Annotated in this window: 44 protein-coding genes and 1 pseudogene; 26 read left to right on the top strand and 19 right to left on the bottom strand. The window is 34.8% G+C overall.

Features of this window, described 5'->3' with window-relative positions; all coding sequences use genetic code 11:
* Window positions 1-14: 14 nt before the first annotated feature.
* From RMO83_RS04550 to RMO83_RS04530, 5 genes are all read right to left on the bottom strand, one after another.
* Entirely contained in the window at window positions 15-752 is a 738-nt protein-coding gene (locus RMO83_RS04550; protein ID WP_310558493.1) for a hypothetical protein, read from the bottom strand.
* An 87-nt stretch (window positions 753-839) separates the two neighbouring features.
* Window positions 840-2,393 carry an aldehyde dehydrogenase family protein gene (locus RMO83_RS04545; RefSeq protein WP_310558492.1) on the bottom strand — a complete coding sequence of 518 codons (1,554 nt, stop codon included), beginning with the start codon at window positions 2,391-2,393 and terminating at the stop codon, window positions 840-842.
* 289 nt (window positions 2,394-2,682) lie between these two features.
* Window positions 2,683-3,609 (bottom strand): magnesium transporter CorA family protein, encoded by a 927-nt coding sequence (locus tag RMO83_RS04540; protein ID WP_310558491.1) that lies wholly within the window; start codon window positions 3,607-3,609, stop codon window positions 2,683-2,685.
* Window positions 3,610-3,842: 233 nt separating this feature from the next.
* A complete protein-coding gene (locus tag RMO83_RS04535) occupies window positions 3,843-4,208 on the bottom strand; it encodes a hypothetical protein (RefSeq protein ID WP_310558490.1) in 366 nt (121 codons plus the stop codon).
* Between the two features lie 140 nt (window positions 4,209-4,348).
* On the bottom strand, window positions 4,349-5,452 hold the full coding sequence (locus RMO83_RS04530; protein WP_310558489.1) for an endonuclease/exonuclease/phosphatase family protein: 1,104 nt from the start codon (window positions 5,450-5,452) through the stop codon (window positions 4,349-4,351).
* A gap of 135 nt (window positions 5,453-5,587) precedes the next feature.
* Between RMO83_RS04530 and RMO83_RS04525 the strand changes: the two genes are divergently transcribed.
* The 8 genes from RMO83_RS04525 (at window position 5,588) to RMO83_RS04490 (ending at window position 15,497) form a co-directional block, all read left to right on the top strand.
* Window positions 5,588-8,404 carry a TonB-dependent receptor gene (locus RMO83_RS04525; protein WP_310558488.1) on the top strand — a complete coding sequence of 939 codons (2,817 nt, stop codon included), beginning with the start codon at window positions 5,588-5,590 and terminating at the stop codon, window positions 8,402-8,404.
* Window positions 8,405-8,414: 10 nt separating this feature from the next.
* Window positions 8,415-9,032: a DUF5017 domain-containing protein gene (locus tag RMO83_RS04520; protein WP_310558487.1), complete on the top strand. Its 618-nt coding sequence runs from the start codon at window positions 8,415-8,417 to the stop codon at window positions 9,030-9,032.
* 12 nt (window positions 9,033-9,044) lie between these two features.
* The gene (locus tag RMO83_RS04515) at window positions 9,045-10,451 is read left to right on the top strand and encodes a DUF5689 domain-containing protein (protein WP_310558486.1); all 1,407 of its coding nucleotides are present in this window, start codon (window positions 9,045-9,047) and stop codon (window positions 10,449-10,451) included.
* Between the two features lie 69 nt (window positions 10,452-10,520).
* Window positions 10,521-12,485, top strand: coding sequence for an endonuclease (locus RMO83_RS04510; RefSeq protein WP_310558485.1), 1,965 nt, complete (start codon window positions 10,521-10,523; stop codon window positions 12,483-12,485).
* 184 nt (window positions 12,486-12,669) lie between these two features.
* On the top strand, window positions 12,670-13,566 hold the full coding sequence (locus RMO83_RS04505) for an LD-carboxypeptidase (protein WP_310558484.1): 897 nt from the start codon (window positions 12,670-12,672) through the stop codon (window positions 13,564-13,566).
* 60 nt (window positions 13,567-13,626) lie between these two features.
* Entirely contained in the window at window positions 13,627-13,986 is a 360-nt protein-coding gene (locus RMO83_RS04500; protein WP_310558483.1) for a YraN family protein, read from the top strand.
* A gap of 153 nt (window positions 13,987-14,139) precedes the next feature.
* On the top strand, window positions 14,140-14,796 hold the full coding sequence (locus RMO83_RS04495) for an aspartate kinase (RefSeq protein WP_310558482.1): 657 nt from the start codon (window positions 14,140-14,142) through the stop codon (window positions 14,794-14,796).
* A gap of 92 nt (window positions 14,797-14,888) precedes the next feature.
* A complete protein-coding gene (locus RMO83_RS04490; protein WP_310558481.1) occupies window positions 14,889-15,497 on the top strand; it encodes a hypothetical protein in 609 nt (202 codons plus the stop codon).
* Between the two features lie 55 nt (window positions 15,498-15,552).
* Here the strand turns inward: RMO83_RS04490 and mfd are convergent, their stop codons facing one another.
* Together mfd and RMO83_RS04480 are read right to left on the bottom strand one after the other, a co-directional pair.
* Entirely contained in the window at window positions 15,553-18,915 is a 3,363-nt protein-coding gene (gene mfd, locus RMO83_RS04485; RefSeq protein ID WP_310558480.1) for a transcription-repair coupling factor, read from the bottom strand.
* Window positions 18,908-19,519: a hypothetical protein gene (locus tag RMO83_RS04480; protein WP_310558479.1), complete on the bottom strand. Its 612-nt coding sequence runs from the start codon at window positions 19,517-19,519 to the stop codon at window positions 18,908-18,910. The genes mfd and RMO83_RS04480 overlap by 8 nt, the downstream gene beginning before the upstream one ends.
* Before the next feature lie 222 nt (window positions 19,520-19,741).
* On the opposite strand from RMO83_RS04480, the gene RMO83_RS04475 reads away from it, so the two are divergent.
* Window positions 19,742-20,680: an L-threonine 3-dehydrogenase gene (locus tag RMO83_RS04475; protein ID WP_310558478.1), complete on the top strand. Its 939-nt coding sequence runs from the start codon at window positions 19,742-19,744 to the stop codon at window positions 20,678-20,680.
* Between the two features lie 63 nt (window positions 20,681-20,743).
* On the opposite strand, the gene RMO83_RS04470 is transcribed toward RMO83_RS04475, so the two are convergent.
* The 3 genes from RMO83_RS04470 to RMO83_RS04460 form a co-directional block, all read right to left on the bottom strand.
* On the bottom strand, window positions 20,744-22,624 hold the full coding sequence (locus RMO83_RS04470) for a M1 family metallopeptidase (protein WP_310558477.1): 1,881 nt from the start codon (window positions 22,622-22,624) through the stop codon (window positions 20,744-20,746).
* Between the two features lie 234 nt (window positions 22,625-22,858).
* Window positions 22,859-24,478 carry a S8 family peptidase gene (locus tag RMO83_RS04465; protein ID WP_310558476.1) on the bottom strand — a complete coding sequence of 540 codons (1,620 nt, stop codon included), beginning with the start codon at window positions 24,476-24,478 and terminating at the stop codon, window positions 22,859-22,861.
* 72 nt (window positions 24,479-24,550) lie between these two features.
* Window positions 24,551-25,411 carry an MBL fold metallo-hydrolase gene (locus tag RMO83_RS04460; RefSeq protein ID WP_310558475.1) on the bottom strand — a complete coding sequence of 287 codons (861 nt, stop codon included), beginning with the start codon at window positions 25,409-25,411 and terminating at the stop codon, window positions 24,551-24,553.
* A gap of 172 nt (window positions 25,412-25,583) precedes the next feature.
* Between RMO83_RS04460 and RMO83_RS04455 the strand changes: the two genes are divergently transcribed.
* The 8 genes and pseudogenes from RMO83_RS04455 to RMO83_RS04420 form a co-directional block, all read left to right on the top strand.
* The gene (locus RMO83_RS04455; protein WP_310558474.1) at window positions 25,584-25,913 is read left to right on the top strand and encodes an iron-sulfur cluster assembly accessory protein; all 330 of its coding nucleotides are present in this window, start codon (window positions 25,584-25,586) and stop codon (window positions 25,911-25,913) included.
* A gap of 45 nt (window positions 25,914-25,958) precedes the next feature.
* Entirely contained in the window at window positions 25,959-26,327 is a 369-nt protein-coding gene (locus tag RMO83_RS04450; RefSeq protein WP_310558473.1) for a four helix bundle protein, read from the top strand.
* Between the two features lie 43 nt (window positions 26,328-26,370).
* Window positions 26,371-27,819, top strand: a complete 1,449-nt coding sequence (sufB, locus tag RMO83_RS04445) for a Fe-S cluster assembly protein SufB (protein ID WP_310558472.1) — start codon at window positions 26,371-26,373, stop codon at window positions 27,817-27,819.
* Between the two features lie 41 nt (window positions 27,820-27,860).
* On the top strand, window positions 27,861-28,055 hold the full coding sequence (locus RMO83_RS04440) for a DUF2683 family protein (protein ID WP_310558471.1): 195 nt from the start codon (window positions 27,861-27,863) through the stop codon (window positions 28,053-28,055).
* The gene (locus RMO83_RS04435) at window positions 28,046-28,318 is read left to right on the top strand and encodes a Txe/YoeB family addiction module toxin (protein ID WP_310558470.1); all 273 of its coding nucleotides are present in this window, start codon (window positions 28,046-28,048) and stop codon (window positions 28,316-28,318) included. Before RMO83_RS04440 ends, RMO83_RS04435 begins: the two co-directional genes overlap by 10 nt.
* Window positions 28,319-28,330: 12 nt before the next feature.
* Window positions 28,331-29,083, top strand: a complete 753-nt coding sequence (sufC, locus tag RMO83_RS04430; RefSeq protein ID WP_310558469.1) for a Fe-S cluster assembly ATPase SufC — start codon at window positions 28,331-28,333, stop codon at window positions 29,081-29,083.
* 75 nt (window positions 29,084-29,158) lie between these two features.
* Window positions 29,159-30,475 (top strand): Fe-S cluster assembly protein SufD, encoded by a 1,317-nt coding sequence (sufD, locus tag RMO83_RS04425; protein WP_310558468.1) that lies wholly within the window; start codon window positions 29,159-29,161, stop codon window positions 30,473-30,475.
* A gap of 267 nt (window positions 30,476-30,742) precedes the next feature.
* A pseudogene (locus RMO83_RS04420) lies at window positions 30,743-31,063 on the top strand (c-type cytochrome); the annotation flags it as partial.
* A 5-nt stretch (window positions 31,064-31,068) separates the two neighbouring features.
* On the opposite strand, the gene RMO83_RS04415 reads toward RMO83_RS04420, so the two are convergent.
* The 6 genes from RMO83_RS04415 to RMO83_RS04390 all read right to left on the bottom strand — a co-directional run bounded on the left by RMO83_RS04415 (window position 31,069) and on the right by RMO83_RS04390 (window position 36,108).
* Complete coding sequence (locus tag RMO83_RS04415; RefSeq protein ID WP_310558467.1) at window positions 31,069-31,701, bottom strand: NTP transferase domain-containing protein; 633 nt, start codon at window positions 31,699-31,701, stop codon at window positions 31,069-31,071.
* Window positions 31,691-31,831, bottom strand: coding sequence for a hypothetical protein (locus tag RMO83_RS04410; RefSeq protein WP_310558466.1), 141 nt, complete (start codon window positions 31,829-31,831; stop codon window positions 31,691-31,693). The genes RMO83_RS04415 and RMO83_RS04410 overlap by 11 nt, the downstream gene beginning before the upstream one ends.
* Window positions 31,831-31,986, bottom strand: coding sequence for a hypothetical protein (locus RMO83_RS04405; RefSeq protein ID WP_310558465.1), 156 nt, complete (start codon window positions 31,984-31,986; stop codon window positions 31,831-31,833). Before RMO83_RS04405 ends, RMO83_RS04410 begins: the two co-directional genes overlap by 1 nt.
* A gap of 41 nt (window positions 31,987-32,027) precedes the next feature.
* Window positions 32,028-34,211 (bottom strand): molybdopterin cofactor-binding domain-containing protein, encoded by a 2,184-nt coding sequence (locus RMO83_RS04400; RefSeq protein ID WP_310558464.1) that lies wholly within the window; start codon window positions 34,209-34,211, stop codon window positions 32,028-32,030.
* 3 nt (window positions 34,212-34,214) lie between these two features.
* On the bottom strand, window positions 34,215-34,673 hold the full coding sequence (locus RMO83_RS04395) for a 2Fe-2S iron-sulfur cluster-binding protein (RefSeq protein ID WP_310558463.1): 459 nt from the start codon (window positions 34,671-34,673) through the stop codon (window positions 34,215-34,217).
* A 91-nt stretch (window positions 34,674-34,764) separates the two neighbouring features.
* Window positions 34,765-36,108: a serine hydrolase gene (locus tag RMO83_RS04390; RefSeq protein WP_310558462.1), complete on the bottom strand. Its 1,344-nt coding sequence runs from the start codon at window positions 36,106-36,108 to the stop codon at window positions 34,765-34,767.
* A 182-nt stretch (window positions 36,109-36,290) separates the two neighbouring features.
* Here RMO83_RS04390 and RMO83_RS04385 point away from each other — a divergent pair, with 182 nt between their 5' ends.
* The 7 genes from RMO83_RS04385 (at window position 36,291) to RMO83_RS04355 (ending at window position 40,999) form a co-directional block, all read left to right on the top strand.
* Window positions 36,291-37,505 (top strand): cysteine desulfurase, encoded by a 1,215-nt coding sequence (locus tag RMO83_RS04385; RefSeq protein WP_310558461.1) that lies wholly within the window; start codon window positions 36,291-36,293, stop codon window positions 37,503-37,505.
* 12 nt (window positions 37,506-37,517) lie between these two features.
* Complete coding sequence (locus RMO83_RS04380) at window positions 37,518-37,952, top strand: hypothetical protein (RefSeq protein ID WP_310558460.1); 435 nt, start codon at window positions 37,518-37,520, stop codon at window positions 37,950-37,952.
* A 23-nt stretch (window positions 37,953-37,975) separates the two neighbouring features.
* Entirely contained in the window at window positions 37,976-38,395 is a 420-nt protein-coding gene (locus tag RMO83_RS04375; RefSeq protein ID WP_310558459.1) for a SufE family protein, read from the top strand.
* A 68-nt stretch (window positions 38,396-38,463) separates the two neighbouring features.
* Window positions 38,464-38,871, top strand: coding sequence for a GxxExxY protein (locus RMO83_RS04370; protein WP_310558458.1), 408 nt, complete (start codon window positions 38,464-38,466; stop codon window positions 38,869-38,871).
* Between the two features lie 200 nt (window positions 38,872-39,071).
* Window positions 39,072-39,395 (top strand): DUF59 domain-containing protein, encoded by a 324-nt coding sequence (locus tag RMO83_RS04365; RefSeq protein WP_310558457.1) that lies wholly within the window; start codon window positions 39,072-39,074, stop codon window positions 39,393-39,395.
* 77 nt (window positions 39,396-39,472) lie between these two features.
* Window positions 39,473-39,982 carry a DUF2480 family protein gene (locus RMO83_RS04360; RefSeq protein WP_310558456.1) on the top strand — a complete coding sequence of 170 codons (510 nt, stop codon included), beginning with the start codon at window positions 39,473-39,475 and terminating at the stop codon, window positions 39,980-39,982.
* Window positions 39,983-40,069: 87 nt separating this feature from the next.
* A complete protein-coding gene (locus RMO83_RS04355; protein ID WP_310558455.1) occupies window positions 40,070-40,999 on the top strand; it encodes a DUF3078 domain-containing protein in 930 nt (309 codons plus the stop codon).
* 298 nt (window positions 41,000-41,297) lie between these two features.
* Here RMO83_RS04355 and RMO83_RS04350 read toward each other — a convergent pair whose 3' ends face one another.
* The 3 genes from RMO83_RS04350 to RMO83_RS04340 form a co-directional block, all read right to left on the bottom strand.
* A complete protein-coding gene (locus tag RMO83_RS04350) occupies window positions 41,298-42,767 on the bottom strand; it encodes a hypothetical protein (RefSeq protein WP_310558454.1) in 1,470 nt (489 codons plus the stop codon).
* Window positions 42,768-42,985: 218 nt separating this feature from the next.
* Window positions 42,986-43,735: a carbonic anhydrase family protein gene (locus tag RMO83_RS04345; protein WP_310558453.1), complete on the bottom strand. Its 750-nt coding sequence runs from the start codon at window positions 43,733-43,735 to the stop codon at window positions 42,986-42,988.
* A gap of 250 nt (window positions 43,736-43,985) precedes the next feature.
* Window positions 43,986-45,038 (bottom strand): ferredoxin--NADP reductase, encoded by a 1,053-nt coding sequence (locus tag RMO83_RS04340; protein WP_310558452.1) that lies wholly within the window; start codon window positions 45,036-45,038, stop codon window positions 43,986-43,988.
* Between the two features lie 122 nt (window positions 45,039-45,160).
* Here RMO83_RS04340 and RMO83_RS04335 point away from each other — a divergent pair, with 122 nt between their 5' ends.
* Both RMO83_RS04335 and RMO83_RS04330 read left to right on the top strand, forming a co-directional pair.
* Window positions 45,161-46,624, top strand: coding sequence for a DUF5687 family protein (locus tag RMO83_RS04335; RefSeq protein WP_310558451.1), 1,464 nt, complete (start codon window positions 45,161-45,163; stop codon window positions 46,622-46,624).
* Window positions 46,625-46,668: 44 nt separating this feature from the next.
* Complete coding sequence (locus RMO83_RS04330; RefSeq protein WP_310558450.1) at window positions 46,669-47,364, top strand: ABC transporter ATP-binding protein; 696 nt, start codon at window positions 46,669-46,671, stop codon at window positions 47,362-47,364.
* Window positions 47,365-47,547: the final 183 nt, after the last annotated feature.

Below are 47,547 nucleotides of genomic sequence, written 5' to 3'. Positions count from 1 at the left end.
TGGAATAAAAGAAATCAACTGTCCGAAAACAGATTTTGTCGAAAAATAGCTATTTTTGTCCATCGTAATTTATGTTTTGCAATACAAAAATACGATTCTTTGAAAGAAGCCATTAATTTGGCTTCTTTTTTATCGGACAATAATGTTTTTAATTTTTTAAAATAACCTAATAAACCTTTGTCTTTCTTATAAAGAGCACTATCAAATACCTCTTTTATATAAGAATAATCAATAATAATACCCCAATTTTCTTGATGTCTATCTGAATTTCCAACAATTGAATCAAAAATTATAATTTCAATGATATTATTGATATAATTCTCAAAATGAGCTTTAATTAATGCTTCTTTAATGAACTGAAAAGTATATAGCTTTTTATCTTTTTCAGCATTATATTTTTCATCAAAACTCGTTAAATAACGCTTTCCTTCTATCAATTGATTCATAGAATTATTTATCATCGATTTTGAAAAACAGCCAATCCTTTGTTTATGCTTATTATTATACGCTATGTTATAATCTAACATTGGAAAACCTAAAAACTGTCCAATTTTAGAAGAAACAATTTCTGACCAAAATTCTGTTGGGTATCGAATTTCTCCTTGTGGAGTTTCTTTAGATCCTTTAAAAAAATACTCTTCATTCGTATCAGGGTGCAACGCAATATATTTACTTCGAGTACCACCAGTACTGTAATGAACATTTTTATGCCAACCCGAAATATCTGTAAATGTTGTTTCCAAATTGGACATTAATTATTTTTTTGTCTAATTTATAAAAAAACGCCATTCCTCTAAAAAGATAAAGAGTTTTTTATAGAATTATTTTTCATCAACAATTTACAAATCAAATTTTATTCCTTGTGCTAAGGGTAAACTCGTGGTGTAATTAATCGTATTGGTTTGACGACGCATATAGATTTTCCAAGCATCGGAACCGGATTCTCGACCACCACCCGTTTCTTTTTCTCCACCAAAAGCACCTCCAATTTCTGCTCCAGAAGTCCCAATGTTGACATTGGCAATACCACAATCGGATCCCGTAACCGATAGGAAAAGTTCGGCTTCACGCAAATTGTTGGTCATAATGGCTGAAGACAATCCTTGCGCAACTCCGTTTTGAATTTCAATAGCATTTTCTACTGAACCTGAGTATTTCAATAAATATAAAACAGGAGCAAAAGTTTCGTGTTGCACGATTTCGAATGAATTGTTGGCTTCAGCAATGGCTGGTTTTACGTAGCAACCGCTTTCATAACCTTCACCCGAAAGTATTCCGCCTTGAACGATCAGTTTTCCTCCTTCGGCAACAACTTTTGATAAGGCATTGGCATACATTTCGACAGCGTGCAGGTCAATAAGTGGCCCAACGTGATTGTTTTCGTCTAGTGGATTCCCTATTTTTAATTGGCCGTAAGCCGAAACTAGCGCCTCTTTTACTTTATCATAAATACTTTCATGAATGATTAAACGACGTGTCGAAGTACAGCGTTGTCCCGCAGTTCCCACCGCTCCAAAAACAGCTCCGATTACGGTCATTTTTATGTCGGCATCTGGCGTTACTATTATCGCATTGTTGCCTCCTAATTCGAGCAATGATTTTCCTAATCTAGCGGCAACTGCTTGCGCCACGATTTTCCCCATTCGGGTGGAACCTGTAGCCGAAATTAAAGGAACTCGTTTATCATTTGTCATTAGTTCTCCCACTTTATAATCTCCGTTTATCAAACAAGAAATTCCTTCTGGGAGATTATTTTCTCTAATTACTTCGGCGATGATGTTTTGACAGGCAATGCCGCAAAGAGGTGTTTTCTCTGATGGTTTCCAGACGCAAACATCGCCGCAAATCCAGGCCAAAGCGGTGTTCCAAGCCCAAACCGCAACCGGAAAATTAAAAGCCGAAATGATGCCGACAATTCCCATTGGGTGATATTGTTCGTACATCCTATGTCCCGGACGTTCCGAGTGCATGGTGAGTCCGTGCAATTGACGCGAAAGTCCCACGGCAAAATCACAGATGTCTATCATTTCCTGAACTTCGCCATAGCCTTCCTGCAAAGATTTCCCCATTTCGTAGGAAACCAATTTGCCTAAAGCTTCTTTATTTTTTCGTAATTTTTCACCAAACTGGCGCACGATTTCCCCCCGTTGTGGTGCTGGCATTAATCGGAACGTTTTGAAAGCTTCGGTGGCAGTTTGCAGTACTTGTTCGTAATCAGTGGCGGAGGTAGTTTTTACAGATGCAATTAATTGTCCGTCTACTGGTGAGTAGCTTTCAAGGATTTCTCCGTTTGAAAAATGTTGAATTCCTGTTGAAGTTCCTTCGTTTATGGCTTTGATGCCCAATTGTTCCAAAGCTTCTTTCATTCCGAATTGATTGGCTATTGTTATCATTGTAACTTTATTGGTTAGAATTGTTATATTATTTACAAATATATTGTATTCAGGTGAGATTGTAAAGAAAACCTAAAATTTCATAAAGTTTTGGAATATAGCTAAGTTTTTTAGCCCCGATTGAAGTGGAAATCCTTGTGAAAAGAAAGGCTAATTTTTTCTTGCCAAAAAAGAGCTACTCCCGACGCTTCGGGAGAAGCTCCTTTTTTTGCTTAGAAAAATAGCCTTTATGGAATAAAGTTGTAACGTCCCGATAGCTATCGGGAAGCGGGATTAGCTCCTGCAAAATCTAAAACATATTCTTTTTCTTGAATAAAAAGACGCTTGAAACGGAAATTAACAGCGATATGGACAACACAATCCAAAATCCGAATGGATTTTCTTGGAAATTATTGGGAACATTCATACCATACAAACTGGCGACTAAAGTAGGTATCATCAAAATTATGGATATCGAAGTTAGCCTTTTCATTATTACGTTCAAATTATTCGAAATTACAGACGCATACGCATCCATCATTCCAGTTAAGATGTTGCTGTAAATATTGGACGTTTCTTCGGCTTGGCGCAATTCGATTTCGACATCTTCGAGCAATTCTAAGTCGTAAGTGTCTTTGTGGGCTTTCAAATTTTTTATTCTACGAAATAAAACGTCGTTGCCTTTTAAGGAAGTCACGAAAAAAACCAAACATTTTTCTATTTGCCATAAGGCTTGAAGTTCTTCGTTTTTGATAGATTCTTCGAGGTTGTCTTCGGCGAGTTTGATTCGTTGATTGATTTGCTTTAGGTATTTCAAAAACCAAATGCTGGAAGAAAGCAATAGTTTTAAAACTAAATCGAAGTCATTTTCAATTGAAATATTTTTGCGTTTGGTATATAAAACAAAATCAGAAAGGATGTCTGTTTTATAAAAACAAAGCGAAACAAAAACATCGTCTTTGAACATTAATCCCAATGGAGCTGTGTTGAACGGCAATTTTGGATCGCTACTTTTGAAAGGGATTCGCAAAATGATGAGTGTCCAATCATTTTCGATTTCAATACGAGGTCGTTCGTCAATATCTTCAATATCGCTATAAAAATCTTCGGGAATCTGGAGTTCTTTGAGTAGAAATTTGGTTTCCTCTATTGTTGGACAAACTACATTAATCCAGCAGTTTTCTTCACGGTCTTTGGTTTGAGTTAAACCATTATTGTTTTTGTAATACGTGATCATAATGCCATGCTATGTTTAGGAATATCGCATACATTAGGCAACGACTATTCCTGTTTATATTGTTTTTCCTTCGAATAATAATCGTCCATTGTGGATGCTACAATTTAATTTTTGGCAAAAGTACCGCTTTGCATCTGAAAAGAATCTTAATTCTTTCTTAATTTAAAAGGCCTAATTTGTTTTGAAGTTTATATAGGAATGAAGATGGAATATTAATTTTAAAAGTCGAAAAATCACTCTTTTTTCACAGCAATACTTACCGGATTGTAAATTTGTGGAATTTGCTTTGGGTCGTTTTTATAGGTAGTAATTTTTCCTTTTATTAAAATGTTTTTGTTTTTTAAATCTTCAATTTTGATGTTCAATTTTTCAAGATGGTTGTTTGAAATTACCACAGTAAAAATATTCTCGGGATAAGGTTTGTCGATATTGATGTAATTGGTGTTTTTGCCTTCGGATGCGATTTTGAATGATGCTACTTTGCCTATTACGCAAACTTCTTTGTCCATATAGTCCCTGACTTTGAGGGTTGTTATGGTATCTTGCGAAAAACAATGGATTGAAAATACGAGAAGAAAAACAGTTAAAATATTCTTCATTACTTGAGATTTTAAATTAATAGGCTACTAGACGCTTAATTTATAGGGTTTAGATTTTAAAAAGAAGACCTCAAAGTTTTAAAAAACTTTGAGGTCTAATTTAATAATAGTTAGGTATTCCGTTCACTTGGTAATTTAAATTATTTAACTTCCTTGACTAGGTAAATATAAGCCGGAAAGTGATCGCTATAGCCAATTTCATTTTCCGAATGTCGTAATGGATACCCCGCATAACGACCAAATTTCTGAATCATAAATGGCTTGTTGTAAATTCCTGATTTCCAATATTGATAGGTAGAATGGTCTTCTTGGATCATGGTTTCTGACACCATGATTTGGTCGAAGATATCTCCTGAATCTCTATAAAACAAGGTCGCATTCCCGTCTTTAGCCATTTGTTCGAAAGGATTATATACACCAAATTTTTGCACTTCGGCTTTTTTCAGTTTGGCTCCAATTCCTACTTTTACACTTTTGTTATACGTTCCGTCGTTTAAATCGCCCATCAAAATAATTTTGGTGTTAGGATTTACTTTATAAACAGAATCCATTACTTTTCGAGCCAATCGTCCGGCGGCTTCGCGAAAGGGGCTACTTTTTTTCTCTCCTCCAGATCGCGATGGCCAGTGGTTCACCATTATATTTACCTCTTCACCGTCCAAAAAACCAGTTACTAAAAGTATGTCTCTAGTATATACTCTATTGTCTACTGCAATTTCTATTTTATCTTTATCGGCTTTGTCTTCCTCAGTTTCTTTTTCCTTCTCGTTGTTATTACCTCTGTAAATAATTAAAGGAATGTTTATGTAGCTTGAAGGTTTAAAATGTTTTTTCTGGTACAGCAATGCAACATCAATTCCTCTTTTATCTGGCGAATCAAAATGCACGATACCATAATCATTTTTGGCCATATTAGGATGTTTTACCAAATCTTCGAGAACACCTCGGTTTTCGATTTCACAACCACCTATCAGGGTAGGTGCTTCTTTTTGCATATCATTGGTACCAATTTGCATTAAGACCGTCGAGAGATTTTCTAATTTTTGTTTGTATTTTTCGGACGTCCAGCGTTGCAATCCTTTAGGCAGCCATTCTTCATCCATATTTGGTCCATCGATAGTATCAAATAAATTTTCGAAATTATAAAAGGCAACTGTACGCACTGCATATTTTTTTGCTTGGGCATTACTTCCAATTATTGAGAAAAAAACTAACAAAAGGGTGATATGATTTTTAATATTCATGGTTTTAGCGTTATTATAGTATTAAATGTAACAAAAACTTCGGAACAAATGTATATAATAAAAATTATAAATGTAGTTTTGTAGCAGTTAAGAAATAATTTTTCTTTGCGATATGAATTAATAGACTTTTAAACTATGAAAAAAATTATTTTTAGTGCACTCTTTGTTATGCAAATGGTGTTAGCTTTTGGACAATCGAATACTGGGGTTACTGGTAAAGTAGTTGATTCTAAAACACAGAAACCACTACAAGGGGTTATAGTATCGATTCAAAACACTAATTTAATGCAACTTTCAGATACAAATGGAAAGTTCAGCTTTGATAAAGTAGAAGTTGGTAGTCAATTAGTACGCATTAGAACAAACGGATTTAAAGATCAGTTGCTGCAAGTTGAAATTGTACTAGGTAAAGTATTAGATCTAGGAACAATATTTTTAGAAGAAGATCAAACAATAGAACAACAATTAAGTTTAGTTACAATTACAGAAAGCGATTTAGGTGATGATAATAGTGGATCTGAAAATACCGCCGGACTTTTGCAAGCAACACGAGACGGTTTTCAGCAAGCAGCCGCTTTTAATTGGGGTCAAGCCCGATTTAGAATTCGTGGTTTAGACAATGAGAATGCCACAGTAATGATTAATGGGCTCATGATGAATAAAATCTATGACGGAAGACCGCAGTGGGGTAATTGGGGCGGACTTAATGATGCGACAAGAAATCAAGAGTTTACTATGGGAATTGCACCCTCAGATTATACTTTTGGAGGTGTTTTAGGGACTCAAGAAATAAATACAAGAGCGTCTATTTATCGACCAGGTTCTAGAGTATCATTTTCAGGAACGAATACCAATTATGACTGGCGCACAATGGCCACCCACGCTTCTGGAATGGACAAAAACGGATGGGCTTTTGTTTTTTCAGCATCAAGAAGATGGGCTAACGAAGGCTATTTTGAAGGAACAGATTATGCTGCCAATTCAGTTTTTGCAAGTGTTGAGAAGAAAATTAACAACCATCACTACGTGAACTTTACTGCTATTTATGCACAAAATAGTAGAGGTAAGAGTTCTCCAAATTCTGATGAAGTTGTAGGATTGGTGGGAGAAAAATACAATTCTTATTGGGGTTATCAAGATGGTAGAAAGAGAAATTCACGCGATAAAGATGTTGAAGAGCCTATTTTAATGTTAAATCATTTTTGGAAAATTTCTAATAAAACCAATTTAAATACGGGAGTATCATATCAGCAAGGAAGAATAGGTAACAGCAGGCTAGATAACCAAGGTGTAGATAATCCAGATCCTATTTACTACAGAAATTTACCGAGTTTTCACACTTCAGCTTATAATCCAGATGACTACACTAATTTTATTGGTAATAGCCCTGAAAATATTGCTAACGGTTTAAAAGAAAGAGATAAATTTCTTGCTAACAAACAAATAAATTGGGATTTTTTATACAACACAAACAAAAGTTCAGTAGACGGTAACAGCGCATACATCTTATATGAAGACCGTACAGATGATAAAAGTTGGACCGCAAATTCCATTTTAAGTTCACAATTATCAGATAATATTGTTTTGAATGCTGGTGGAACGTTTAGAAAACTAATTTCTCACAATTTTGCCAACTTATTAGATTTACTTGGCGGTCAGTATTATAAAGATTATGATAATTTTCAATCGGGTTCAGAGCAAGAATCCGATTTAAACAACCCGCAAAGACAAGTAGCAGAAGGCGATACTTTTGGTTATAACTATAATCTATTAGCCAATACCTTAGATGCTTTTACACAATTCAAATTTACCTACAAAAAAGTAGATTTCTTCCTAGCGCAAACCTTTGTAAGAACTGAATATCAACGAGAAGGTTTATATAAAAATGGTTTGTATCCAACAAATTCTTTAGGAAAAGGCAATAAATATATTTTCGAAAATTTTGGTTTTAAAGGTGGGTTAACTTACAAAATTTCAGGGCAACAATATTTGACATATAATGCCGCCTATTTAACCAGAGCGCCAACAATGAGAAATGTTTTTCCTAACGCACGTTTAAACAATAATTCTATAGAAGGTCTTACAGGAGAAAACATTTCGACAATGGATGCCAGTTACATTATTAGAGCACCAAAATTTAAATCAAGGTTTACTGCCTACTATTCTAATATTAAAAATGCTACCGAAACATCCTTTTTCTTTGGAGAAGGAATTTTTGATGATGATGGCGGTGATGGTGGCGATGCATTTGTAGCTGAAACTACAACAAATATTGAAAAATTAAATATTGGAGCTGAATTAGGTTTGGAATATCAAATTACATCTACAATAAAACTTACCGCTAATGCTGGTTATGGCGAATATACCTTTAACAACAATCCAACGGTACAATTAAACAATGATAATTTAGCAAGTCCAACAAATACTAATCCTACAATAGATTTTGGTACTGCAAAATTAAAAGGATATCGTGTGGCTGGTGGACCGCAAACTGCGACATCACTTGGTATTGAATATAGAGATCCAAAATTTTGGTGGATTGGTGCCAATGCCAATTATTTAGCTCATAATTATTTGGATGTTTCTGCACTTTTAAGAACCGACAACTTCTTTAAAAACCCACAAGATCCGTATGGTCAAGGTTTTCCATTTCCGGAAGCTACGGACGCTCGTGCAAAAGAATTATTAAAACAACAACGATTTGATGATTTTACTTTAATCAACTTAGTAGGTGGGAAATCTTGGAAAGTCAACAGTACAACATTTGGTTTTTTTGCATCAATAAATAATGTGCTAGATGTTTCATATAAAACTGGTGGTTTTGAACAAGCAAGAAACGCCAATTTTAGAGAAGTAAATCAAGATGTTTCTAGCGGAACACCCTCTTTTGCACCGCGATTTTTCTACGGGTACGGTAGAACTTATTTCTTAAACTTATATGTAAACCTTTAAAAATATAGTTATGCAAACAAATAAAATTTTAAGCCTAGTAGGTTGTTTCATTTTTCTTTTACTGACAGCCTGTTCGCCCGAGGACGATATAAAAAATCCAAATTTTAGTCCACTAATTTTTTCAGAAGATTTTTCGAAAGGAGCTGTAGATGATGCTGTTTTAAATTTAGAAAATTGGAATAATATTGCCGAAGTAGGTACTGTACAATGGAAAACACAGGTTTTTTCTGGTAATCCTTATGCGGAATTTAGTTCTTTTAAATCTCCAGATTCTGAAAATGTTGGTTGGTTAATTTCTCCTTCAATTAATATGGATGCCGCAACTGGCGAGGTCTTACAGTTTGAGGCGTCACAAAGTTTTGTAACTTCAAGTGGTAATTCTCTTGAGGTACTGATAGCAACTGATTACAATGGTACAAACTTAACAACGGCAAACTGGCAGCCCATAGATGCAAACTTGCCTACAGCATCAAGTGCTTATTTTGAATTTTTAAAATCTGGCGAAATTGATTTATCCAATTATACAGGAAATATTTACATTGCTTTTAAAGTAAAAGGTTCTGGAACTAACAGTTCTTTAGACGGGTCTTATCAGGTAGATTCAATAAGAATTTACACAAAAAATTAATACATAACAATTATGAAAAATAGATTATTAGGCCCGATAGCAATACTTATTGTTAGTATTGGGATTTTCACAAGCTGTGTTAACAGTGATGATTATAAAACACCCGAGAACACTTTAATTATTTATGAGCTACAAACTACTAAAACCGTTAAAGAAATTAACGACAATGCATTAACTGTAAACACAACTAGTACACCCGCTGTGCTACCAATGCAGTACACAGTCGATGATATCATTGAAGCTTATGTCACTTCTAGCGATGAGGAAGGCACTTTTTTTAAATCAATTTCTTTTCAAACTATACCGTCAGATGGATCTGCTCCAATAGGATTTAGCGTTCCCATTGATGAATCTACGCTTTATGGTAGAGGTTTTACGCCAGGCCGAAAAGTATTTATTAAACTAAAAGGATTATATATTGGTAAAGTTTTCGGTTCACTACAAATTGGTGCTTTGTTTAGAGGAACCATTGGCAGAATTTCAGAGTTTGAATGGCGTAACCATTTATTCCCGTCAGCGGTTAAGGTTACTGAGGATTCTTTTGTGAAAACCCTAACGCTCGCTGAAGCACATAAGGATGAAATTCAAAATACTCTAATTGAAATTGATGCAGTTCAATTTGCAGATGCATCTTTAAACAGAACTTATTACGATGTTGATTCAGGCGGTGGCGCTACAAATCATAATCTTACCTCAATTACTGGTGGTACACAAAGAGTAATTCGTTTTAGTAGTTTTGCACCTTTTACAGGAAGACAAGTTCCATCAGGAAGCGGGAAAATACGTGGCGTATTATCTAAATTCAATACTTCTTTTCAATTTGTAGTTCGTTACGAAAGTGATATTAAATTAGGTAATCCACGGGCAGACGTTAACCCAGCTCTTGTTGGTAATGCGAATGTCTTTAATTCCGTATTAAACGAACCGTTTGTTGGTTACAGCGCTAACCAAACTGATTTTCCAAAATACATCAACGATGCTTTTGTTGGTAACAGATATTGGCAATTAAAATCATTCGGAACCAATAGTTATATTGAACAAAGCGGCTTTAATGGATCTGGAAATCCTGGTTTAAATTTGAAGACATATTTCTTTGTGCCTGTAGATTTTACCGCTGCAAATACTTTCACTTTCAAAGAAGCAATGCGCTTTAATGCTGGTAATGCATTAAAAGTATATTATGTAACAAGCGCCAACTATGTAGCTGGAGGATTAGTAGACATTAAGAAATTTACCAATATTACAACAAGTTTTAACATTACATATCCAGCATTAGGATCATCAGAAAACACTATGTCTTCTGCAGGACTATATACTATTCCAACTACCTTAACTGGAACGGGATATTTTGTATTTGAATACAATGGATCGACTACAGTCACAACCACAGTTCAAATTGATGATATTGTAATTAATTAAATTCTATTGAAATCCCATCAAAGGCTTCCAGACATCGGAAGCCTTTTTTTTTCTAAATGAACCAATATAATGAAAAAAATAATTTTTGTACTAGCCTTGTTGTTTTATACTCTTGCAAATGCACAAGTTGTCATCAACGAGTTAGATACCGATACACCAGGCACTGACAATAGAGAATTTGTTGAACTAAAATCATTAGTTCCTAATTTTTCGTTAGACGGTTATCTTTTAGTATTCTTTAATGGAAACCCTACTTCTACAACTGCAAATAAAAGCTATTTAACCATCGATTTAAGGGGATTAGCAACTGATGCCAACGGGATAATTGTAATTGGAAATTCGATGGTTTCACCAGCTCCAGGTGAAATATTGCCCGACAATGTAATTCAAAATGGCGCAGACGGTTTGGCAATTTACCGCACTGGTATATCTTTTTTTCCTGATAATACACTAGCAACAAAAACAAACTTGGTTGATGCTTTACTGTATGACACAAATGATCCTGATGCAGTAGGCTTAATGGATTTATTAGGCGTTAGTGTTCAATATAATGAAGGTCAAAATAATCTACCAGAAACGCAATCTATCCAAAGAAAAAACGATGGAACTTTTGAAACTAAAAATCCAACACCAGGCACTAATAATGACGGAAGTGGCATTGTTTTCAACGGAATAGACATATCAGTTAGTGCTACGAATAAGACTGAAGGCGATAGTTTCCCCATAACATTTACCACACAAACCAATGTAACAAGTGATTTGTCATTTACTTTTACATTAAACAATGCTGCATTCAAAACTACCGATTTTACCGGAATTACTACTGTGACAATTCCAATAGGAACAAAAAGTTTTACTACAACTATTACCATTGTCGACGATATTTCAGATGAAGGTGATGAGGTTTTAAAAATTAATATTGGTAACATTCCATCGCAATACATACTCCTTAATAACAATATTGAGATACGCGTTTTAGACAATGATTTTACCATTGCCTCGTTTGGATCTCCTTTAAACCCAACTTACGGAACAGTTTCGAGCACTGCTCCAAATGGATATTATGCAACTCTCGAGGGGCTTTCTGGACCTTCATTAAAACAAGCAATTCAGGACATTATTGCCAATCCAGCTGTGGTTCACGCTCACAATTATGGCGATATTATCGAAATTCTAAAAACTGCTGATCAAAACCCTAAAAACAGTAATCAAGTTTGGTTAATGTATGTAGAACAATCCCGGTCTAAAATTGACTTTCAAGACACGGGAACGAATACTGGAAAATGGAATCGCGAACACATTTATCCACAATCACGAGGCGGTTTTTCGAACGGAACAGCCAGTATTCCTGATGGAATTAACAAATGGAATACAACAAATGCCAATGATATTCTTGCTGGTCACGCCGATGCACATCATATTCGTGCCGAAGACGGACCTGAAAATAGTTCGCGGGGCAATAACGATTATGGCTTAACGGGCTACAACGGTCCAAGCGGAAATTTGGGATCGTGGAAAGGCGATGTGGCTCGCTCACTATTTTATATGGCGGTTCGTTACAATGCTTTGAGTGTTGTTAATGGTGATATTCCAGATACTACCGTTGGTCAATTGGGCGATTTGGCTTCTTTATTAAAGTGGAATACCTTAGATCCAGCAGATGATTTTGAAATGAATCGCAATAATTACATTTACACTTGGCAAGTCAACAGAAATCCATTTATTGATTATCCCGATTTGGCTAATTATATTTGGGGTTCAAAAGTGGGTCAAGCTTGGCATTTCAATTTATCGACTACTGATTTTGCGCATTTAAAAATAAATCTCTATCCCAATCCGGCACATAAATCATTTACGATTTCAGGTTTGAACGAAAAAGCAACAGTCGAAATTTATAATAGCATTGGCGCAAAAATATTGGAACAAAAATTCAATGGCGAAACCCAATTGAACATTGATTTTCCGGCAGGAATCTATTTTGCCAAAATCAGTTTAGGCGAACAATCAACTGTTAAAAAATTCTTGGTGGAATAAGCCACTTCACAATAAAAAAATATATTTGTATTAGATTCATTATATTAATCAAGAGTTAATTAATTTATATTTTCGAAATATGCGTACTATTCAATTTTCATATATAAATGGTACCACTGTTTTTTATAGAGTTCTAATACTTATTTTTGTTTTACAATTTTGCAACATTCAAGCCCAAATACCTATGAAAATTCCCGCTAGTTTACAAAAAGGAGATACCATAGCCCTAGTAGCAACTGCCCGAAAAAATATTGACGACAACTTGAAACCCGCCATCGATTTATTGCACAGTTGGGGATTGGAAGTACTAATTGGTACAACGATTGGCTTAGACAACGATCAATTGGCAGGAACTGATGCCGAAAGAGCAGCAGATTTTCAGCAGCAATTAGACAATCCAAATATCAAAGCCATTTGGTGTGTTCGTGGTGGTTATGGAACGGTTCGAATGATTGATTTACTGGATTTTACAAAATTCAAACAAAATCCAAAATGGATTGTTGGTTTCAGCGACGTAACCGTAATTCACAGTTATATCAACAACTTAAATATTGCCACCATTCACGGCGCAATGCCAATAACAGTTGGAAAAGCCAGCGAAGAATCGATAGAGAGTTTACGGAAATCACTGTTTGGCGAAAGCCTAGAATATGAAATTCCTTTTGATGCTCCAAACAGATTAGGCAATGCCAAAGGCGAAATTGTGGGCGGAAATTTGTCTATTTTATATAGCCTAATGGGATCGAATGCACAAATTGATTGCAAAGGAAAAATTCTTTTCATCGAAGATTTGGACGAATATTTATACCACATCGACCGAATGATGATGAGCCTAAAACGATGTGGTTGTTTTGATAATCTGAATGGTTTAATTGTTGGAACAATGACCAAAATGAAAGACAACGACATTCCGTGGGGAAAAAACGCTAACCAAATTATCGAAGATGTGACTAAAGGCTATTCTTTTCCTGTACTTTATAATTTCCCTGCAGGACATTTTCGGGATAACCGAGCCTTGATTTTTGGTAAACAAGTTTCATTGGAAATAACTACAGCATCTTCAAAAGTAACTTTCGATTAACTTGCTAACTTCTAACTCCTAGCTTCCTCCACTTCTAACCTCTAACTTCTAACTTAAAAAATGGCCGACCACAACGATTTAGGAAAATTAGGAGAAGAAATGGCCGTTGAATTCCTTCAAAAAAACGGTTATGAAATTTTAGAAACCAACTGGACTTTCCAAAAAGCCGAAATTGATATTATTGCCAAAAAAGAAAATATACTTGCCATTGTTGAAGTAAAAACACGTTCGTCACTCGATTTTGGTTTGCCGCAAGACTTTGTCAAACCCAAGAAAATTCAACTTTTAGTGAAGGCCGTAAACGAATATGTCAATTCAAATGACTTAGACATCGAAGTACGTTTTGACATCATTGCAGTTCATAAAGAAGACAAAAAATTTAGCATTGAACATCTTATTGATGCTTTTTATCATTTTTAATAAAATTTGTTATTGTTTGATTTGTAACAAAATGTTTTTTATTTATATTTGCAAAACTTGTTACAAACAACAATCTAAGGAATCGTAGATTTTATATTTTAAATCTTCCGAAACAAAACGGTGATTTCCTTAAAAACTAACACAACTAAAAAAATGAAAACCGTTTCCTCAATTGTAGAAAATTACATCAAAACAAAGCCTTTTCTGTTAAACGCTTTGTCCCTTGGCATAATCAATTTGACGTCTTTGTCCAGGAATATTATGGTCGAATTAGAGAGTGAATTTGGTAAAGAAGTCAAGCAAGGTGCCGTTGTAATGGCGCTAAAAAGACTTACCGAAGAGTTGGATTTTAGACTCAATCACAAAATCAATAAAGTAATAAAAAACATTGGCGAAATTACCGTTCGTTCCGCCTTGACGGATTATACCTTTGCCGCTTCGGATACTGTTTTAAATAAACAAGCCGATTTGATTACCGACATCAACACCTTTTCGGATATTTTTTACACTTCGTCACGTGGCGTAAACGAAACCAACATCGTGGTAAGCAACAGTGTCAATCATCTTGTTGACAAACATTTTGCGAACGAAAAATTGATACAAAAACTAGAGAACCTGGCTTCGATTACGGTAAAATTACCTAAAGAAAATATCACTGTTCCAGGGATTTATTATTTCATTTTCCAACGTTTGGCGTGGGAAGGAATCATTATTAACGAAGTGATTTCAACCTCAAACGAATTTACCATTTTAGTAAGCGAAAACGAAGTAGATGTTGCTTTTAAAGTGATAAAGGATTTGAAGAATTAATATCATAACTTGCAAATCTTCCATCTTTTTTTTATATCAACTAAAGCTTCCAGCCTTTTAAAGGCTGGAAGCTTTAATAAAAAGAAATAACTATGAATCCAATTCCTCTTGAAAATGGCAAATATTATCACATTTACAACCGAGGAAACAATGGAATCGATTTGTTCTATGAAACTGAGAATTATTACCATTTTTTAAGACTTTACGAAAAGTATATAGATCCAGTAGCAGAGACTTTTGCTTGGTGTCTAATGAAAAATCATTTTCATATTCTGGTTTATATAAAAGAAACAAGTGAAATCGACGTCACAAAATTAGAATATTCTTCAACAGAGAAACCAAAGATGCTAAGTGCATCAAAACAGTTTTCAAATTTGTTTAATGCGTATACTCTAGCAATGAATAAACGCTATAGACGAACAGGAAGTTTATTCGAGAAAAATTTTAAAAGAAAAGCCGTTGCTTCTGAAAAATATTTCCAAAAACTCATTTTTTACATCCATAATAATCCTGTCCATCATAAGTTTACTGAACATATTGTGGAATATCCTTGGACTTCTTATGGAACAATAATTTCCTCAAAACAAACAAAATTACAACGGAATAGAGTTATAGAAACTTTTAATGATTTAGAAAATTTCAAATACTATCATTCTATAAATCAAGATTTCGATGAAATTGAAGATTTGATAATTGAATAACTTTTCTCAAAAGCTTCCAGCCTTTAAAAGGCTGGAAGCTTTTAAATTTAAAAAACTATTTCCCCAACATCTCCATCAATTCCAAAGCTCTTCGAGTTGTTTTTACATTATCAAAAGTCAGTAAAAGTCTTAAACCTGATGGCGTTTGCTTTTCTTTCATTACACAAATACTGCTGTTTTTTTGAACAAACTGCAACATTTGCTGAAAGCGTTTCGAAGTATAAAAATCCGAATTTTGATCTGCCACAAAATAGCCAATCATCTTGCCTTTTTTCATTACTAATTTTTCGATTCCTACTTTGGTCGCAATCCATTTGATGCGAATGCTGTTCATCAAAGCCAAGGCTCGTGGCGGCATTGGTCCAAAACGATCAATGAGTTTGTTTTGGAAAACAACCAATTCCTCTTCGTTAGTCATATTACCCAATTCGTTATACAAACTCAAACGTTCCGTGACATTATTGATGTATTCATCTGAAAACAACAACTCAAAATCAGTGTCGATTTGAAGGTCTTTCACATATTCTTTTTCGACCTCGCTATCTTCGTTTTCATACAAATCCTTGAATTCATTTTCTTTCAATTCATCAATGGCTTCGTTCATAATTTTTTGATAGGTGTCAAAACCAATTTCGTTGATGAAACCAGATTGTTCTCCACCCAATAAATCTCCAGCTCCACGAATTTCCAGATCTTTCATCGCAATATTGAAACCGCTTCCCAGTTCCGAGAATTGTTCCAATGCCTGAATTCGTTTTCGAGCATCATCCGTCATTGCCGAATATGGCGGACAAATAAAATAACAAAACGCTTTCTTGTTGCTACGCCCTACGCGACCACGCATTTGGTGCAAATCGGACAGTCCAAAATTATTGGCGTTATTAATGAAAATCGTATTGGCATTCGGAACGTCTAAACCGCTTTCGATTATTGTAGTGGCCACCAAAACATCAAATTCACCGTTCATAAAAGCCAACATTAATTCCTCGAGTTTGCTACCTTCCATCTGACCGTGACCAATTCCCACTCGAGCATCAGGTACTAAACGCTGAATCATTCCGGCAACTTCCTTGATATTTTCTATCCGATTATTGATAAAGAAAACCTGCCCGTTGCGCTGAATTTCATACGAAATCGCATCCCGAATGAGTTCTTCGCTAAAACCAACCACGTTCGTTTCTATCGGATAACGATTCGGTGGAGGCGTAGTAATTACAGATAAATCTCGTGCCGCCATCAACGAAAACTGCAATGTTCTGGGGATTGGCGTTGCAGTTAAGGTTAAAGTATCGACATTGGCAGCAATGGTTTTAAGTTTGTCTTTTACGTTGACACCAAATTTTTGTTCCTCATCGACAATCAACAATCCAAGATCTTTGAAAACTACATTTTTGTTGACCAATTGATGGGTTCCAATGACAATATCCAATTTTCCCTCGGCTAATTGTTGCAGCGTTTCGGCTTTCTGTTTGGCAGTTCTAAAACGGTTTAAATACCCGACTGAAACGGGCATATCTTTCAGCCTTTCTGTAAAAGTTCTATAATGTTGGTATGCCAAAATCGTTGTTGGAACCAAAATCGCAACTTGTTTTGAATTGTCAACTGCTTTGAAAGCGGCGCGAATCGCAACTTCTGTTTTACCAAAACCTACATCACCACAAACTAGGCGATCCATCGGGCGGTCGCTTTCCATATCGGCTTTGACTTCCGCAGTTGATTTCGTTTGGTCAGGCGTATCTTCGTAGATAAAGGAACTTTCTAATTCGTTTTGCAAATAACTGTCAGGCGCAAAACGGAACCCTTTTTCTAGTTTTCTTTTGGCATATAATTGAATCAAATTGAACGCAATATGTTTAACTCTCGCCTTGGTTTTTTGCTTCAGAATCTTCCAAGCATTCGAACCCAATTTATAAATTTTGGGTGGCGTTCCGTCTTTTCCGGTGTATTTCGAAATCTTGTAAAGCGAGTGAATGCTTACATAAACAATGTCATTATCTGCATAAACTAGTTTAATCGCTTCCTGAGTTTTGCCTTCGACCTGAATTTTTTGCAAACCACCAAATCGTCCTATTCCGTGATCGATATGAGTCACATAATCGCCAACAGTCAATGTGGTCAATTCTTTTAAAGTGATATTTTGCTTTTTTGAAACATTACTTTTAATGCTGAATTTATGGTAACGCTCAAAAATCTGGTGATCGGTGTAGCAGGCTATTTGGTTTTCTTCGTCAATAAAACCTTGATATAATGGGAGAACAATGGTGTTATATTGTTTTCTAATATTTTCAGAATTGGCTTCATCAAGCGTTTCGAAGATGTCGTGAAAACGTTTTGCCTGATTTTCATTCGAACAAAATAAATAATTCTTGTAACCGTTAAAATGGTTGTCATTCAAATTATTCAACAATAAATCAAATTGTTTGTTGAAGGACGGTTGCGGTTTGATATAAAATTCGAACGAAGTCTTAGTTTTATAAATAGGCTTGGAACTCAATTCAACAATCGAAAAATCCAGACTTTTCTTAATGAATTCTTTTTGATTCAAAAATAATTGTTCTGGCGCAACATGTTTTACTGTTGCATTTAGATTGTCAAAAATCTCATTGGCTTTGCCAAATAATTTATCCAATTTAGAAAAAAGTAAATCGGCATTCTGGATAAAAATAACCGTTTGATTGTTGATGTATTCCAAGAAACTTTCGCGGTTTTCCTGAAAGAATTTATTTTCGACATTCGGAATAATAGTGATTTTCTTCTTTTTTTCGATAGAGAGTTGCGTTTCCACATCAAAGCTTCGAATAGTGTCCACTTCGTTTCCAAAAAACTCGATTCGGTACGGATTATCATTAGAAAAAGAAAACACATCGACAATTCCTCCACGAACTGAAAATTCGCCGGGTTCAGTAATAAAATCGACTCTTTTGAATTCGTATTCAAATAATACTTCATTGATAAAATCAATAGATATTTTATCACCAATGGAAACTTTTAATGTGTTTTTATCCAACTCTTTTCGAGTAACCACTTTCTCGAAAAGTGCCTCGGGATAAGTAACTATAATAGCAGGTTTTTTGCGGGAATTGATCCGATTCAAAACTTCGGCGCGAAGTAAAACATTCGCATTATCAGTATCTTCTATTTGGTACGGACGACGATACGAACCGGGATAAAAAAGCACGTCTTGTTCGCCAATCATTTGCTCTAAATCATTCAAATAATAAGCGGCTTCTTCCTTATCATTTAAAATCAATAAAAACGGTTTTTCGGTTTTTTTGAAAAGCGATTGCACCACAAACGAAAGTGACGAACCTATCAATCCATTCAATTGAATTTTTGGATCGGCTTGCAATAAACTATCACTAATTTGCTTGACTTTTGTCGAATTTTCGTAGGTCTTATATAAGATTGCTTTACTCAATGTGAGAATTATTTGGGTCGAGTTGCATTTGTGGACCGTTTGGAATGGCTCGCGTGGTATCCAACATTTTTAACAAATCAGATTCTCCTTCTTCAAGAGGAATTTTGTTTTTTTGGACGATTTGGTCCATTTGGTTTTGCAAAGCGACTAATTGGATATTAATTTCGGGAATCAAAGCAATCACTTTCTGTTCGGGAATGTCACTCAAATGGATGTATAAATCCAGCATTTGAACCTTGGTTATCAAAATGGCAATTCTAGCTTTTATTTGAGGTTTGTTAAATTCTAAAGGGATAAGGTTATTCAAAGCCATTGCTTTCTTAGAAAGTTCTGCTGATTTTTTCTGAAAAGCACCAATAGTTTTCTTTGGCTTTTGATCTAATTCTGCCAAAAAAGAACGCCAATCGTCCCAACCCACTGCGGAAGATCGCGATGTTTCATTGATGGGTTTGGCATTAAAAACCCAAGCTTTTTCAATAATTAAAAAAATTACTTCTTTCTTTTTAATGTCTTTTATGGATTCTACTTGACGTTTTTCGTTGTCATCTTTACAAGATAAAAAACCAAAAATCATCAAAAAGATATAGATAAATTTAAAATTCATTCTGTTTTATTTGTTTGCAAAGTTACGAAGTAAATTTACAATTATGAATTCGAACATTTAGAATAACAATCTAATATCTTAGCGTTCCATTTCTTACATTTAAACGATAAATTTTAAGAAATTATTCCAGATTACAACGGTTCTATTACAAAATTACCTGCTGTTTACGTAAAAAGGTGTTATTTACGAAAACGTTATCTTTGTTTTCTAAAAACCATCTTGATGAATCCCAAAATACTGATTATAGGTGCTTGCGGGCAAATTGGAACAGAATTGACCCATAAACTTCGGAAACTTTACGGAACTGAAAATGTCATCGCTTCCGATATTCGAAAATTGAATAATGACATTGTGAATTTGGGTGCTTTTGAAGTCATAAATGCTTTAGATTTCAATCAAATCGAGCATCTTGTCGAAGTACATCACATTACCGACATTTATTTGATGGCAGCTTTGCTATCGGCGACAGCCGAAAAAAATCCGGCGTTTGCTTGGGATTTGAATATGAATTCGCTGTTTCACGTTCTGAATTTGGCGAAAGCCAAGAAAATAAAAAAAATATTCTGGCCATCAAGCATTGCTGTTTTTGGACCCACAACTCCACGAGAAAACACGCCACAATACACTATTATGGAACCTTCAACAGTGTATGGCATTAGCAAATTAGCTGGTGAAAGATGGTGCGAATATTACCATACTCATTTTGGTGTTGATGTTCGAAGTGTGCGATATCCGGGATTAATTAGTTGGTCAACACTTCCAGGTGGAGGAACTACGGATTATGCTGTTGATATTTATCATAAAGCATTGCGTGATGGAAAATACGATTGTTTTTTGTCTTCAGAAACCAAAATGCCGATGATGTATATGGACGATGCCATTGATGCAACAATCCGAATTATGCAATCTCCAGCGGAACAAATTAAGATTCGGTCTTCTTATAATTTGGGTGCGATGAGTTTTACTCCTACTGAGATTGCTGCCGAAATCAAGAAACATATTCCTGATTTTACGGTAACATATCATCCTGATTTTCGTCAAACCATCGCCGACAGTTGGCCAGCAAGTATTGATGATGCTCCAGCTAGAGCAGACTGGAATTGGCATCACGAATTTGATTTAGAGAGTATGACTGTCGATATGTTGAAGAATCTGCGATAAAGAAATTGCAAAAAAAGGTCTAACTCAAAAGCTAGACCTCTTTTTGTATTCGCAAAACACCTCCTATTTTATCTCATAAGAATTGTCTGCTTGCTTGACATCGGCCATTAATCCGCTTGGATCGATGGTTATTTTTTTGATTTTGGCTATACTTTGTGTAATAATAAATTCATACGTAGGATATGCCCACGCCCAATCCTTTAAAACTGTTCTATTTACTGCAGTCCCGAGGCTTCGGGATGGATTGTCTTTCTCAAAACTCATCATTCGCAACGGAATATAAAAACTTTCTTTAGAACCATCTGTATATTCGACCAAAACATCGATTGGCATTGGCATTCTGCCGATTCGTTCTAACACAATTTTTGTTTTTTCTCCTGTAGCATAATCAGTAGTATTGACTACGTCTTTTATACCGTAATCTATTGTATTGGTGGTTTTAGTCCAATCGGTTAAATACCAATCTAAATTAGCTCCAGAAACACGTTCGGCCGTTCTTTTAATATCATTGGGTGTAGGATGTTTGAATTTGAAATCCTGAAAATACTTCTTTAGCGTTTTAGCTAAATTCTCTTTTCCAATCACATATTCTAATTGTGACAAGAAAATTTCTCCTTTCGAATAAGATGATATACTGTAAGGCATGTTTTCATTGTATCGATCTGAGTGTGTAGTTTGTGGCTGTTCTTTTCCTGATGCTACCAATTTATAATACCCTTTATAAGCTGATTCAAAGGGATTTTCTTTCTTTTTTTCGGCTAATTCATTCATTGCCAAATCTTCGATATAGGAGGTGAATCCTTCGTCCATCCAAGAATTTTTACTTTCATTGGATGCTAAAATATGCTGAAACCAAGAATGGCCTAATTCGTGAGTTGCTACACCTAAAAGACCATCAAATTTACCTTCGCCAAGAATCAAAGTACACATAGCATATTCCATTCCGCCATCGCCACCTTGAATAAATGAATATTGTTTGTATGGATAATCACCAACGGTCTTGTTGTAAAAATCCATAACTTTTGCCATCATTGGCTGCAAAGCCTTCCAGTTATCAATGATTTTAGGATTGTTTTTGTAGAGAAAATGCAAATCGACATTGTTTGGATCTTTGACTACATCGTGCAGGTAATTTTTGTCGGCAGCCCAAGTAAAATCGTGTACCATTGGCGCATAAAAATGCCAAGTTAGGGTTTTAGTATTCTTAGGATAAACCAAATTGATTCCAGCATCTTGATAACCGTGACCTATTTCGTTTTTGTTTTGCAAATAACCAGAACCTCCTAAAACATAAGCCTTGTCAATAGTGATTTTTACATCAAAATTTCCCCAAACTCCGTGAAATTCTCTAGCAATATAAGGATCTGCGTGCCAACCTTCGAAATCAAATTCTGCTATTTTTGGATACCATTGTGCCATTGACAATTCGATTCCCTCAGCATTATTTCTTCCAGAACGGCGAATTTGCACTGGAACTTGTCCATCAAAATCTAAGGTGAAAGTCGTTTTTGAATTGGGCAAAATGGGTTTTACCAAAGTCACTTCAAGAATCGTTCCTACGGTTTTAGCAATAGCAATCACGCCATCTTGCTTGAAATTTGAAATGTTCAAATAGCCTATTTCATCGGGTTTCAAGGTTTTGATTCGGCTTTCCTTCATTTTGTTGACCATTCTGGCATCTGGGTCTTTGATGGTTTGAAGTCGAGCATCCATTTCGCTTCCGGGCTGAAACGCATTATTGTACAAATGATAAAACACACGTTTCAAAGTATCAGGCGAATTATTGGTATAAACCAATTCCTGTTTGCCTTTGTATTGGTAGTTTTTGACATTCATCGCAACGTCCATTTTATAATCGACCTGTTGTTGCCAATAACTTGAACTTTGAGCCCAAAGACTTCCGAAACTCAGGAAAATAATTGAAGGTAAGAGAATTTTTTTCATAAACGTAAATTTTGATTTTTCAGCGGTCATATATGGTATGCTTCGCCAGTTCGCTATTGCTCGTGTCGCCTTTCTACTTATTGGTGTTTATCTCACAATATTTTATTTTCATCGGAGTTCGATGATTATTCAATTGTTTGCAACAAACTCGTTGTTAGTGGCGATTTCATAATTGATAAAACAGAAAATGGAAGAGCTTTATCCCTTCCATTAAAAAATTAAATTAAATTTTTATTATTTAGACATTTTTTCGGCCATCAACAACGCGTTATAAGCATTAACAATTTTTCCAGATTGAGACAAATTAGCAAAAGGACGAGTGTCATTTGCTTTTCCTGCAACAATAACATCAGTTGTGATTGCAACTCCAGAATCCATCAAAATGTGTTTCACTTGTTTGGCTGATAATTTCGGATAGTATGAACGAATTAATGCCGCAACTCCAGCCACGTTTGGCGAAGCCATTGATGTTCCTTGTAGTAATTTATAGGTGTTGTTTGGTGTAGAGGCATAAATTTTAACTCCTGGAGCAAAAACGTCAACATTAAGTTTTCCAAAGTTTGAAAATCTCGCCACCACTTTATTTCCATAGTCATAATTTAATGCTCCAATGGTGATTACATTATCGGCAAATTCTGTTTTTTTGTCATCGGAGTCATTTGGATAATTATTTTCATAATCAATATCTTTTGCATCATTTCCAGCTGCGTGAACGATTAAAACGTCTTTGCTTTCGGCATACTTTATAGCATCATAAACCCATTGTTTATGCGGAGAAAAGCTTTTTCCAAAACTTCCGTTAATTACTTTTGCACCGTTATCAACGGCATAACGAATACCAAGAGCGATATCTTTGTCGTACTCATCACCATCTGGCACGGCACGAACGGTAAGAATTTCTACATTATTGGCAATTCCGTCTCCGCCTAATCCGTTGTATCTCACTTGAGCTACAATTCCTGCAACGTGAGTTCCGTGAAGAATTTCTTCTTTGTCTGGCCCCATAACGTTGTTATTTCCGTATTTTGTATCGGTGATGTCTTCAGGATTATCGCCTAAAACTTTTCTATAATTGGTTTTAAGATTATCGCCATTTATAACACTATTATACCCGTCAAGTTCTTTTTGTAATGCTATTTTAAATTCTGGAACGGTCATTCCAAAAGAATTCACTCGTTGAATCATCATTTTACTTTTCGAAATCTCGGCATCTTCTGAATTGATTGCATTTACTTCTTCGATAGTATAGTTTGGTTTGTTAAAATGTTTGGTCAAAACTTCATCAGCTTTTGCTGCATCAGAAGACATTTCTTCTAAACGAGCTTTTCCGTTGGTAGAAGTAACAACCTTTTTATCATTCAATGCTTTTGCTTCTTGATAAGTGGCGTCATCTACAAGATTTTTATTGACAATAATTCTTTCGTATTCTAAATTTTCTTTGGTGATATCGCCCAGGAAATTCCAACCGTGAATATCATCAATGTATCCGTTTTTATCGTCGTCTATTCCGTTATTAGGGATTTCTTTTTTGTTGGTCCAAACCACTGCTTTTAAATCTTCGTGTTCAATATCAACCCCTGAATCTACTATTCCCACAATTACTTTTTTACCTTTTTTGTTTTTTAGTAATTCCGCGTAGGCTTTATCGACGCTCATTCCTGGAATTGTATCTTTTATAATATCTAAATGACTCCAGCGGTTTAATTCAACTTCTTTTAATGGGGATTTTTTTTGAACATTTACTGGCGCTTGAATCATCATAGCAGCGCTGTTAGACAGATTTTTTGAAGCTCCACATCCCGCTAATACAAGTATTGCAAAGCTAGATAGGAAAATAGATTTTAAATTATTCATGTTTTATTTTTAAGAAAGTTAAAATTTGACGTAAAAATATCAATTTTGTTACATATCAACACATAATTAACATTATTTAAGGATTTCCTCGCTTTTAAAAACTTCTTTCAATCGAACACCTCTTTCGGTTTGTTCGACGGTTATAATTTCATTATGTGCATCATGTTCCAAGAACAAATAATAATTATTTTCGGCTGCGGCATTCAAAAACTTTGACTTTTCAGTCATAGTCAATAGAGGTCTCGTATCGTATCCCATAACATAAGGCAATAGCAAATGACCCACAGTTGGGATTAAATCGGCGCAAAAAACAATCGTTTTATCCTGATATTTTACGTGTGGAATCATCATTTTTTCGGTATGGCCATTGACAAAGAAAACTCCAAAATCAAGGTCAGATTTTTCTAAAAAATCACCTTCTGGACTTTTCAAAAAATTCAATTGTCCGCTTTCTTGTATTGGTAAAATGTTTTCTGAAAGAAAAGATGCTTTTTCACGAAGATTGGGTTTCGTTGCCCATTCCCAATGGTTTTCATTGGTCCAATATTTGGCATTTTTAAAAGCAAGCTCGTAACCGGTTTTATCCTTGTTCCATTGCACACTTCCACCGCAATGGTCAAAATGCAAATGGGTCAAAAAAACATCAGTGATATCATCGCGATGAAAATCCTGTTTTGCCAATGATTTATCCAATGAATGTGTTCCCCAAAGCGAATAATAGCCAAAAAACTTTTCGGATTGCTTGTTTCCCATTCCGTTGTCTATCAAAATCAAGCGATTCCCATCTTCGACAAGCAAACATCGAGCCGCTAGATCAATCAAATTGTTGTTATCAGCTGGATTGGTTTTGTTCCAAATTGTTTTTGGCACAACGCCAAACATTGCTCCGCCATCAAGCTTAAAATTACCTGTTTCTATGGGATATAGCTTCATATTTTATTTTTTGTAATCAATAGGAAACAAAGTTAGCGAATACATTTACTTATATAAGTCAGCCAAATCAACTTTTTCTATCCAGCGATAGTTATAAAAATGTTATATGTTTGACAAAAAGCATTAAATGTAATATATTTGTCCTTTATTTAGAAAAATTATAAATAACGTTATGATACAAGTATCTGCATCTGCAAGTAAAAAAATTGTCGATATGATGAAAGACGATGGTTTTGACTCCGCTCAAGATTACGTTCGAGTAGGTGTAAAATCTGGTGGTTGTTCTGGACTGTCGTATGATTTGACTTTTGACAAGCAAATAGGTGAAAACGACAAAGTTTTTGAAGACAACAATATAAAAATTGCCGTGGAGAAAAAATCGTTCCTTTATTTGGCTGGAACCATTTTAGAATTTTCGGGCGGATTAAACGGAAAAGGATTTGTTTTCAATAATCCAAACGCTAGTAGGACTTGTGGATGCGGCGAATCGTTTTCACTTTAGAAATTGAAAAATTTAATGATTCAAAGATTCAAAAATTGAAAGATTATGACAAAATCGTTTGAAGAATTCGAAGTTCACAAAAAAGGAATAGTCTTGACAAAATTAGTTTTTGAATTATTGAATTATAAATCTTTTGATAAAGAATATGGGTTTAAAGACCAGTTAAAAAGAGCTGTTTTATCAATTACAAATAATATTGCTGAGGGTTCGGAATACAATAATAATAGGCAGTTTATAAGATACTTGAAATATTCGAAAGGCAGTTGCGCAGAAGTTAGAAATATGTTGATATTATCGACAGAATTGCAGTTGTGTAGTCAAGATAGCATTAAAATTTGCTATGATGTAAGTGTTGAAATATCTCAAAACCTTTCGAATTTCATAAAATACCTAAATAGTAATACTAAAGATTAGCGTTCAATCTTTGAATTTTTTAATCTTTAAATTTAATAATTAAATGAGCAAATACACCGAAGACCATTTAAGAGTCGAACTCGAAACCAAAGAATACGAGTACGGATTTTATACTGATATAGAATCGGATACATTTCCTGTAGGCTTGAACGAAGACATTGTTCGTGCCATTTCCCACAGAAAAGAAGAACCGCAATGGATGACCGATTGGCGCATCGAGGCTTTTCGTGCGTGGGAACAAATGACTGAACCAGAATGGGCAAATGTGCATTATACCAAACCTGATTTTCAAGCCATTTCCTATTATTCAGCTCCAAAAGCTATCGATCCTAATAAAACATTGGACGATGTAGATCCTGAGCTTTTAGAAATGTACAAAAAGCTAGGAATCTCAGTCGATGAGCAAAAAATGATGAACAATGTCGCTATGGATATTGTGGTCGATTCCGTTTCAGTAGCGACTACATTCAAGAAAACATTGGGCGAAAAAGGAATTATTTTTATGAGTATTTCCGAAGCCATCAAGGAACATCCTGAATTGGTTCGAAAATATCTTGGTACTGTTATTCCACAAAAAGATAACTTCTACGCGGCTTTAAATTCAGCAGTTTTCTCAGATGGAAGTTTTTGTTATATTCCGAAAGGAGTTCATTGTCCTATGGAATTATCAACTTATTTCCGTATTAATCAAGCAGGAACTGGGCAATTCGAAAGAACATTACTCATTGCAGATGAAGGTAGTTATGTCAGTTATCTTGAAGGTTGCACCGCACCAAGCCGTGACGAAAATCAATTGCACGCTGCTTGTGTTGAATTGATTGCTTTAGATGGCGCCGAAATTAAATATTCGACCGTACAAAACTGGTATCCAGGAAACAAGGAAGGAATAGGTGGGGTTTTTAATTTTGTGACTAAAAGAGGTTTATGCGAAAAAAATGCGAAAATTTCTTGGACACAGGTAGAAACTGGTTCTGCAATTACTTGGAAATATCCATCGGTTATTTTAAAAGGCGACAATTCGGTTGGTGAATTTTATTCGATTGCTGTAACCAATAATTTTCAACAAGCCGATACAGGAACCAAGATGATTCACCTTGGCAAAAACACCAAATCAACTATTATTTCCAAAGGAATTTCTGCAGGAAAATCACACAATAGTTATAGAGGATTAGTTAAGATTGGTCCAAATGCAGACAATGCAAGGAACTTTTCGCAATGCGATTCCTTATTAATGGGGAATAATTGCAGCGCCAATACTTTTCCGTATATCGAAAGCAAAAACCCATCGGCCAAAATAGAACACGAAGCCACGACGAGTAAAATTGGCGAAGACCAAGTTTTCTATTGCAATCAACGTGGAATTCCAACCGAGAAAGCCATCGCTTTAATCGTAAACGGTTTCAGTAAAGATGTTTTGAACAAATTGCCAATGGAATTTGCAGTTGAAGCACAGAAATTGTTGGAGATAAGTTTAGAAGGTTCAGTAGGTTAATTTTTGTAAATTTGAACAAACACTATTAAATTACAATTGTTATGGAACTCATTTTAAAAAACGTTAAGAAAAAAGATTTACCAGTATTGAAATCATTGGCAAAATCATTGGGTTTTGAAATTGAAAAAGAAGACAAACCCTATAATCCAGAATTTGTAAAAGAAATTTTGGAGGCTGAGCAAAGCATTAAAGACGGGAAAGGAATGAAAATCAAATTAGAAGATTTGTGGACGTAATTTATTCAGAAAAAGCGCAAAAAGACAGAGACTATTGGAAAAAATCTGGAAATAAAGTAATAATGAATAAAATATCTGCTCTAATCGAAGATATTCAACTTCATCCATTTGAAGGAATTGGAAAACCCGAACCTTTAAAATATCATTTGACTGGTCGCTGGTCCAGAAGAATAAATCAGGACCATAGAATTATATATAGAGTTACTGATGAAAACACAATTGAAATATTAGAAATTTTATCACTTAAAGGTCATTACGAATAAACAAAAAAATAAATGTTATCAATAAAAAATTTACACGCCTCCATTGGAGACAAAGAAATATTAAAAGGTATTAACCTTGAGGTAAAAGCCGGAGAAATCCACGCTATAATGGGGCCAAATGGTGCAGGAAAAAGCACGCTTGCTTCCATCATTGCTGGAAACGAAAACTACGAAGTTACGGAAGGTGAAATCTCTTTAGACGGAGAAAACCTTTCTGAATTGGCTCCAGAAGAAAGAGCGCACAAAGGTGTTTTCCTTTCTTTCCAATATCCTGTCGAAATTCCGGGAGTTTCAGTAACAAACTTTATGAGAACGGCTATCAACGAAACTCGAAAAGCCAAAAAATTAGAAGAAATGCCAGCGAACGAAATGCTGAAATTTATTCGTGAAAAATCGGAATTATTAGAAATTGACCGCAAGTTTTTATCCCGTTCTTTGAACGAAGGATTTTCAGGTGGAGAGAAAAAACGGAATGAGATTTTCCAACTGGCAATGTTGGAACCAAAATTAGCCATCCTTGACGAAACCGATTCTGGTCTTGACATCGATGCCTTGCGTATTGTTGCCAATGGTGTAAACAAATTGAAAAGCGACAAAAACGCCATCGTTGTTATCACACACTACCAGAGATTATTGGATTATATCGTTCCTGATTTTGTTCACGTATTATACAACGGAAAAATTGTAAAATCTGGAGGAAAAGAATTGGCTCACGAGCTTGAAGAAAAAGGATACGACTGGATTAAACAAGAACAAGAAGCATAATTTGTTTGTAGTTTATAGTTTGTTGTTCGTGGTTGAACAATAAACAAAAAACCATAAACCATAAACAGTACAAAAATGGAACTAAAAGAAAAATTACTTTCCTCTTTCATGGCTTTTGAAGAGCAAGTTGATGTTCATTCAGAACTTCACGATTTGAGAACATTGGCTATAAAAAACTTTGAAAACAAAGGTTTCCCAACTAAAAAAGAGGAATCTTGGAAATACACTTCGCTAAATGCTATCCTAAAAAATGACTTTACCGTTTTTCCAAAACACGAAAACTCAATAGAATTCAAGGATGTAAAAAAATACTTCATCCACGAGATTGATACTTTTAAAGTGGTCTTTATTGACGGCGTTTTTAGCTCGAATTTATCTTCAACCACACACGAAGGATTGGATATTTGTTTGATGTCATCGGCATTAAACAAACCAAAATACAAAATGGTAATTGACACGTATTTTAACAAAATTGCCAGTAAAGACGAGAGTTTAACTTCTTTAAATACAGCTTTCGCCAATGAAGGAGCGTACATCAACATCCCCAAAAGCAAAGTGGTAAACAAACCCATCGAGATTATGTATTTCTCGACGGGAACTGAAGCGGCACTTATGGTACAACCCAGAAATTTGGTGATTGTGGGTGAAAATTCACATGTTCAGATCATCGAAAGACACCAAAGTTTGAACGAAAACCCGGTTTTGACCAATTCGGTTACCGAGATTTTTGCACAAAAACGAGCTATCGTGGATTATTATAAAATCCAAAACGACAATCACGAGGCCAATTTAATTGACAATACTTACGTTTCCCAAAAACAAGAAAGTCACGTATCCGTTCAAACCTTTTCTTTTGGAGGAAATCTGACCAGAAACAATTTGAATTTTTACCATTTTGGCGAAAGATTGACCAGCACGTTAAACGGAATTACGATTATAGGTGGCAAGCAACACGTGGATCATTATACTTTAGTGCATCACGCTACACCAAATTGCGAAAGCTTTCAAGATTATAAAGGAATTTTTTCAGATAATTCAACAGGCGTTTTTAACGGAAAGATTTTCGTCGAAAAAGAAGCGCAAAAAACCAACGCTTTCCAAAAAAGCAACAACATTTTGTTGGGCAACAAATCGACAATAAATGCCAAGCCACAATTGGAGATTTTTGCCGATGATGTAAAATGTTCTCACGGTTGCACCGTTGGACAATTGGACGAAACCGCACTTTTCTATATGCAACAACGCGGAATTCCGAAGAAAGAAGCCAAAGCATTGTTGATGTACGCCTTCTCGAACGCGGTTATCGAAAGTATCAAAATCCCAGAATTGAAACAAAGAATTACCAAAATTATCGCTAATAAACTGGGTGTGAAAATTGGATTTGATTTGTAGTTTTTAAACACAAAGTTTACTAAGTTTATGCAAAGGGCACAAAGTTTAATTAAAACTTTGTGCCCTTTGTGATTTTTACTTTGAGTGTTTTTTCGGCATAAATGCTTAAATTTACCCACATTAAATCATTAATATAAATCATACGTTTTGAAAAAGCAAGTTGTCATAATAATAGTAATTGTAGTAGTATTGCAAAGTTTTACTATAAAATTAAACCGTACCAATTATTTTGTGCCAAAAACGAATCGTTCAGAAAATCCTGTTTTGCAACAAATAAACAGCGGAAAATTAGTGTATAACAAGACCTGTGTTGCTTGCCATCAAATGAATGGAGCAGGAATACCGGGTGCTTTTCCTCCTTTGGCAAAATCAGATTATTTGAATGCCGATGTCAACAGAGCTATCAAACAAGTATTGGTGGGCTCTACTGGTCCAATAACCGTAAACGGCAAAAAATACCTTACCCCAATGCCAAAGCAAGTACTAAGTGACCAACAAATCGCTGATGTGTTGACTTATGTTTATGCGAGTTGGGGAAATAATAAAGCGGTGGTAACACCAGAAATGGTGAAGTCCATTCGGAAATAATTCCTTTATTTATTGGCATTTACAAAGTCCGACCAATCTTTGGGAGAATTCAAATTTTGAAGAATACTAGCATCATCAACTGATACCGAAGTGCGCTCGAAAGGTTTTGCTTTTTTAATTTGAAAATCCAATCTGGTGTTTTGGTCATTAGAATCTAACTCTAAAAAATGTTTCCAAAACTGTGGTGAAACTTTTATGGGATGCCCGCTTTTGCCTTGATAATTCGGGAGAACAATTTCATTTTCCGCATCTATAATTTTGTATAGTTCTACTGCATTTAAAATCGGTACATCAATGGGTTGAATCAAAACGGAACTGTTTTTTGGAATATGAAACAACACCGCTTGCAAGGTAGAAAAAGAACCTTTTTCGGGAAAAGTATTGATTACAACTTTAATTTTTAAATTTTTATACACTACAAATTTGTCTTGAGCATACCTCAACCAAGGAACGGCCTCCAAATACTTTTCATAATAAAAACCTAATCCAATGAAAACTGAAGTAATAGTAGAATTTGAAATTCGGTTCAATTGTTCCATTATCCAAAAGTTTTCTTGATACAATAATAAGCCTTTTGGTAAACCAATTCGCTCTGATTTTCCACCCGCTAATACTACAAAAACGAGATTATTTTCCATAATTAAATTGTAGTAATTCCAAGGCGACACTTGTGGCAATTTCTTTAGGATTGGTACCGCCCAAATCTAATCCTATTGGATAATGCACAGCAGGAATTCCTTCTTTTATTTCTAATCTTTTGATTAACATTACATTGTAACGGTTTTTTTGGTTTTACTTCCAATTAGTCTAATGTGTTTCGTTTGAGAATCTAAGCACAAAGCAGTAATTTTAGACACCGTAACTAAGGCAATTGCAGTATTTTTAGACTTAAATTCTTGTAATAGTGCAATCCAATTATTCATTACAAATAAATTTAAATTGGAGAATATTATTGGCTCAACTCCTAAACAAGATCATAATCACTCAATGGTAAATTATAATATCGTTTCCCCGTCAGTTTAAATATCGCATTGATAATAGCTGGCGCAATTACAGGAACGCCCGGTTCGCCAACTCCAGTAGGCTTGTCGGTGCTTTCTACTATTTCAACATGAACAGTTGGAGATTCGTTCATTCGAATAAGTCGACAATCAGCAAAATTGCTTTGTTCAATTGCTCCGTCTTTTGCTGTTATTTTTCCGTAATAAGCTATTGACATTCCAAAGATTGCAGCGCCTTCCATTTGCGATTTTATAGTGTCTCTGTTTACTGCAGTTCCACAATCGATAACGGTATAGACATTGTGCACTTTTACTTTATTCTCAACCATTGAAACCTCAACTATTGAAGCTACATAAGAATAAAAACTGTATTGAACGGCAACTCCATAAGCATGCCCTTTGGGTAAAGGTTTGTCCCAATTGGCATTTTTGGCAACCTTTTTCAATACGTATTTAAGGCGAGCGGTGTTGTATTTTATAGAATCTTTGGTGTCTTCAATTCGGTCTTCACCAATTAATTTTAGTCTAAATTCAATTGGGTCTTGTTGGGCAGCGTGAGCCAATTCATCGACAAAAACATTGATAGAAAAACCGTGTAATATATTGATTACGGATCGCATCCAACCTATTCGAACCAATGCCGGAGCTTGACCTGATTCCGTTTTGAAATTTCTAATAGCAAAAGGAACATCCGAAGCCGTGGAAGCTTCCCATCCTGCTGGATAATCTGTTCCCGGTTCAAATGTTGATGCAATCGACGGAAAAGCCGATCGATGCAGCCAACCTGTCACATTACCCTGAGAATCCAGTGAGGCTTTGAGATATTGCGCACTCACTGTATGGTAATAGCCGTGTTGAATATCGTCTTCGCGTGTCCAAATCACTTGAACAGGTGCATTTATAGCTTTTGAAACCATAACGGCTTCTACAATATAATCGGGTTTTGATTTTCGACCAAATCCTCCTCCTAAAAAGGTAACATTTATTGTGACTTTATCTATTGTTGTGCCCAAATAAGTAAAAACTTCTTCTCTTGCAGTTTGTGGAGATTGAGTTGGTGCCCAAACTTCGCAAGTATCGCCTTGCACCCAAGCAACAGCATTTGGAACTTCCATAGGAGTGTGTGCTAAATGAGGCAATTGAAAAGTGCTTTCTACTACTTTTGTAGCTTCGCTAAAAGCTTTGTTGACATCGCCAATTTCCTTTTCAACTTTACCCGATTTATGGACTCTTTCGGTAATTTCATTCATGTATTTTTCGGAGTCATAACTTTCGTTTTTGCCATAATTCCATTCAATTTCAAGTGCCTCTTTGCCTTTGAAAGCAGCCCAAGTATTGGACGCAATAACTGCAATACCTCCTAAAGCTCCAAAAGGTCTTTCTATTCGAGGAATTTCAATTACATCTTCCACCCCACGAATTTTCATTGCTGCTGTTTTGTTAAATGACTTAACGGTACCAAAAGTTACAGGGCATCTTGCAATAGCAACAAATTTCATATTGGGTAAGCGTTTGTCTAAACCATAAATAGCACTTCCATTTGAAAAATCTTTGACATCGATACCTTTTAGCGTTTTGCCAATATATTTAAAGTTTTTTGGATCTTTTAAAATAATATTTGTTGGTACAGGAAGCGTTTGTACCAACTCTACAAGATCACCAAATCCTATAGTTTTGCCACTGGAATGTATAATAAAATGATTTTGGGCTGTACATTCGCTTTCAGGAACTTGCCATTTTTTTGCCGCAGCAGAAATAAGCATCATTCGAGCCATTGCTCCCATTTTTCGCATCGTTTCATAAAAATCGGTAACGCTTCTAGACCCGTCCGTGTTCTGATCGCCATATTTTGCGTCTCCAACTGCTTGTTTTACGGTAATTCTATTCCAATCTGCCTCCATTTCATCGGCCACAACAGAAGTTAAGGATGTTCTAACTCCATTTCCCATTTCTGAACGGGAAGCTACTAGAATTACACTTCCATCTGAGTTTAATTGCACAAAAAGATTGGGAATAAATTCTCTTACCGCTTGATTTCCAATTTCATTTGCAAATAAGGTATAGTTTGAGGCAAGAATCAATCCTCCTGAAGCAAGTCCGATATTTTTTATAAAATTTCTACGACTTATGTTTTGTATTTCACTCATCTTCTATTTCACTTTTTTATGTTCAACGGCATACTTTATAGCATCTTTAATTCGTTGATAGGTTCCGCAACGACAAATATTTCCACTCATAGCATCGTCTATGTCTGTATCAGTGATCTTTTCATTAAAATTGAGTAAATAGGTAGCCGCTATTAATTGTCCCGGTTGACAATATCCACATTGGGGAACATTCAATTCTTCCCAAGCTTTTTGAAGCAATTGCAAATTTTCAGAAGTTCCTTCAATAGTTGTTATTTCGGTACCAACTACTGTTGCAACGGGTGTCAAACACGAATAAGTTGCCACATTGTCAACTAGTACTTTGCAAGCTCCACAAGAACCTATTCCGCAACCATATTTAGTTCCGGTAAGTCCGATACTATCACGAATAGCCCACAATAAAGGCATTTCAGGATCTGCCTCAATAGTATATTTTTTCTTGTTGATAAATAGTGTAATCATAGTTGCTTTTTTGAGGTTTAAAGAATATGCAATTTAATTCTTTTTAAGATACTAATAGATAACAGTTTGTGTTGTTTAAAATTTTCTTGTTCTAGTGAAAAGAGTCCACAATCCCTTTCAACAACCCATCAAAATCAAACTTGGCATCTTCTGTCAAACCCATTCGCACAATAACCAAATCCTGTGACGGAATAATAAACACTTTTTGTCCCTGAAAACCATTGGCAGAAAACATATCTCGCGGCGCATTGGGATAATGTCCTCCAGCATTGAGCCAAAAATGTGCGCCATAATCTCCTTTAGAACCAACTGTTGGTGTAGCTACATATTTTGCCCAACTTTCGTCAAATAGTTGCTCCCCGTTCCAATTGCCTTTGTGCAAATACAGTAATCCAAATTTTGCCCAATCCCTTGTCGTTGCCCAGCCGTAAGACGAACCTACATAATTTCCCGCCATATCCGTTTCGACCACCATCGAGTTCATCCCGATTTTGTCTATCAAAGCGGCATACCAAAAATCTAAATATTCCTGATGCGTTTTGAATTGTTTTCGCAAAATTCCTGATAATAAATTAGACGTTCCTGAGGAATAATTCCAATGCGTGTTCGGTTTGAATTGTGCAGGTTTTACTAACTGTGATTGGCTCATATCTTCTGCTTGAAAAAGCATTTGGGTAGCATCACAAATTTTATCATATTTCTCTTCCCATTCCAAGCCAGAGTTCATATGAAGCAAATCATTAATAGTTATTTTTGCTCGTTCATCTTTTTCCCATTCGGGGATTGGAGCGGGCTTGTTAATGTCTAATTTTCCTTGTTTTTGTAAAATTCCATATAATGTAGCGGTAATGCTTTTTGTCATCGACCAACCTAATATTTTAGAGTTTTTGTCAATTCCTGGCGCGTATTTTTCGGCAATGATTTTGTCTTTGTAAATTACGATAACCGAACGTGTTCTTTTCAATTTTTCTCCTTTCACATCAAAAGCGTTAGAGACAGCCGCATTCAATTTTGTATAGTCGATAGTGGCAAAAACGGTGTCTTTCGGTTCGTTGTTACCATAAGGAAAAGGCAAATTGTTTTTTATTATTGTTCTTTTGGGAACTTCATAGGGTTTTAAAGCATCAAAATCATCATTGATTAATGTCGCTCCCAAACCTTCTCGGTAAATAGCTTTTCGTTCCTTCAATCCATAAACAGAAGAAGTGGTAAATTTACCGTTTTCGTCAATTTTGTTTTTGGACAAGGTTATCAGTTCAATGTCATTGTCGTTTTTTTCGATAAGTTCTTGCGAACGATGGTCGATAAAATGTCCCGAAGCCATACTTTTAGCCGAAAATCCAGAAATTAAATCCAGTTTGGGATAAGTCGTATAGCCAAAATAAACTAAAAGCACTAAAAGTGTTACACCAAGAATTTTAAATATTTTTTTCATTAGAAAGATAAATTGATAATTTACTGCAAGATACATTTTTTACCATATAAGGCATTTAAGTTCATTTAAGTTTTTCTTATATTCCCTTAAATGCCTTATATGGTGTAATTATTAACAACTGTTTATTAATAATCCCTTGAAGTTTTATTACTTTTGTATTTAGAAAAATTCTAAATAAGACAATGTTAGATATCAATAAAGTTAGAGCCGATTTTCCAATACTTTCCAGAACAATCAACGGAAAACCATTGGTCTATTTCGACAACGGAGCCACTTCGCAAAAACCACAAATTGTGATTGATGCGATTGCCAAATATTACCAAGAAATCAACGCCAACATTCATCGTGGCGTGCATACTTTGAGCCAATTGGCAACCGACGCTTATGAAATATCGCGTGGTAAAATCCAAAATCATATCAATGCCCAATTCACACATGAAGTGATTTTTACTTCGGGAACTACCCATAGTATTAATGCTGTTGCCAATGGTTTTGCTTTGATACTAAAATCAGGTGATGAAGTTTTGGTTTCGGCAATGGAACACCATAGCAATATTGTGCCTTGGCAGATGTTGTGCGAGAAAACTGGCGCCATTTTGAAAGTGATTCCGATGAATGAAAACGGGGAATTGATTATGTCCGAATACGATAAATTGTTGTCGGATAAAACCAAAATTGTCACTGTAAATCATATTTCGAATGCTTTGGGAACTATTAATCCCATAAAATATATGATTGACAAAGCCCACGAATTTGGCGCAGCGGTTTTGATAGACGGAGCACAAGCCGTTCCGCATTTGAAACCCGATGTTCAAGCTTTGGATTGTGATTTCTATGTTTTTTCAGGACATAAAATTTGTGGCCCAACAGGGGTTGGGATTTTATACGGAAAAGAAGCTTGGCTCAATAAATTACCGCCATATCAAGGTGGTGGTGAAATGATAAAAGAAGTGACTTTCGAAAAAACCACTTATGCTGAATTACCTCACAAATTTGAAGCAGGAACGCCTAATATTGCAGGAGGAATTGTTTTAGGTACCGCTGTGGATTATATGAATTCTGTTGGTTTTGACAACATTCAACAACAGGAAAAAGAATTGGTAGAATATGGAACACAGCGATTGTTGGAAATTGAAGGTTTGAAAATCTATGGCACAGCCGCAGCAAAAACATCTGTAATTTCGTTTAATGTTGGTGAAATTCATCCTTATGATATTGGAACAATTGTTGATAAATTAGGAATTGCGGTTCGAACAGGACATCATTGTGCTCAGCCTGTTATGGACTTTTTCAAAATTCCGGGAACCATTAGAGCAAGTTTTTCTTTTTATAATACCAAAGAAGAAATTGATGTTATGGTTGAAGCCGTGAAAAAAGCACAAATGATGTTGTCTTAAAAATAAGAAAAAATGAAACTATTTACAATGATTTTTTTGAGTATATTTCTTGGCAAAGGTTGTTCAAGTCAAAATAAAAATGATTTGAAAACCGCTGTTTTAGAATATACCGCCAACACGAGAGGTTTTTATCAAAAAGTAACGATTCAGGACCAAATGGTTTCTGTTTCAAAAGATAGAAGTGGAAATGATAAACCAGTCGCTATGAAGATTTCAGATGAAGAGTGGAAAGAATTAGTCGGTTATTTTGAAACTTTAGACTTGGATAATTTAGCCACCTTAAAAGCACCGACCGAAAAACGCTTTCACGATGGTGCGGCAATCGCCAATTTAAAAGTGGTTTACAAAGACAAAACATATAAGACTGAAGCTTTTGATCACGGGATTCCCCCAATTGAAATCAAAAAAATAGTTGACAAAATAAATTCATTCGCTAAAAAAGAATAATACTGAAATAAATTCAGCATAATATGAACATTAAAAAAATACAAGACAAAATCATAGACGAGTTTTCGATGTTCGACGACTGGATGCAACGCTATGAATACATTATAGATTTAGGAAAAAAGCTTCCTTTAATCGAAGAAGAATTCAAAACAGACGATAATATTATCAAAGGATGTCAATCAAAAGTTTGGCTAAAAGGCGAACAAAACGATGACAAAATTATCTTTACGGCTGATAGCGATGCGATTTTGACCAAAGGAATTATCGCTATTTTGATTCGGGTTTTTTCGAACCAAAAATCTTCGGATATCCTGAATGCTGATATGGATTTTATTGACGAAATTGGTTTAAAAGAACATTTATCACCCACACGAGCCAACGGATTGGTTTCGATGATAAAAAATATAAAAATGTATGCCTTGGCATTCGATGCAAAAAAATAATCTATTAACCATATAAGGCATTTAAGGTCATATAAGTTGAGGTTTACAAGTTTGAAATTTAAATAATTATGACAAAAACATATCTGAAAAATTTGATTTATCAAGTTAACGGCTGTGCAATAGAAGTTCACAAACATCTTGGACCTGGGCTTTTAGAAAGTGTTTATCATAGTTGTTTGAAAAAAGAATTAACAATAAAAGGATTTGATTTTCAAACGGAATTAATTATTCCAGTAAATTATAAAGGATTAGAGGTGGAGGCAGGATTAAGATGTGACTTGTTTGTAGAAAAAAGTCTTGTCGTAGAATTAAAAGCAATTGAAAAAGTTTTGCCAATTCACGAAGCTCAACTTTTAACTTATATGAAACTTTTAGAAGTTCCAATGGGGTTAATTATTAATTTCAATGTAACGCATATTTTTAAAGAGGGACAAAAATCCTATGTAAACGAATTATATAGATATTTAGAAGAGTAAAAAAAATCAACCATTCAAGATTTTGAAGTCCATATAAGTTAGGTTAATTATGATAAAATATTTATAAAATTAAATTTTTAGTTGACTGCCAATTTTCTTAAAATAAACGATTCAAAACAACAACCTTATATGACCTTCAATGCCTTATATGGTTCAAAAAAACAAACCTTTAAATTGTAATCAGGTTAAAATAAAAAATTATGGAACAAGCAATAGACACTAACGAATTAGGAATCGCTATCGTAGCAAAACTTAAAACCATATACGATCCAGAGATTCCTGTTGATATTTATGAATTGGGGTTGATTTACGATGTAATGGTCAGCACTGATTTTGAAGTAAAAATCTTGATGACACTAACTTCTCCTAACTGTCCTGTGGCCGAAAGTTTGCCTAGAGAAGTAGAAGAAAAAGTAAAATCTATCGAACACATCAAAGGTGCCGAAGTGGAAATTACATTCGATCCGCCTTGGAACAAAGATTTGATGAGTGAAGAAGCCAAATTAGAATTGGGAATGCTTTAAACAGTTATTTTGTTTGTGGTTTATCGTTTGTGGTTGAAAACAACAAACTATAAACTACAAACCATAAACTTTTCAAAATGGAAGAAATTGTAAATAAAGTAGCCAATAGCGCTTTGGAAGTTTTCGATCTTGAAGATTATTATCCAAAGGGAATTCGTGTGCAAATTGATATTTCGCAATGGTTTCTGGAAGGTTTTTTGTTGAAAGAAAAAGATTTTAGAGCACATTTGCAACAACACGATTGGTCACAATACAAAGACCAATATGTAGCTATTCATTGTAGCACCGACGCGATTTTCCCGGCTTGGGCTTCTATTTTGGTGGCAATTCAATTGGCTCCTTTTGCCAAGAAAACCGTCAACGGAAGTATAGAAGATTTGGATGCGGCTTTGTACGAAGAAATCCTTTCCAAAATAGATTATGCAGCATATAACAACAAACCTGTAATAGTAAAAGGCTGCTCGAAAAAACCAGTTCCAATGCGTGCTTATATTTTGGCTGCCCAATATTTACAACCTTTTGCCAGAAGCATTATGTATGGCGAGGCTTGTTCGGCGGTGCCATTATTCAAAGCAACAAAAAAATAAATTAATGTTGTTTTTTTAAAATTAAGTCGTTTTTGAAGTTTTTGAAGAGTTTTTTTATATTTGTTTTTCTAACTCAAAAACTCAACAATGAAAAAACTCCTACTTTGCGTTGCTTTTTTAGCTTCGACTGTGTTTATCCAAGCTCAATCTACCGAGAAAGATTTAATCAAAAAAACGGAAGATGCCGCAAAAATCCTTGCCGACACTACTGGAAATGGTTGGTCAAAAAAAGGAAATTTGTCATTTTTATTCAATCAAGCTAACTTTAACAATTGGACTGCTGGCGGCGAAAGTAGTTTTTCGGGCACATTGGGACTCAATTATGAGTTCCATTATAAGAATAGACAAACAACCTGGGACAACCGAATTCTTGCTAATTACGGGCTGCTGCAAACCAAGAATGCTGATTTCGAAAAGAAAACAGACGACCGTTTAGAATTCAATAGTATCTATGGAAAAAAAGCTTTTGGAGAATGGTATTTTTCGTTCATATTAAACTTTAGAACCCAATTTACTACCGGTTATATTTATGGAAAAGATGTCAATGGTGTACAAACTAGAACAGAAAACACTGAGTTTTTCTCTCCAGCCTACCTCACCTTTGGACCTGGCCTTTATTGGAAAAAAAATGACAATTTAAAGGTGAATTTGGCTCCTTTAACCTCAAAATGCACTTTCGTAAATAACGATTATACTTCGGGATTGGGTTATGTAGATGGAAGTTATTTTGGCGTAAACGCCAATGAAAGTATGCGTTACGAACTTGGATTTTATGCCTCAGCCTATTACAAATTTAATTTAATGAAAAACGTTTCAGCGGAAAATTTATTAAATTTATATACTAATTATTTAAATAAACCAGAAAACATAGATATTGATTATCAACTGAATATTGTGATGACTGTCAATAAAACTATGTCGGCAAATTTTACTTTTCAAACCATCTACGACGACAATGCTTTTCAAGGATTTCAAACCAGACAAGTTTTTGGTTTAGGCGTTAATTACGGATTCTAAAATCTATATTTTTACTATAAATCCCTTTTGAAATACTACTTCAAAAGGGATTTTGGTTTTTTCTGCGCTATTGGTCTCGTCTTTCCGTAACTATTCTTCAAAATTATCGGTTGTTCGTTTTTAAAAATTTGAATTCCACTATTTCATCTTGAACTTGTTTGCATTAACCCAAAGGCTGGGCAACTTCGGGTTTATCAAAAAAAGAAGGGCTTGATTGGAATGTTTCTATGGTGGAGTTGATAAGGTTGTCTTTTAGCCAAATCTTCTTTTTACGGAAGTTTACAAAGAAGTTTTACCGCTAAAAAGAAATCGGAACGATATACGTATTTTTTATTGGTACTCCATTCCTAAAAGCGGGTTTATACACTTTGGGCATTTTTTTTCTTATTCGCTCCCATTCTTCCTCCACTGTTGGATTATAAGAGCCCAAAGTACTAATTCTAGAAATCGTCCCATCAACATCAACTTGAACTGCAAGATTTTTTTTGTTTCCAACAACTATTGCTCTTACAGAAAACAAATAAGGATTAATATTTTTAACAATTTGAATACGCATTTTTTTTTGAAAACATTTTATTAAATCCTTAGGCGAATTCGATTTTCCACATTTTTCATCAAAATAGGCTTGTGAAAACACGTTGGGTTTTTCGTGACATTCAATTATAACCTTTTTCTCTACTGTAAAAATGGTATAATAATAGCTTTCTAGAACGTTTGGTTGTTTGATATTCAATTTTTCAAACGGAAATTTTTTAAAAACTCCGACAAGCTTTTTATTCAATATTTTGTTTTTAGCTGATGTTTTAAGATTTATTATTTTGCGTTTTTTATCCAAAGAAAAACCGATGTTGATTGTTGCCCAATCAGTAGGTAAAATGTAATTACTAATTTCTTCTTCGGTGATATATTTCTTGAAATGTAGTGCTAATTCGCAGTTAGGATTTAAAGTTGTGTCTTTAGCTTTTATAATTTTTTCAATATGATTTTTATTTTTGGATTGAATTTCTAATTCTGTTAATTCACTGATATATAATCTTGTTGGCTTTCCGTTGCGAGTGGGCGGTATTTTAGCTTGAGGAAATAACGCCATAATTCTATTGGTTTCTTTGTGTAAGCTATCTGAGGAAGTTTTCCACTTTACCTTTTCAATTGCTCCGCTTTCGGTTACTATGAATTCTGGTTTTAAGTTAAATTTTCCAAGCATCTTTTCCTTTTTTATTAAGTCGGTGGATATGTTTTTGGCAAAGTGGTCTTCTAAAAATGCCGTGAAACAGGATTTAGTTTCAGAAAAAGTGGTACTAGATTCGCAGCCTTCAAAAATAGGAAAGCGATCATAAACAATATCCGAACTGCAATTAACCACCATTTTATTGCCTTCGCGTGAAAGTATTTGCAATGTATAAAGGTTCAAAGGACTTTTTTCAGGAATATTTATTTTTTTTACATTATAATTTTCAAAAGCATTATTGATAAAAAAGTTCAATTCCAAATATGGTGAATTCACTACTAAATCAATCACATTATTATTTTTGTCTAGCTTAAAGCTAAGAACTACAGAACTATTTTTCTTTAATGTATCTTTAAATTTATAGTTTTCAAGTAAGGTGTAGTTAATATTTTGCTTAAAATATTTCGACAAATCATTGGTTTTGCTAGGTTTAGCGTAATATTCAAACTCTGCAAATTTGTCTTTAAATTTTTTTGGTTCAGTCTGCGCAAAAGTAATATTCGAAAATATCACGAATAACAAAAGCAATAGTTTTTTCATAAAAGTAAAATTGTCAATTTAAATGTGGAAGGTATGAAATTCAAACTATACAGAACGCTTTGCGATGATTTTTCAATCTATTTGCTTTGCAAACGCAAGTATTAATAGGATGATGACTTTCTAAAACAAAAAACTTCCTGTATAGAGGAAGTTTTGATTTAATTTGTGGGAATCTAGTTTATTTAAAAGCAAATAGCATTAAAAACAGAAAGAGAATTTTACTCTACAAATTCTATTTTGCCTGTTAAAAGCGAGTAATAAGCGCCTACTATTTTTATTTGGTTTTTATCTTCCATTTCTTTCAAAATTTCGCTGTGGGTTCTAATTTGAGATATGGTGTTTCTAATATTGTTTTTATTAACCGTTTTCACAAAGGCATCATTTTTTGAAGATTTTTCTCCTTCAAAATTTTGACTCATTGCAACAGCAGGTTTTATATTTGCTAACATCGCAGTGATGTTACCAAGATGCACATCGTCAATCGCTCCTTTGACGGCACCACAATGTTGATGACCCATTACAATAATTAGTTTAGCACCTGCAACTTTACAAGCAAATTCCATACTTCCCAAAAGGTCTGTATTTACAAAGTTTCCGGCAACTCTACCCACAAATACGTCACCTATACCTTGATCAAACACATCTTCTACAGGTACTCTACTGTCAAGACAGCTCAAGACCATTGCTTTTGGAAATTGACCTCCGGTTGCAATTTTTCTAATCTCATCAGAATGCAAACGTTGCGTTACGTTTCCGCTTTCAAAACGTTTGTTTCCGTCTATGAATTCTTGTAATACTTTTTCTGGAGTTAATAAATCTTGTTCTGATTTTGTTAAAACGTGTCTTCCTATTTGGGTTGCATTTGAGGTTTTTTCAGTATTAGAAATGTTTTTGCTCCCTGAACTACAAGCACTAAAAAATTGAATTACAAGCAGTATTACTGCAACTTTTAAAAATTTAATTTTCATATCAATATGTTTTTTTTATTAGACTTGGCAAAGATTAGCATTTTAATGCATAAGTTTTTATTTATTTATTTAATCAAATAGATAAAATATATTTATATTTAAAACAACGCATTAAATTTTTAGGAATGCAACATCACTGCTGTGTAAAACAAAAAAACTTCCCTTTTCAGAGAAGTTTTCGTTAACTATTTAATCCATTCAATACTGACCACTAATCCCAAAGCCTCGGGACTGACCACTGACCACTGTTTCAGACATCATCATAATCCACCACAATTTCTGCTGAGGTTGGACACGCTTGACAAGTTAGAATCAAACCTTCTGCAATCTCACTATCCGAAAGTATGGAATTTTTCTTCATTTCGGCAGTTCCTGATTTTACTCGGGCGAGACAGCTGCTGCAAATCCCACCTTGGCAAGAATACGGAGCGTCAATACCTTGCTTGAGCGCTGCTTCGAGAATAGTTTGTTTTTGCGACATTTCGAAAGTTGTTTCGTCGTCGTCCACTGTAATAGTGATTTTGGAGTGTCCTTCGTGAGAACTGGCTTCAAGGTTTTCGATAGTAGAACTAGAAAACAATTCAAATTTAATCTTCGAATCTTTTACATTATGTTCTTTTAAAACTTTAGTAACGCTAGTAATCATTTCTTCTGGTCCGCACAAATAAAACTTGTCGAATTCCAGTGCTGCGTGTTTGTTGTTCAACACAAAATTCACGACTGATTTATCAATTCGACCAAAAAGTGCTCCATCGGCCTTGGCTTGACTAAAGACATAGTGCACAAATAATCGTCCGGTATATTTTAGTTGTAAATCGTGTAGTTCTTGATGAAAAATGGTTTCCTCTGGCGATTTATTTCCATAAACCAATACAAAAGAACTTTGCGGTTCGCTTTTCAAAACCGATTTTAGAATAGAAATTGCAGGAGTAATTCCGCTTCCGGCCACAAAAGCCGCATAATTTTTTTGATGGTGACTTTCGGGCTCAAAAGTAAATTCCCCTTCTGGTTCCCCCACTTCAAGGACATCGCCCGCTTTTAGTTTGGTATTGGCAAATTGCGAAAAAGCACCGCTTTTTACGGCTTTTACTGCAATTCTCAATTCGCCACTTTCTGGATTAGCGCAGATAGAATACGCCCGGCGAATTTCTTTTCCGTCTAACGTTAATCTTAAATTGACATATTGACCGGCAATAAAAGTATAATGAGGTTTGAATTCCTCAGGAACATTAAAAAGTATAGAAACTGCGGCTGCGGTTTCGCGTTTTACTTCTTTAATGATGAGTTTTTTGAATAAAAGCATTGGATTATTTTTTGCAAAGATAGTAAACCAAAAAAAATATCGAAGTTTAAGTGTTTAGAAGTTTAATCGTTTGTAACATTTCTTTACATTTATCAACTAATAGAACATCAAATGATACAATTATGATTCTAAAATTCCTTTATCTTGAATGGAAGTCTTTTATACGATCGGCTTCGTTTAGTACTAATTTGGCACTAAAAATTATTTTGGGGTTTTTAGCCGTGCTGTATTCTTTTATTTTTTTAATGGCTGGAATTGGTGCGTTTTATGGCTTAAAAGAAATGCATCTTGATCCGTTACAGACCGTAAACAAGTACTTGATTTACTATTTTTTACTGGATTTGGGAATTCGATTGTTGTTGCAAAAAATTCCGGTAATGAATATTCGACCCTTACTAACTTTGCCATTCAAAAGACCCACAATTGTTAACTTTTCGATAGGAAAAACACTTTTATCTTTTTTCAATTTTCTACACGTATTTTTCTTTCTGCCCTTCACAGTAATTTTGCTGATTGAAGGCTATGATTTGTTGAGCGTGATGCTGTGGCATTTGGCGATGGTTGCCTTAGTATATATAAATAATTTCCTGAATATTATATTGACTAATAAAGACAATATTTTTACCGTTTTCTTAGTCGTAGTAGTGATTTTGGCTGGCTTGCAATACTATCACTTTTTCACCATCACCGATTATACATCTGGTTTTTTCGATGGATTATTCCATACAACGTGGATGTTTTTACTGCCAGTTTTGGTTTTATTAGGATTGTATTATTTCACTTATAACTACTTAAAAACTAATTTATATCTCGACGCTGGACTTTCTACTAAACACGAAATAGCAAAAACCGAGGATTTGACTTGGTTGAACCAATTCGGAACCTTAGGGACATTTCTTAAGAACGATATCAAACTCATTAAACGGAACAAACGTTCACGAACGACAGTCGTAATGAGCATTTTGTTTTTACTTTATGGATTTATCTTTTTCAGAGAAAACTCACACCAACCCGAAGTGATGCGAATTTTTGCCGGAATTTTTGTTTCGGGTGGATTTTTATTCACCTTCGGACAATTTGTACCCAGTTGGGATAGTTCGTATTATCAATTAATGATGACACAAAATATATCTTATAAAGGATATTTGAGTTCAAAGTGGTGGCTTATTGTTATTGCCACATTCATTTCCACCATTTTGTCCTCATTTTATTTGATTTATGGCTGGCAGGTTTATCTAACGATTGTCGTTGGGGCGATTTATAATATTGGTGTCAATTCGCATTTGGTTTTGCTTGGTGGCGCTTTTACCAAAACACCAATTGATTTACAGTCCACAAAAGGTGCGTTTGGCGACAAAAAAGCATTTAATACAAGCGCAATGTTGCTCTCTCTACCCAAATTACTGTTACCCGTTTTATTATATTGGGCGGGTTCTTCGATATTGAATTTTAATTTAGGACTTGCATTTGTTGCCATCGCAGGAATTTTGGGCTTTGCTTTTAGAGATATTGTTTTCTCAAAAATTGAAAAAATATACAAAACCGAAAAATACAAAACCATTGACGCATACAAACAAAAGGGTTAATTTTTAATTTATAACTTCTAACCTCTAACCTCTAACTTTTTAAAATGATAAACGTACAAAACCTTTCGAAATCATACAACGGAACCACCGTATTAAAAATAGACCATTTAGAAATTCCAAAAGGACAAAGTTTTGGTCTAGTAGGCAATAACGGCGCGGGAAAAACTACTTTTTTCAGTTTGTTATTGGATTTAATACAGCCCTCAACAGGGCACATTATCAACAACGAAGTTGAGGTGAATAGCAGCGAAAACTGGAAACCCTTTACGGCTTCTTTTCTCGACGAAAGTTTCTTGATTGGCTATCTTACTCCCGAAGAGTATTTCTATTTCATTGGCGATTTGCGCGGTCAAAACAAAGCCGACATTGATGCTTTATTAGCTAAACACGAAGAATTTTTTAATGGTGAAATCCTGAAAAACAAAAAATACCTCCGCGATTTATCTAAAGGAAACCAAAAGAAAGTGGGAATCATTGCTACACTCATTGGCAATCCCGAAGTTGTGATACTCGATGAGCCGTTTGCTAATTTAGATCCAACCACCGTGAGCCGATTAAAAAAAATAATCAAGGAATTGGCTCAAGATCCAGATGTAACCGTTTTAGTTTCAAGCCACGATTTGCAACATACCGTTGAGGTTTGTAGTCGAATTGTTGCCCTCAATAAAGGGGAAATTGTGAAAGATATTCAAACATCAGCAGAAACCTTGCAAGAACTCGAAGCATTTTTTGCGGTTTAATACTTAACCGTTTTTATTTTTATGGTTCTACTGACATTTGTGTGAAAACAAACTTAAGATAAATTTAAACCACATAGAATCACTGTTAAAATTGTTAAAAAGATTGTCATAGAAAATACATTTTGCGCATAGTAGCTATGTCAACTATGTAAAAGTGAAGCTTTCTAAAATTATACCTATGTT

The sequence above is a fragment of the Flavobacterium sp. genome (genome assembly GCF_031423415.1).
GTDB lineage: Bacteria > Bacteroidota > Bacteroidia > Flavobacteriales > Flavobacteriaceae > Flavobacterium.
This window is presented reverse-complemented; position numbering and strand designations above follow the sequence as displayed.

Coding starts and splice junctions, on each gene's coding strand:
- RMO83_RS04470 (WP_310558477.1), bottom strand. CDS start 22,624: ATGAAAAAAATTCTCTTACCTTCAATTATTTTCCTGAGTTTCGGAAGT.
- sufB (WP_310558472.1), top strand. CDS start 26,371: ATGAGCAAATACACCGAAGACCATTTAAGAGTCGAACTCGAAACCAAA.
- RMO83_RS04440 (WP_310558471.1), top strand. CDS start 27,861: ATGGAACTCATTTTAAAAAACGTTAAGAAAAAAGATTTACCAGTATTG.
- RMO83_RS04535 (WP_310558490.1), bottom strand. CDS start 4,208: ATGAAGAATATTTTAACTGTTTTTCTTCTCGTATTTTCAATCCATTGT.
- RMO83_RS04380 (WP_310558460.1), top strand. CDS start 37,518: ATGAAACTATTTACAATGATTTTTTTGAGTATATTTCTTGGCAAAGGT.
- RMO83_RS04460 (WP_310558475.1), bottom strand. CDS start 25,411: ATGAAGCTATATCCCATAGAAACAGGTAATTTTAAGCTTGATGGCGGA.
- RMO83_RS04340 (WP_310558452.1), bottom strand. CDS start 45,038: ATGCTTTTATTCAAAAAACTCATCATTAAAGAAGTAAAACGCGAAACC.
- RMO83_RS04480 (WP_310558479.1), bottom strand. CDS start 19,519: ATGAATTTTAAATTTATCTATATCTTTTTGATGATTTTTGGTTTTTTA.
- RMO83_RS04410 (WP_310558466.1), bottom strand. CDS start 31,831: ATGTTAATCAAAAGATTAGAAATAAAAGAAGGAATTCCTGCTGTGCAT.
- RMO83_RS04405 (WP_310558465.1), bottom strand. CDS start 31,986: ATGAATAATTGGATTGCACTATTACAAGAATTTAAGTCTAAAAATACT.
- RMO83_RS04335 (WP_310558451.1), top strand. CDS start 45,161: ATGATTCTAAAATTCCTTTATCTTGAATGGAAGTCTTTTATACGATCG.
- RMO83_RS04510 (WP_310558485.1), top strand. CDS start 10,521: ATGAAAAAAATAATTTTTGTACTAGCCTTGTTGTTTTATACTCTTGCA.
- RMO83_RS04490 (WP_310558481.1), top strand. CDS start 14,889: ATGAATCCAATTCCTCTTGAAAATGGCAAATATTATCACATTTACAAC.
- RMO83_RS04540 (WP_310558491.1), bottom strand. CDS start 3,609: ATGATCACGTATTACAAAAACAATAATGGTTTAACTCAAACCAAAGAC.
- RMO83_RS04370 (WP_310558458.1), top strand. CDS start 38,464: ATGACAAAAACATATCTGAAAAATTTGATTTATCAAGTTAACGGCTGT.
- RMO83_RS04355 (WP_310558455.1), top strand. CDS start 40,070: ATGAAAAAACTCCTACTTTGCGTTGCTTTTTTAGCTTCGACTGTGTTT.
- sufC (WP_310558469.1), top strand. CDS start 28,331: ATGTTATCAATAAAAAATTTACACGCCTCCATTGGAGACAAAGAAATA.
- RMO83_RS04390 (WP_310558462.1), bottom strand. CDS start 36,108: ATGAAAAAAATATTTAAAATTCTTGGTGTAACACTTTTAGTGCTTTTA.
- RMO83_RS04365 (WP_310558457.1), top strand. CDS start 39,072: ATGGAACAAGCAATAGACACTAACGAATTAGGAATCGCTATCGTAGCA.
- RMO83_RS04525 (WP_310558488.1), top strand. CDS start 5,588: ATGAAAAAAATTATTTTTAGTGCACTCTTTGTTATGCAAATGGTGTTA.
- RMO83_RS04495 (WP_310558482.1), top strand. CDS start 14,140: ATGAAAACCGTTTCCTCAATTGTAGAAAATTACATCAAAACAAAGCCT.
- RMO83_RS04530 (WP_310558489.1), bottom strand. CDS start 5,452: ATGAATATTAAAAATCATATCACCCTTTTGTTAGTTTTTTTCTCAATA.
- RMO83_RS04455 (WP_310558474.1), top strand. CDS start 25,584: ATGATACAAGTATCTGCATCTGCAAGTAAAAAAATTGTCGATATGATG.
- RMO83_RS04375 (WP_310558459.1), top strand. CDS start 37,976: ATGAACATTAAAAAAATACAAGACAAAATCATAGACGAGTTTTCGATG.
- RMO83_RS04330 (WP_310558450.1), top strand. CDS start 46,669: ATGATAAACGTACAAAACCTTTCGAAATCATACAACGGAACCACCGTA.
- RMO83_RS04395 (WP_310558463.1), bottom strand. CDS start 34,673: ATGATTACACTATTTATCAACAAGAAAAAATATACTATTGAGGCAGAT.
- RMO83_RS04475 (WP_310558478.1), top strand. CDS start 19,742: ATGAATCCCAAAATACTGATTATAGGTGCTTGCGGGCAAATTGGAACA.
- RMO83_RS04400 (WP_310558464.1), bottom strand. CDS start 34,211: ATGAGTGAAATACAAAACATAAGTCGTAGAAATTTTATAAAAAATATC.
- RMO83_RS04515 (WP_310558486.1), top strand. CDS start 9,045: ATGAAAAATAGATTATTAGGCCCGATAGCAATACTTATTGTTAGTATT.
- RMO83_RS04350 (WP_310558454.1), bottom strand. CDS start 42,767: ATGAAAAAACTATTGCTTTTGTTATTCGTGATATTTTCGAATATTACT.
- RMO83_RS04550 (WP_310558493.1), bottom strand. CDS start 752: ATGTCCAATTTGGAAACAACATTTACAGATATTTCGGGTTGGCATAAA.
- RMO83_RS04500 (WP_310558483.1), top strand. CDS start 13,627: ATGGCCGACCACAACGATTTAGGAAAATTAGGAGAAGAAATGGCCGTT.
- RMO83_RS04415 (WP_310558467.1), bottom strand. CDS start 31,701: ATGGAAAATAATCTCGTTTTTGTAGTATTAGCGGGTGGAAAATCAGAG.
- RMO83_RS04545 (WP_310558492.1), bottom strand. CDS start 2,393: ATGATAACAATAGCCAATCAATTCGGAATGAAAGAAGCTTTGGAACAA.
- RMO83_RS04385 (WP_310558461.1), top strand. CDS start 36,291: ATGTTAGATATCAATAAAGTTAGAGCCGATTTTCCAATACTTTCCAGA.
- RMO83_RS04465 (WP_310558476.1), bottom strand. CDS start 24,478: ATGAATAATTTAAAATCTATTTTCCTATCTAGCTTTGCAATACTTGTA.
- RMO83_RS04450 (WP_310558473.1), top strand. CDS start 25,959: ATGACAAAATCGTTTGAAGAATTCGAAGTTCACAAAAAAGGAATAGTC.
- RMO83_RS04505 (WP_310558484.1), top strand. CDS start 12,670: ATGAAAATTCCCGCTAGTTTACAAAAAGGAGATACCATAGCCCTAGTA.
- RMO83_RS04345 (WP_310558453.1), bottom strand. CDS start 43,735: ATGAAAATTAAATTTTTAAAAGTTGCAGTAATACTGCTTGTAATTCAA.
- RMO83_RS04360 (WP_310558456.1), top strand. CDS start 39,473: ATGGAAGAAATTGTAAATAAAGTAGCCAATAGCGCTTTGGAAGTTTTC.
- RMO83_RS04520 (WP_310558487.1), top strand. CDS start 8,415: ATGCAAACAAATAAAATTTTAAGCCTAGTAGGTTGTTTCATTTTTCTT.
- sufD (WP_310558468.1), top strand. CDS start 29,159: ATGGAACTAAAAGAAAAATTACTTTCCTCTTTCATGGCTTTTGAAGAG.